This window comes from Pseudomonas sp. D8002 (genome assembly GCF_013385695.1).
Classification (GTDB): domain Bacteria; phylum Pseudomonadota; class Gammaproteobacteria; order Pseudomonadales; family Pseudomonadaceae; genus Aquipseudomonas.
This window is the reverse complement of record NZ_JACAPM010000036.1, coordinates 1-49,310: the sequence shown is the minus strand read 5'-3', so window position 1 is coordinate 49,310 and position 49,310 is coordinate 1. Positions and strand designations below refer to the sequence as shown.

The window sequence follows — 49,310 nt, the reverse complement described above, 5'->3', positions numbered from 1 at the left end:
GAGTGCGGGCATGCCGAGCCTAGGCGAGGCACCGAGTGGTGGGGCAAAGACCTTTTGGTTACTTTTGGGGCGTTTGCCAAAAGTGACCCGCTGTAAGAGCGGAACCATAAGCCGCCGTTACCGAAGAAACGGATATGTACTCAGTCAACAATAAACCGCACCCCCGCCCTAACCCGCTCATCCACGGTCAATTCGAAAATATCCGGCCGGGCATAATGCCCAACCACATCATAGTCATACCGCGCCCGCACCAAATCATCCGTATCAATCCGCGCCACCAGCAACCCCGCCCCACCGAGCAATGGCCCGGCAAGAACGTCCCCCATGGGCCCGACAATCACACTGCCCCCCGCGATCAGAGGCCGATCCACCGGCCAGTTCGCCACCTCCACACCCAACGCCTGGGGTGACGCCTGCACCTGACACGCACTCACCACAAAACACCGCCCCTCATGGGCAATATGCCGCATGCTCACCTGCCACATTTCCCGCTCATCCACCGTCGGCGCGCACCACACTTCCACACCCTTGGCGTACATCGCGGTGCGCAACAACGGCATCATGTTCTCCCAGCACACGGCGCCACCGATGCGCCCTACCGCGGCATCAACCACCGGCAACGTCGAACCATCACCCTTGCCCCAGATCAGCCGCTCAGTGCCGGTAGGCATCAATTTGCGATGCCTGGCCACCAACCCGCCAACCGGCTCGAAATACAGCACCGTGCAATACAACGTGCTGCCACTGCGCTCAATCACACCCAACACCAGGCTCGCCCCGGTACGCGCCGACAAGCCGGCAAGCGCTTCGGTCTCCACACCCGGCACATCAATCGCATTGGCAAAATACCGCGCAAAGGCCTCGCGCCCTTCAGGCAGGCGATAACCCAGCTGGGTGCCGAAGCCCTCACCCTTGGGATAACCCCCGAGCAACGCTTCCGGCATCACCACCAGTTGCGCACCGCTGCGCAGGATTTCGTCCTCGTAGGACAGGATCTGTTCCAGGGTCTCAGCCTTGCCACCCGGCAAGGAACCGATTTGCAGCGCAGCCACGGTAGAAACAGGCATCACGATCACTCCGTATCAATGGGGGTTGCCCATTCTCCGGCCAGCGGCAATCATGAATAAAGCCCGCTTCGCTGCTAACTGATATGAGCCATATGAATATCGCCAACGTCGATCTCAACCTGCTGAAAACCTTCGAGGCCCTGCACGACGAATCCAGTGCCAGCCGCGCCGCCCTGCGCCTTGGCGTCACGCAGTCGGCGATCAGTGCAGCCCTGCGCCGCTTGCGTGATGTGTACGGCGATCAGTTGTTCGTGCGTACCGGCCGGGGCCTGGCGCCCACCTTGCGGGCCAATCAGTTGAAGCCGGTGATCAGCGAAGCCCTGGATCGCTGCCGCCAGAGCCTGGCGATGGTGGATCCCCTGGGCAATCACTATCAGGGCCGTTCGGTGGTGGTGGGGTTATCGGATGATTTCGAAATCGCCTACGGCCGGCGGCTGATTGAAGAGATTGCCCGGCGTGCGCCAAAGCTGCGGTTGATGTTCCGCCAGACCCACAGCCAGATCGTTGCCGACGCCCTGCTCGACCGCAGCCTGGACCTGGCAATCACCGCCGGCGGGTTTGCCGAGCGCCGGTTGAGCCGGCAGGTATTGGGGGAAGGCCATTACGCGTGCCTGGTGGACCCCGACAGCCTGGCGCCGGGACAACAGGCCATCGACCTCGACGAGTTCGTCAGGCGCGAGCATGTGCTGGTGTCATCCGGCGGGTTTATCGGGATCACCGACGAGGGCCTGGCCGCGCAGGGGCTGAGCCGCCACGTAGGTGCCTCGACCACGCACTTCGCGGCGCTGCCGTTCCTGCTCAAGGGCAGCCAGGCGGTGGCGACCATCCCCGGCCATGCGGCCCAGGCCATCGCGCAGATGACCGGACTGAGGGAGCTGCCTTGCCCGCTGGCGCTGCCGCGTTACCCGGTGGAGCTGGGCTGGCGCACCCAGGCGCAACTGGATCCGTTGCTGCTCAAGGTGCGCGAGGCAATCGAGGCTTGTTTTACTTCGCCGCCATCAGGCGATTGACTTCACTGCGCACCATGTTCGAGAACTCCGGCGGTGACATGCCGTCCAGTTCTGCACGCACCCATTCGGCCCATTTGCCCTTGCGCTTGGCGCGTTCGCCAAACAGGCGGGCGGCCTCACCCTTGGCCTTGCCCAGGTTGCTTTGCCAGAGGTCGTAGAGACGGGACTTTTCATCTTCCAGCGCGGCGCGCTCGGCGAGGGGCTTGTTGGCCAGATTGAAGCTCATGTTGAATTACCTGCTGCACAAATAGGTGACATCTTACACTGTAGGTTGAAATTTCCTGGCCTGGATTTCTCCTAAGCTGACCACAGGAAAAAAACTGCAACTTTTGCCCGCTTCAAACACTCCATTCTTCATCAAGCGCATTCATTGCCACATTCACCCGCAAGGAGTTAACCCAATGGCTCGCAAATCTGCCGCCCAAGCCGTCGAAGACCAAATCAAGGACCAAGCCTTCAGTGAACTGACCGCACTGATCGAAGAATCGGACAAGCTGCTCAAAAGCAGCGCGTCACTGGTGGGAGAAGAAGGTGAAACCCTGCGTGAACAGGTCGCCATCAAGCTCAAGCAGGCGCTGGACTCGGTGTCCAACGTGCGCGAGCGCAGCAAGCCGGTGGTGGATGCCACCGAAACCTACATCGGTGGCCATCCATGGCAGACCGTGGCGATTTCCGCCGGGTTTGGCCTGGTAGTCGGCCTGTTGCTGGGCCGCCGCAACTGATCTGATGCAACGGCTGCGCCCTCCCCGGGCGCAGCTCGCTTCAGGCCTGTGCCAACACCCGCAACCGACTCAATTCCTGCGTTTCGATCTCGATCCCGCCTGACAGCGACTTCGCCCGTGTGCGATGGCGCCGATCCCCCGGCAAACGCCGCAACCCTGCCGCATGCATCTGTCGCACCAGCTCCTGGCTGCGCTCGGCGAAGCTCTGCCCGGCGGTCTTGCTCGGGTCGATCACGATCAGCAACTGGCCGGTCCATGGCGTACGGGCGCCGGGGTGATCGGACCAGTTGAACTCAAACGAGAAGTTACCGCCCGTGAGGGCCGCGGCCAGCAGCTCGACCATCATCGACAGGGCCGACCCCTTGTGCCCGCCAAACGGCAGCAGCGCGCCGCCTTCGAGGATCGCCCTGGGGTCCTGGGTCGGCTGGCCGAGGCTGTCCACACCCATGCCCGGCGGCAGGCGCTCGCCCTTGCGCGCGGCAATCTGTACGTCGCCATGGGCGATAGCGCTGGTGGCCAGGTCAAACACGATCGGCAGGCCATCGGCGCGGGGCGCGGCGAAGGCAATGGGGTTGGTGCCGAACAGCGGGCGGTCGGCGCCGTGGGGCACCACGCAGGTCATGCTGTTGACCACGCTCAAGGCCACCAGGCCTTCTTCAGCAAAAGGCTCGACATCCGGCCAAAGCGCCGCGAAGTGGTGGGAATTATGGATCGCCAGCAAGGCAATCCCGGCACTGCGGGCCTTTTCCACCAACAGCGCACGGGCGGCTTGCAGTGCGGGCTGGGCGAAGCCGTTAGCCGCATCCACCCGCACAAACCCGCTGGCCACATCCTCGACCACCGGCACCGCCTTGCCGTTGACCCAGCCACTGGCCAGGGTCGAGACGTAACCGGGGATACGGAATACACCGTGGCTGTGGGCACCGTCGCGCTCGGCGCTGGCGCAGTTCTCGGCCAGCACCTGGGCCACATCGGCCGACGTACCGTGGCGGACAAACACCTGGCGCAGCAGGTCGGTCAATTGCGCATAACTGAGTCGCTCTGATGAAGACTCGACATCCAAAGGCGATGCAGACATCTGAAGCTCCCGTTTAATTATTGGAATGGGCAACAGCGTACAAGAATCGGTCCGTCGATTAGACAGGGTTTGCCCCATGGCTGTCGACAGGGAGCGCCAGACATATCTAGCCCCTCGTGGCGCCAGGCCTGGATAGGTTGCAGGCACGCAACTCTTCAAGGATCAGGATGATGAGCCACACCCCTCTCCCGTATTTTTTCCCCGAAGCCATGCGCGTGGGCTGGAGGGCGCTGGACCGTGAGCGCCAGCTGAACATCGACAGCAGGGACATCGAGTTTCTCGGCAAGGTGTTTTTTGCCAGCGATGCAGGCCGTCGCCAACAGTCGCCGCCAATGATCGCGCAGCGCATCTGGTTGAATAAAAGCACTGCCAATGCCGTCGAACTGGCCGGCAGCTTCATGATGAGTTCAACCAGCGCCTACCCACATGCCTGGCTCTACACCCCGTACGGCGGCCTGGAAAAATTCGACAGCCCCGCCCACTTGCTGACAGCACTGACCGAGCGCTTGAAAACCCCGGACAGCGCCACGCAACTGCTGTACTTCCTGCCCTTGCAGCAACAACCATCGCCGCTACTCGACAACCGACTGGTGCTGACACCGGAGGCCATGCTCGACGACGTATTGGGTGAACAGGAAAAAACCCTCAGGCGCTATCAGGAGAATAATCGCCAGGCGCTGCTGGCGGCGTTGAAACAGTTGCCCGCCCTCGGCGCCCTGCTTTCAAAACTGCTCGAAAGCGTCTGCCGCCCACTGTTCCCCGGGCTCAGCCCCGGCGAAGCCCACGTGAGTTTTTTCACCATACAGCCCGTTGGGTACACGGTGCCTCGCTGGATCGACTCGCTGCAACTCAATGACGCGGTGCTGTTGTACTACCGTGAACAAGCCTGGCCCGCCGGGCAAACCCGGGAGTTTTTCCACCCCAAGCGGCCTGCCGACGCCAAGGCCCGCGACACGCAGCGTTGGGAAAGCGCGATCAAACAAGCAGCCGGCCAACTGATCCCGTTCCTGCACAGTGCACTGGAGACGTTCTGGAACAGCGAGATCGCACCGGGCGTGTCGCGTCGGGCCTGGTTCGCCCGGGCCATGGCCGCCAATGCGCAACTGGATCTGCTGTTCAAGCGCCAGCAATCCATCATCAGTCCGGAGCAAAGCCGGGCATTGGCAGCGCTGTACTCTTCCCGGGGTAACGAGGCCCCCCCGAACAGCCAGACGCTGCGCGTCGAGAACGTACAGATCTGGGAGCAGCCGAGCAACGCCGTCGAGCTGGCCAGCACCTTGATGATCGGCAATTCGCAGACCTTTCTCTACACCCCCGAGAAGGGCCTGCAGGTGCTCGGGACCTACGACGATCTGATGGACACCCTCAAGGCCATGGTCAAGGCACCAGGCTATGAAGACGACCTCTACAACCTGATGTCCCTGGAGGAGCGGGCGCTGTTTGTGGGGTTCAAGACGCCGCAGTTTTCCGGCATTCCTATCGCCGGCAATCTGTTTGAGCAGGTGCTCGAAACCATCATCGGCAAGCAGCAACAGAACCTACGCTACGCACTCGACCTGTACCGACGCACCCGCGCCGGCATTGACCCCTCGGCCTTGCTCGACTACGCGCTGGATGTGCGGTACATGATCGACAGCCACCTCCCGGGCCTGGATACCGCGGGACGCTGGACGCCTCATTCGGTACTGGCCGACCCGACTCGCCCGGTGTCGCTGGCCGCCGAACGTGCCGCCCTGCTGCAAAAGCAGATGACCGATATCCAGGACACGCTGGCAACCCAGGTGCGAGCGCAACCCACATTGGCCAACACCGTCAATCAGGCGCTCACCGCCGAGTTCAACCGCCGCGGCTTGGCTGGCCACGATCCCGGCAAGATCTACGTCAATCGCTACGCCGCCAGCGCAAGCGCGACACGCGCCACTGCGCCCCTGGAAAGCCAGAGCCTGCGCAGTTACTTTCTTGCGCGCCTGATACACAAGCGCGGGCCGATTCCGCAAACGCCGCACTATGGCCTTTACGCCAGCCAGGGCGATGGGTCTGTTACACCGCTGGGCGGCCTGGACATAGCGCAAGCCAACGCGGCGCTCGATGCCGCACTGGTCAAGTTTCATCACTCCAACATTGCCGATATTCCCCGCGAATACCTGGAACAGCTCAAGGCGCCGATGGCCCATGCCATGGCGGTGGCGATCCAGGGCGAAGCCAGGCTCAGGCGCCTCAACAACAGCCTGGACGCGCGTGATGAGGCGATCGTGCAGACGGTGTTTGATCTTCAACACCCTGATCGCCGCCGGCGCCAGGGCCTGGGTGGATTCATCCCGGATGCCTATGCGTTGACCGTCGAACCCCGAGGGCCTGACGCAACGGGTGCCCCTGGCGCATTGCTTGATGCTCACCGAACGCGGTGGCCTGGCCCCGTCCCACTCAGGCCGGGCCGTGCTGTGGACGCCGGCGCGCGGCCTGGAGAGTTTCGCCAACGTCAGCCAATTGCAGACAGAACTGCAACGACGACTGGCCGCGCCGGACCTTCGCAGGCAGCTACTGGCCAATCTCGACCCGCGCTATCTCAAGCCGCACCAGGCCTGCGCACTCGGTCAGTTCATGCTGATCAACGGCGCGGTCGCACAGCACTGCCAGCAGTCCTGGATTGATCATTACAGGGCACAACGGGCTCACTGCCTCACCCTGACGCTCTCAGGGGACGCCTTGTTGAAGCGTCTCGGGGGGCTGGAAAAGGCCTTGCCGGCCAACGACCTGGGCCATGCCTCACAAATCGCCCAGACCTTCATGGCACAACAATCACTGCCCGCCTGGCTGGGGATGGCGTCTGTCAGCCAACAGCGTCGCCATGTCGAAATCCTTGAGCAATACCGCCACAGCCTCACGGACGACAAGGATTACCTTGACGATTTCCTGCCGCTGCCAGCGTATCTCGGCAGCAAGCTCATCGACTTGTTGCAGCCCTATGACGTGCGCCCGCAAGACGTCTACATCCTGCCCAAGCTGGTATTGGCCGGCCAGCGGCAGAACCTGGTGGACTACGCCCTCAATCACGTCAGCCAGCAAGCTGCTGCATTCGATGTCGAGTCCACAGCCGCCGGCCTGACACCTGCTGTGGTGCGCCAGATCCTCGCGCGCCTGCCCCTCAAGCAGGACCACCAGGCTTGCCTGGTCGAAAAACTCACCCCGGGCAAGCCGGGCGCAGACGTGCGGGAGCGCCGGTTTATTCGGCAACTGCCCTGGCAACTGCTGCAAAATGCCCACGCGCTGAGGCTGCAGGAACTGTTATCCGCCGCGGGCCTGAGCCTGGTCGAACAGGTCCTCGACATGCCGGACGCGCTCGCCCGCGCAGCGGTCGAGGGCGCGACCTCGACAGTGCGTCCGCTGGAGTTGATCGCCACGGCGGGGGCCCGGTCCATCAAGGCCCTTGGGGTCTACTTGATCAGTGCCGTCGAAAGCACTCCGCTGGTGATGTATGCGCCCTATGGGCCGCAACAGGCGTTCCAGGAGTTCGACAACGAGGCGGATTTGATTCGCCGGCTCAACCTGCCCGGCCCCTTGCAGGACTGGGTGATCGGTCGCCTGCCAGAGGCTGAGCAAGCCACGTATAGACACCTCTGGGCCAGCACGGTCGGGGGAACCTCGGAAATCACGCTGGGGGCCAATCCGATCAGGGGCCACGCCCTCAAGCAGTTGTACCGCGACAACATCGGATTGATCTCGAACCTGTTTGAACAGCAATCCCAGGCCAACGGCCGGTCAGCCTGGGACACCCTCAAAGCCTTGTTCAGCAGCGGACTGCAGCACGCGCAGGCGTTGCTGCCGGGCAAACTGATGGTGCCGCTGGTGATCTGGCAAAGCTACAAACTGTTCCAGGCCTCTGCCGAAGACTTGCAGCAACACCGCTGGCGCGAGGCGCTGCAAACCTTCATCGGCGGTGTCGCGCAAATGGCCTCGATCCGCGCATTGATGGATGAACCCTCGACACCAGGCACCGCCCCCGCGCAACCCGCGCCGACGCAAACGGCCAGTGCCTGGCACGACATCGACGTCACCGCCCGGGCCCGAACCCGGCTGCAAGCGTACGAAGCCTGCGACATCAGCCTGGAGGGCCTGACGGCAGGCAACACGGGCGTCTACACAGCGACGGACAACCGGCATTACCTGCCGTGCGCAGGCAAGGTCTACCGCGCCAGGCAGGTCGAAGGCCATTGGCGGCTTTTCAGTGCACGGTCCAAAGGACCGTTTGTGCGCCTGGATGCCAACCGCAAATGGACCCTGGACCCGGGCGCATCGGTTCGCCGCCACGGCCCCGGATGGAGTGCAATGATGGACCGCCGTGAGGTGCGGACAGCCGTGGACCAGGTGATGAACGTCGAGGCCCGCGGCCTGGCCGAGATTCGGCGTGTGTCGCCCTCCAGGGCCCAGGCGATCGTCGAGGCACTGGACCTGGCAACCTTCTACCTGCACAACTGCCAGCAGAACCTGAAACTGCTCGACCACCAGTATCCGCCCGTGACCCGGGTGCATCGCTTTATCAACCGCTTCTTCGGCATCCCGATAGACGCCGACACCGGCCCGGCCAAGTTTCCGCCAACCCTCGCGCAAAAACTCATGGACACGGTGACCGCCCTCCTCGATGAGGCGCTGGAGCCGACACTCTACTCGCTCAATTCCCGGCGTTTCGTCTCCGGTGCGCATATTGCCGAACCCGAACGGCACTGGGCGTTTACCATCGACGGCGACCCGGATCGACGCATCTACCTCACTGAAAACTTCTTCAACCCGCCTACGGCCGATTTCGAAGGGCGCCTGATCAATCACTTCGACCAAAGAGCCCATGCCCGCGCGGCCACCTTGATTCATGAGTTGACTCATATCGTGAGCAATACCGCCGACGTCGCCTACCTCAATTCCACATCACCTTTTTCCGACCTGATTGAAGTACAGACCCAAGCCGGTCGCGATCTTCAGGACTGGCTGCGCAACGTGCAGGAGAATGCGTACTCGATCAACACGCCAGTGGGGCAGTTGTTCAAATCAGCGGACGCGTGGGGGGCTACCGGATCTGATCTGGGAACCGACCCGGAAGATGACTACATCAGGCAGCAGATTCTTGCCACGACCGGAGGCGTGGACTTGAGCAACGCGCGGGGAATTTTCAAAACCAACCTGACGCGGCGGTTCAACACACAGATGGATAACGCCGACTCACTGACCTTGCTGATCACCACCCTGGGGCGCCAGCTGGACCCCGTGCCTTCGATTGCCGAAGCCACGCCGTAACGGACAGGGTGCGGGCGGAACGCCCGCACCCGTCAGTTCATTCAGTCTTTCTGATCGCGCAACACATTGCCCGACTCACCATCGATGCGGAACTCATAGACCACGCCATCGGCCTTGCGCCCCTCACCTTCCCAGTAGCCATCGTTATCGGCTTCGATCTTGTAGATCTGGACGTAACCAGCCTTGGTCTTGGCGGTCTCGATGGCTTTTTCGATGGTGATCCAGCCTGCGCCCGGTTTGTCCGCCAGGGCGGCTCCAGCACTGAGCAAGGCGGTGGTTGCGACAACGGCGGCTAAGGTTTTCTTAAGCATTTTCGTGCTCCATTAGGGAATGAGTGTTACCTGTCCTGAATTTTTTAGGGCCCTGCAGACGAGAATTAGTTCCAATTGATGTGCATTCGCCATGATGGCTGTTCTCGCCGTCCTGCTGTGGAGGTTAGAATGTCGGAAATCAGGATGAGTTAATGACAGATAAGTCCCTATCAGAAGCCGAATACGACGCCATCACCGATGCCGCTGCGCACTGGTGCATGCGTCTGCACGCTGGCGATTGCACGACGGCGGAGCGTCAGGCCTTCGAGCAGTGGCACGATGCGCATCCACTGCATGCCTTCGAATACGCCGCGATGCTGGAAATCTGGGACGTTGCCGATCACTTGCCCCGCAGCGAGCCGGCCCCCGTCGTGGTGCGGCGACAACCTCGCAGCCGTTTGAGGAACTACGCGGTAGCGGCGGCGATATGCCTGGTGGCCTTGCCACTGGCGGCCTTTACCGGCTGGGAAGCGGGCTGGCTGCCCAGCTCGTACAACCATTACGAAGCTGAAAACAGCTTGCGCCTGGTCACCCTTGACGACGGCAGCCAGGTTGAACTGAACCTGGGCACCGAACTGGTCTACAGCAACTTCAAGGATCAGCGCCGGGTTACCCTGAAAAAAGGCGAGGCGTTTTTCAAGGTCAGCCATGACGCGCAGCATCCGTTTATCGTCCACGCCGGTGACGGCCAGGTTCGGGTGACCGGCACTCAGTTCAATGTCTGGAAATACGAAAACCATGTGCGGGTCATGCTGCTGCAAGGCTCGGTGCTGGTGAGCAGCGACGACGCCCACAGCGGCCTGCGCCTGTCACCCGGGATGCAGGCCAGCTACAACCGTGGCGATGCCAGCCCCCAGGCCCAGCCGATTGCCCCGGGCGACACGGCCCTGGCCTGGCGTGACGGCAAGCTGATCCTCGACAACCTGGCCCTGGCCGACGCGTTGCCGTTGATCAACCGCTACCTGAGCAAACCGGTGATGCTGGCCGACGCCGGCACCGGCGCGATCCGCATTGGTGGCATCTACAACATCAACGAGGTGTCCAACCTCGTCCCCTCCCTGCCCAAGGTCCTGCCGGTCTACCTGACCCAGAACCAGGACGGCAACCCTGTACTCAATTCGATTCCGCGCAAAACCCCAAAGAGCTGAGCCAGGGTCATGGGCCTGCGCCCTCCTCCCGGATGCTGCCTGCGTCAAATCGTCCATTTTTGAAACACTTGCACCGGCTGAGCTGACAGCCGGCTGCGGAGTGCCGGGTTTACGGCGCGCAGTGTTTCATCCCTGAGACACCTGCCAGGCGGGCTGGACAAAGGCCCGCTGTCTCACAGTTGAAACACATCCACTGTGCATTCTATCCCCCGCGCTCATAACCCCATGAATGTCATCACAAATTCAAAAGCGGCACAGCTCCTGCTCTCTTCCTGACAGCGCTGTTTAGGGTCAGCGCCAAGAATAAGGAATGCCGTCGTGAAGACACTTAATCCAGGCTCATTGAGCCTTCTGCTGATCAGCTGTGTACTGAGTACCAGCGTGAGCCTCCCGGTGCTCGCGGCAGGCGACGGTGTGATCGTGATTCAGCGCACCGTCCAGGGCCACATGGCTGGCCGCACCGCTGGCGTCGATCCCAACCCGGTCACCGTCAATGCCAATTCTTCTCCACAGATCCTGCGGGCCACCAGCGAGCTGAGCGACAACGACTACGCCAACATCAGCAGCGGCTCCAGCATCACTCGCGCCATCCTGCCTGGCGGCAACCTTCCCGGCTTGACCAACAACGGGGGTGGCGTAGGCCTTGGTGGCGGCGCAGCGGCCGGCCATGGTGGCGGCTCCAGCCTCTCGGGGCAGATCAACGGCTCAATCTCCCGCGGCATGGCGCCTTTGAACAACATCGGCAGCCTGATGGGAGGCCAGTGAGATGAACCATTCCTGGTTGTTCCTGGCGATCCTGGGCTGCTCGGCGGCCATGGCTGACAACAGCGCAGTGATCGACAACTCCGGCAAGCAATACAACGGCATCGTCTCGATCAACCAGGCGGCCGGCAATCAGCAACAACAGCTCAACAGCCGCGCGATTTCGGCGGGCAGCAACTCCCAGGCGGGCGGCGCCCTCAGCCAGACCATCGGCGGCGCACCGGCCGATCGCTCCCAGAACGCCAGGGTGGCGATCCAGGGCAGCTCTTTCAGCAATGGCAGCGGTGTACTGGGCGTCAACCAGTCGGCCGGGGCCAGCAACCAGATGATCAATGCGGTGCGGATAAGCGTGAATGCTGGCCCGCAAAGCATCGACGACAGCGTCATGTCGCAACAGAACGTGGCGCTGTCACCAAACTCAGGGTTCACCTCTACCACTGGCAGCCGCCAGGTCGTCACAAGCGACCAGGCCTTCGCCGGCAGCCGTGGAGTGGTACAGGTGAATCAGAGTGCCGGGGTGGGGAACCGCATGGCTAACGCCCTGAACGTACAGATCCAATGATTCATTGGAGCTCGAAGCTGGACCGTACCAACACTTAACCAACTAATTAGAAGCAAGGGGAAATACCATGAAAACTACAATGGCTCTTAAACCACTGGCCTTCGCTCTCGCTGCAATCATGGCTGCCGCCGCACATGCCAACCCACCTACTCATCAGCCTACCGCTGCAGTAGCCGCCGTTTCCGATGCGCAATCGAGCAACCACAATGGCGTGCTCAACCTGGGCACCCAGAACAACGCGTCGGCCAACAACTCGTTGAACGGCAGCAGCGGCAACGCCCAGGCCAACATCGCAGCCGGTGATGGCAACCAACAAGACAACCAGACCGCCATTGCGGCCGGTGATGCAGATGCCGTGTTTGCCCAAGCTACCATTACCCAAGACAACCGCAACAACGTCTCGGTGCAAGTGGCTACCCACAACAACGCTTCGCTCAACAACTCGGCCAACGGCAGCTCCGGCAACCTGGGTGTGAGCGTTGCCGCGGGTAACTTCAACCAACAGAAAAACCAACTGGCAATTGCTTCTGCCAGTGGTGCCGCCGCCGCTGCTTCGAGCAACACCACTCAAACCAGCGTCGACAACACCTTCCTCAATACCGTGGCCACTCAGTCTGGCCCATGGGGCAGCCACACTTACCTGCCTGTCGTGAACAACGCCAGCGCCAACAACTCGCTTAATGGCTCTTCGGGCAACCTGGGCGCCAACATTGCTGCAGGCGTGGGCAATCAGCAGGGCAACACCACTGTGATTTCCTCCGGCGTACGTTTCTGATGCAACGGGGCCTTGGCAACAAGGCCCCTTTTTATTCCAGTGTCCACCAGGCCATTCGATCATGCGGATCATCGCCCTCACCCTCCTGTTATTGCTCACCGGCCCGACTTGGGCGGGGCAAATGGCGATTGCTGCCATGCCCGGCGGTGGCGTGATCTTCAAGAAGGTCGAGAGCATCCGTGAACGCAAGTTCGCCAACCTGGTGGAACAGAAAACCGATTTCAGCTGCGGTGCCGCCGCCCTGGCCACCATCCTGCGCCAGGCCTACTGGATGGATGTGGATGAAGACCACATCATCAAGGGCATGCTGGTCAACGCCGATCAGGACCTGGTGCGTACCCAGGGCTTTTCGATGTTGGACATGAAGCGCTACCTGGAAAGCATCGGGATGCGCGCCCGGGGTTACCGGATCAATGCAGACACCCTGCTCACGGTGAAGATCCCGGTGGTGGTGTTGCTGGAGATTCGCGGCTACAAGCACTTCGTGGTGATGCAGCGCGCCGACAAGGACTGGGTGTACATCGGCGACCCGGTACTGGGCCATAAACGCTATGCCCGCGACGACTTCGTCAAAGGCTGGAATGGCATCGTCTTTGCAGTATTGGGCGAAGGTTATGACAAGACCAACGTGCTGCTCGACCCGCCCACCCCACTGACGGCGAAAAACAGAATCAATGAGTTCAGTCCGGTGCGGGACAGTGAATTGATGGACTTCGGTTTTATCCAGAGCGACTTCTTCTAGAAGCGCAATAAGGGGCAGGACGCTCCAGGAGCAAACGATGAACACTTACCGTTGGCTGACGGTCATGTGCCTGGCAGCCTCAATGCCCGCTTATGCGTCATCGGTGTTCAAACCGATTGAAATAAAGGACTCGGAACTGGCTGACCTGCGTGGTCGCTACGTGATGCCGGGGCGGATCATCAGTTTTGGCATCGTGATGAGCAGTACCTGGACCAATGCCGCCGGCGACAGCGTGACCGGCTCGGCCAGCATGAACGTCAACGCGTCGACCGTCACCCCGCAGTTTTATGTGCAGGTAACCGACAGCCCCACCAAAGTCTCGCCCAACCAGCCGAATGGCACCGGCACGGTGGTCGGTGGTGCCGGCCTGGGCAGTGGCCAGGGTGTGACCCAAAGCGTGCGCGCCGCCGGCGATGGCAACACCGCCAGCAATAACGTGAATATCAATGTGAACCAGAATGGCTTGTCGCCGGCCAATGTCGTCCAGTCCGGACAAGCCCTGGTGGCTGGCCAGTCGGTCACCGGCAGCACGGGTGCCGGCCAGGTCACGGTGTCGGCCGCCAATGGCGGGCTGCAAATGGCGATCCTGGCCAACAACAATCAGGGCAATTCGTTGCAGCAGATCGGCGCCGGGAATGTCCTGCAAGGCACGGTTTTGCAGGGTAACAGCAACTTCGTCAGCAACATGACCCAACTCAATGTGGTGCTGGGCAACAACGGTTTGAACAATTTGGGGCAGAATCTCAACCTGAATCAGCTCAGGGGCCTACGCCCTAACGGTTATTGAACTACGCTGTGCCTCGACACTTGCGCATTAGAAAGGGACGGCTTATTCCATGCATCGATCGCTATCGTTACGTGCCGTAATTTGTTTAAGCACGCTCCTGCCCGCATCCATGTTGTATGCCGCGCCGGACACCGACATAGACACATTGAAAAAGGAATTGCTGGAGCTCAAGCAACGCTACGAAGTGCAGCAAAAAGCACTGGCAGTGCTGGAGCAACGGGTACGCCAGGTGGAAGAACAACCGGTGGCGCCGCCGCCCAAACGCCTGGCCAAATCCCCGGCAGACTTCCAGAAAGGCGGCGCCACGGTGGCCGGCAACACGCCGGGAGTCGGCGCGGCTGCGGCCTCGGGCGGTGCAGCCGGTGGCGCGTCCTACGGCCAGTCCCTCAAGGATGATTCGGCCCCGGCACAGAGCGTGAGCAACTTGTATAACGAGGCCAGCGGGTTCTTTGGCAACGGCAAGTTCAGCTTTGAAACCGGCGTCACCTATTCCCGCTACGATGCCCGCCAGTTGACCCTCAACGGCTTCCTGGCGCTGGACTCGATCTTCCTCGGCAACATCAACCTGGACCGGATCAAGTCGGATAACTGGACCGTCGACCTCACGGGCCGCTACAACCTCGACAACCGCTGGCAGTTCGATATAAACGTGCCGGTGGTGTACCGCGAGTCGACCTATCAGTCCGGTGGTGCCAACGGTGGCAGCGGCACCGCGACCTCGGAACAATCGGTCACGCGTGACCCGACTATCGGCGACGTCAACTTCGGGATTGCCTACAAATTCCTCGACGAGAGCGTCAACCTGCCGGATGCCGTGGTGTCGGTGCGGGTCAAGGCGCCCACCGGCGAAGATCCGTTTGGGATCAAGCTGGTCCAGTCATCCAGCAACACCAACCTTTTCGTGCCGGAAAGCCTGCCCACCGGCAACGGTGTGTGGTCGATCACGCCGGGTATCTCGCTGGTCAAGACCTTCGACCCGGCGGTATTGTTTGGCTCGCTGTCGTACACCCACAACTTCGAAGACTCGTTCAGCGATATCAGCTCCCAGGTCGGCCAGAAGACCCCGGGGAAAGTGCAGTTGGGCGACAGCTTCCAGATCGGCGCTGGCGTGGCGTTTGCGCTGAACGAGAAGATGAGTATGTCGTTCTCGGTGTCCGACCTGGTGCAACGCAAGAGCAAGCTCAAGCCGGATGGCGGCGACTGGCAGTCGGTGGTTTCCAGCGACGCCAACGCGGGTTACTTCAACGTGGGCATGACGATTGCGGCGACCGACAACCTGACCATCGTGCCGAACCTGGCCATCGGGATCACACCGGATGCGCCGTCGTTCAGCTTCAGCCTGAAGTTCCCGTATTACTTTTAAGGCATGACAACGGGAAAAGCCCCACAACGATAAGGGTCGTTGCGGGGCTTTTCGGTTTACCCGCCCTAGCGGATCTGGTGTTTGTGCAGCAACCGGTAGAACGTCGGCCGGGAAACCCCCAGCACACGGGCCGCGACACTCAGGTTGTCGCTGTGCCGGTTGAGCACATCGCACAATGCCTGGCGTTCGGCACGGTGCTTGTAATCCTCCAGTGTAGCCATCGGCAGCGCGATTGCCTGCTGGCTTTGCAATCCCAGATCAACGGCTTCGATTTGCCGCCCTTCCGCCAGTACCAGGCCCCGCCGCACGCGGTTGGCCAACTCGCGCACATTGCCCGGCCAACCGTGCTCGCCCATGGCCACCAGTGCGTCTTCACTGAAGCTGCGGGGACGGCGGCCGGTTTCCTGGCTGTAGAAGTGTGAAAAATGGTTGGCCAGCATCGCCACGTCACCGTGGCGCTCGCGCAACGGCGCGGTGACCACTTGCAGGACGTTGAGCCGGTAATACAAGTCTTCGCGAAAAGTACCCTTTGCCACCGCGGCCTCCAAGTCGACGTGGGTGGCCGCCAACACGCGTACATCCACCGCAATCGGCTGGCTGCCGCCGACTCGCTCGATCTGTTTTTCCTGGAGAAAACGCAGCAGGTTGGCTTGCAGCTCCATGGGCAAGTCGCCGATCTCATCGAGAAACAAGGTGCCGCCGTGCGCCGCCTCGATCCGCCCCACCTTGCGCTGATGGGCGCCGGTGAAGGCGCCCTTCTCATGGCCGAACAGTTCGGACTGGATCAGGTGTTCGGGAATCGCCCCGCAATTGATCGCCACAAACGGCTTGGCATGGCGCTGGGATTGGCGATGCAAGGTACGCGCGACCAATTCCTTGCCGGTGCCGCTGTCGCCACGGATCAACACCGGGGATTCAGTGGGCGCCAGCTTGGCGAGCAGCTTGCGCAATTCCCGGATCGGACGGCTGTCCCCCAGCAACTCGTGTTCCGGCTGGCCCGCAGGCGCGTTGTTGCCCTTGCCCCGCAGGCGCGCCATGCCGAAGGCGCGGCCCAGGGTGACCTGCACCCGTGACACATCAAACGGCAAGGTATGGAAGTCGAAGAACCACTCACAGACAAAATCGCCGACATTCTGCAGGCGCAGCACTTCCTGGTTAAGCACCGCAATCCACTCGGTGCCGCTGCGGCTGATCAGTTCCTTGACCGCTTCGGGTCGCTCCAGGTGAAACGGCTGCAGGCGCAACAAACCCACGTCACAGGAGCGCTCACCCACCGACTCGAGGGCGCAGCTGTCCACGTCCCACCCCGCTGCGCGCAAACCGGGCAATAGCCGATGGCAGTCATCACAGGGATCGACCACAAGCAGGCGGCGCGGGGCAGGTGTAACAATCATGACTATTCCTTGGCGTCAAAATCGTTAAAGTTATTTAAAAACAACTATTTGCAAAGTCTGCTGGTAACCCTAGCAAGATCTTGACGCACCCTTTGTACCGATTCGCTATAAGTCGCGAACGAACCGGGTCTTTTATGTCAGTCGGGTGCGGTCAATTGCCGCGGCGTAACTTTCATGAGGCTTTCAAAATAGCCCCTTACATGACTTTAATCAGGGAAAGTTAAAAAATCTTCTTCTAACATGTGACCCGCACCCGGTGATCGTGCATCAGTACAAGTAACCAGTCGTTAGGCACGCCCAACCAACGGCTTCCACTTGAATGGGCATTTAGAGAGAAGACCCCATGAACGCCCCGCTCCGCATCAACGAAGCTCTTTTGATCGCAGACCGTGCTTTCCAGCCCTTTCAATGTGTGGCCTGGCACGATGGCAACGGCGCCCTGAGCCTGAGCGTCATCGACCGCACCAATACCCGTATCGGTAGCAAGCAGCTGTCTTCCAGCACTTATACCGACCCGGCACAGCTTGAGAACTTGCTGTTGCAGGCCCGTGCCGAACTCGACAAAGATGGCTACCAGTTGCAATCCTGGGCAATGCCCAAGTAACTGAAGCGTGCGTGAGACGGCACCCGAAAGTGTGCCGCCCGGCTGCGCAATATATTGACCCGCACTAACTCAAGTGGACAGTCAGCCATGCAAGTTGCAACTTTGCATAGCTGACTACTTATTAGTGTGGTTACCGATCAATAGGCCGAGAGAATAAACCGCTCGATGGCTTCCGCCGCACCGTCATCGACATTGCTGCCGGTCACGACGCTGGCCTGGCGCTTGACCACCTCTTCTGCCTGGCCCATGGCAATCGACAACCCCGCCACATGAAACATCGCCGGGTCATTGCCGCCATCACCGATGGCTGCGGTCTGTTGCAGTGGCACACCGAGGTGCGCCGCAAGGGTTCTCAATGCTTCACCCTTGTTGGCCTTCATGGCGGTGACATCCAGGAACACCGGCTGCGAACGCGACACCTGGGCCAATCCCTCGACCCTGGGCTGCAACTGCGCCTCGAGCTCCATCAGCAGCTGGGTATTGGTACTGGCAGCAACAATCTTGTCGACCCGATCCAGATACGGCTCGAAGCTCTCCACCACGATCGCCCCATAGCCCAGGCCGTGCTCCTCGCGAACCGCCATCGGTCCGCCGGGATCGCGACGCAGCCAGTCGCCGTCGGCAAACAGCCAGACTTCAACGTCCGGCTGCGGCGTAAACAAGGCCAACGCCACCAGCGCCGCCTCTGCCGGCAAGTGATGCGCCACCAGAATACTGCCGTCGGGATTGACCAGCGTGCCCCCGTTGAAGCCGGCAATCGGCACATCGATGCCCAGCGCTTCGACCTGCTGACGCATGGCCTTGGGCGGTCGCCCGCTGGCCAGGCTGAAAAACACCCCGGCCGCGCGCAAGGCGCGAACCGTATCAATGGTGCGCTGGCTGAGGCTGTGATCCGGATGCAGCAACGTGCCATCCATATCACTCAACACAAAACGGATGGGTTGACTCGGCAAGTCACTCATCCGAGGCTGTGCCAGGTACGGCCATCGCGGGCCAGCAACGCATCAGCCGCCGCCGGGCCGTCCTCACCCGCCTTGTAGGCCTGGATGCCGTCGTCCTGCTTCCACGCATCGAGAAAAGGCTGCACCGCACGCCAGCCGTTCTCGATGTTGTCGGCGCGCTGGAACAAGGTCTGGTCGCCGGTCATGCAGTCGTAGATCAGGGTTTCGTAACCTGTCGACGGCTGCATCTCGAAGAAGTCCTTGTAGGCAAACCCCAGTTCCACGTTGGCCATGTCCAGGGTCGGCCCGGGCTTTTTCGCCAGCAGGTCGAACCACATGCCTTCATTCGGCTGGATCTGGATCTTCAGGTACGTCGGCTTGAGTTCATCGACCTCGGTATCACGGAACTGCGCGTAAGGCGCCGGCTTGAAGCAGATGATGATCTCGGTGTCGCGGATGCTCATGCGCTTGCCGGTGCGCAGGTAAAACGGCACGCCCACCCAACGCCAGTTGTCGATCAACACCTTGAGGGCAACGAAGGTCTCGGTGCTGCTGTCTGGCGCAACGTTGGCCTCTTCGCGGTAACCCGGCAGCTGCTTGCCGCCGACTTCACCCGAGGTGTACTGGCCACGCACCGAGTTGGCCCGTGCGTCTTCCAGCGACCAGGGCCGGATGGCCCCGATCACCTTGGCCTTCTCGCCCCGCACTGCGTCGGCACCAAAGGCAGCCGGCGGTTCCATGGCGACCATCGCCAGCAACTGGAACAGGTGATTGGGCACCATGTCCCGCAGGGTGCCGGTGTGTTCGAAGAAACTGCCACGGGTTTCCACGCCGACGGTTTCGGCGGCGGTGATTTGTACGTGGTCAATGTAGTGGTTGTTCCAGAACGCCTCGAACAGCACATTGGAAAAACGGCTGATGAGGATGTTCTGGACGGTTTCCTTGCCCAGGTAATGGTCGATGCGGTAGATCTGCTTTTCGCTCATCACCTTGAGCAGGCAGGCGTTCAGCGCTTCGGCAGTGGCGAGGTCGGAGCCGAACGGCTTTTCGATCACCACCCGGCGGAACGCCTCCGGGGTTTCTTCCAGCAAGCCGGCCGCGCCGAGGCGCTGCACCACTTCGGCGAAGAAACGCGGCGCAGTGGCGAGGTAAAACACCGCGTTGCCAGTACCGCTGTCGGCAATCTTCTTGCCGATATCGGCGTAGGTGCCGTCGTCGAGGAAATCACCCTCGACGTAGCTGATGCCTTTGGCCAACTGTTCCCACAATGCAGGGTCCAGGGCGTTCTCGGCATTGCCCTTGACCTTGCTGGCGGCCTCGGTGCGAATGAAGTCCTCGAGCTTCTTGGCGAAATCGGCGTCGCTGATGGCGTTGTGATCAACGCCGACAATGCGCAAGCCATCGCCCAGCAGCCCGTCGCGGCTGAGGTTGTACAGCGCCGGCATGAGCAGGCGCTTGACCAGGTCACCGTGGGCACCAAACAGAAACAGTGTGGTGGGCGGAGCGGGTTCGGCCTTGGGTTTCTTGCCGTTGGCGGTCATTTTTTGGGAGTCTCCACATGGCCGCCAAAGCCGAAGCGCATGGCAGAAAGCATTTTGTCACCGTAGGTACTTTGCTGGCGGGAGCGGAAGCGTGCGAACAGCGAGTTCGACAGCACCGGAACCGGTACCGATTGTTCCATGGCGGCCTCGATGGTCCAGCGGCCTTCGCCACTGTCGGCGACCGAGCCGGAATACCCGTCGAGCTTCGGATCGGTGGCCAGGGCGTCGGCGGTCAGGTCCAGCAGCCAGGACGACACCACGCTGCCGCGGCGCCAGACTTCGGCGATATCGGCAACATTCAGGTCGAAGCGCTGGTCTTGCGGCAGGTTCTCCGAATTCTTGGTCTTGAGGATGTCGAAACCTTCGGCGAAGGCCTGCATCATCCCGTACTCGATGCCGTTGTGGATCATCTTGACGAAGTGCCCGGAACCGGCAGGCCCTGCGTGGATATAGCCGCGCTCGGCACGGCTGTCCGCTGCGGCGGAACGGTCCTTGGTACGCGGGATGGTGCCCAGGCCCGGTGCCAGGCTTTCGAAGATCGGGTCCAGCAGCTTAACGGTCTCGGCGTCGCCGCCGATCATCATGCAGTAGCCGCGCTCCAGGCCCCAGACGCCGCCGGAGGTGCCGACGTCGACATAGTGCAGGCCTTTTTCCGACAGGGCCTTGGCCCGACGGATGTCATCCTTATAGAAGGTGTTGCCGCCGTCGATGATCACATCACCGTCTTCAAGCAGTTGGCTCAGTTCTTCAATGGTGTTCTCGGTCGGGTCGCCTGCCGGCAGCATCACCCAGATCGCCCGGGGCTTTTGCAGCCCGGCCACCAGGCCTGCCAGGTCAGCAACGCCCGTGGCGCCCTCGCCTGCCAGACCTTTTACGAATGCTTCATTGCGGTCGTAAACCACGGTGGTATGCCCATTGAGCATCAGGCGCCGCGCAATGTTGCCACCCATGCGGCCTAGTCCAATAATCCCCAGTTGCATGTGCTGATGCTCCTTACTACGAATAAATGTGTGTCACAGTTTATAGCGCAATGAGGCTAATGAGGGTTAGTCCAGAGCGGATTGGCATAGTTTCATGACAAAAAGTGGCCATCCTTTCGCCTTCAGTGGGCTAAAAGTCACAACGACCATCAAAAATAAAAAAGTTCCCTTCGTTAAAAAAAGAATTCAGAATTGCCCCGACTGTTGCCGAGAGCCTCGATTCAAGCGCTCTGGCACCGCGATAGACCGGCTATTTGCGAGGTAAGCAATGAGCACTGCACACATGACCCGTCCGCCACAGACCCTCTACGTCACCATTCGCCGCGATGAATTGCGCCAGTTGAAAAACGAGCGCGACCAACTGCAGCAGGAAGTCATGCGTTTGCGCTCGCACCTGCAGGGCCAGCTCAATCAGCCGTCCGGCACCCAGCCCGCACTTTGCTGAACGTGGGCTGAACGAACCGTTCAGGAATAACTCACGAAGTTTTCACATCCCCCTCCCGATACTCCCGCCGAATAGGGCCGCGCTACGTGCGCAGGCCCTCTGTTTGCGTGCATCCCTGCGCGTTGACACTGAAATTATCGGGTTGGAGCGCTGGATGGCGATGTTCAAACGCAGCACTACGTCTGCGAAAGGTTTTGATTGGGCCGGCCTCGGCTGGATGTTTCTGTTCTTCTGGTATTTCTCGGGCATTACCCAACTGCTGATCCAACTGACCGGCACCTCCGGCTTCAGTGGTTTCCGCCAGGCATTCTTCATGAGCGCCCTGTGGCTGGCGCCGATGCTGTTGTTCCCGCGTCGCGCGCGCCTGGTGGCGGGGTTGATTGGCGTGGTGCTGTGGGCCTGTTCCATGGCCAGCCTGGGTTATTTCTTCATCTACCAGCAGGAATTCTCTCAAAGCGTCATCTTCATCATGTTCGAGTCGAACATCTCTGAAGCCGGCGAATACGCCACCCAATACTTTGCCTGGTGGATCGTGCTGGCGTTCATTGCCCACACCGCCATGGCCGTTTTCCTGTGGACCCGCGTACGCCCGGTTTACCTGCCACGTGGCCAGGCCATGCTGGCGGCTGCCGCAATCGTGATTGCCATCGTCGGCTACCCGCTGGTCAAGCAGATCGCCAAGAGCGAGACCATGGAACTGGCCATCGACCGCTTCGAAACCCGTATCGAGCCGGCAGTGCCATGGCAGATGATCGTCGCCTACCGCCGCTACACCGAACAACTGGATAACATGCAAGGCATGCTGACCAGCGCCAGCAAGATCCCGCCCCTGACCAACCTCAAGGACAGCATGGCCGGCCAGCCGTCGACCCTGGTGCTGGTGATCGGCGAGTCCACCAACCGCCAGCGCATGAGCCTGTATGGCTACCCGCGCAACACCACGCCGGAACTGGACAAGCTGCGGGACCAACTGGCGGTGTTCGACAACGTCATTACCCCGCGCCCGTACACCATCGAGGCGCTGCAACAGGTGCTGACCTTCGCCGACGAAGAAAACCCGGACCTGTACCTCAAGACCCCGTCCATCGTCAGCGTGATGAAGCAGGCCGGCTACAAGACCTTCTGGATCACCAACCAGCAGACCATGACCAAGCGCAACACCATGCTCACGACCTTCTCCGAACAGGCCGACGAGCAGGTGTACCTGAACAACAACCGCAACCAGAATGCGCGCCAGTATGACGGCGACGTGCTGGAGCCGTTTGCCAAGGCCATGTCCGACACCGCCGAACGCAAATTCATCGTGGTGCACCTGCTGGGTACCCACATGAGCTACCAGTACCGCTACCCGCCGACCTTCGACAAGTTCACCGACCGCCAGGGCGTGCCTGAGGGGGTCAGCGACGCACAGTTGCCGACCTACAACAGCTACGACAATGCGGTGCTTTACAACGATTTCGTGGTGTCGAGCCTGATCAAGGACTACGCCAAGACCGATCCGAACGGTTTCCTGCTGTACCTTTCCGACCACGGCGAAGACGTGTTCGATTCGGCCGGCCACAACACCCTGGGCCGCAACGAAGGCAAGCCGACGGCACCGATGTACACCATTCCGTTCATGGCCTACGCATCACCCAAGTGGCGTGAAAGCCATGACTGGAGTTTTGCCGGTGACTTGCAGCGCCCTTACACCAGCTCGCAGCTGATCCATACCTGGGCCGACATGGCCGGGTTGAGCTTCGACGAACTGGACCACAGCAAGAGCCTGGTCAGTGACAGCTTCAAGCCTCGGCCACGGCTGATTGGCGACCCGTATGCACGCCAGCAAAAACCGCTGATTGATTTCAGCCTGATCAAGCCGAAGCCAGACGCCGCCAACGTGGTCGTCAAGTAGCTTGAATCGCCCGGGTTTCATCCGCGCAATGCGGTGAAACCCGATTTGGCTGCAGCGCAAAGATAATAATTATTCTCGTTTAGCGCTAAAGTTCTCCGCCTCCTTTCGTCTTTGAGCCAATGGCATTTTTCATAGACGACAAGGAGTTCGCCGCGATGTTCGCGCCTATTACCCGTTCCATGACCTTGACCCTGGGCCTCTTCAGCGTGGTGCTGAGCCCGGACCTGCTGGCCGAAAACGACCCCGACCAGGAATCCCAAGCGCCGGCCAAAGCCCTGGAACTGGGCAGCACCAGCATCACCGCCGAAGGCCTTGGCGCCAACACCGAACACACCGGTGCCTACACCACAGGCTCAATGGGCACCGCCACCCGGTTGAACCTGTCCATCAAGGAAACCCCGCAGTCAGTCTCGGTGATCACCCGCCAGCAGATGGACGACTTCAACCTCAACACCCTGACCGAAGTGATGCGCCAGACCACCGGCGTGGTGGTGCAGCACCTGGACTCCGACCGGGTCGGCTATTCCTCGCGCGGCTACGGCATCACCAACTTCCAGATTGACGGCATGCTCAACACCTTCGGCCGCATGAAGTCCGATGCCGACACCATCATCTACGACCGGGTCGAAGTGGTCCGCGGCGCCACCGGCCTGACCACCGGCGCCGGCGACCCCTCGGCCACGGTCAACATGGTGCGCAAACGCCCGACCGCACAGTGGCAGGCCAAGACAGGCGTCAGTGGCGGCTCCCACGACAATTACTACAGCTACCTGGACGTTGGCGGCCCCCTGGCATTTGACGGGCGCCTGCGCGGCCGCACGGTTCTCGCCTACCGTGACACCCAGTCCTACCGCGACAACTACGCGCTGCAACGGGAAGTCGGCTACGGCATCCTCGAAGGCGACCTGACCGACGACACGGTGCTGGCGGTGGGCTTCGATTACCAGAACAAGCATGTGCAGGGCACCGCTTGGGGCACCTTGCCCTACTGGAACAGCGACGGCAGCAAAGCCAGGCTGCCCCGCTCCGCCAACATCGCGGCCCACTGGAGTTCCTGGCCGCTGAAAGATGAAACCACCTTCGCTACCCTCGACCACCGCCTGGCGGGTGACTGGCACCTGAAGGCCGCCTATACCCACCGTGAAAGCGACACCGACGGCAAGGTCTATTACGGCGGCTCAGGCTTCCCGAATGCCGACCGCAGCGGCATGACCGCCTGGACCAGCCACATGCTCGGCACCTCGAAAATGGACGTGGTCGACTTGAACCTGTCCGGGACCTATGCCCTGCTGGGTCGTGAGCACGAATTGATGGTGGGTTACGGCGAGTCCGAGCAGCGTGACGCTTCGCCACACCTGCGCAGCGGTACGGTGCCGAAGGACTACACCAGCATCGACGATTGGAAACACATGGGCGGGATCGGCAAATTCCCCGACACCAACACCGGCCTCAAGGGCGAACAAGGCAGCACCCGCCAAAAGGCCGGCTACCTGGCCACCCGCCTGAGCCTGACCGATCGCCTGCATGCGGTATTGGGCAGCCGCTACGGCAGCTGGGAGATCGAGAGCACCACCTACAACTACAACAGGGACACTGACCAGTTCCTCGGTACGTCAAAATCCAGCCAGACCCACCACGACATGTGGACACCCTACGCCGGCCTGCTCTACGACCTGACCCCGGAGTACACCGTCTACGCCAGCTACACCGATATCTTCAACCCGCAGGAAGAACGCACCGCCAGCAAGCAATACCTGGAGCCGGTGGTAGGCAGCAACTATGAAGTGGGCATCAAGGGCAGCCTGCTGGAAGAGCGCCTGAACCTGGCGGCCGCGTACTTCTGGAGCAAACAGGACAACGTCGCGGAACTGGACAGTTTGACCCCACCGGATCCGGAGACCGGTGAGCAGTTCTTCACATCCGGCGGCAAAGGCAACAAGGTTCAGGGTTTCGAGGTAGAGGTGTCCGGAGAGGTGCGCCCCGACTGGAACCTGACCGCCGGATACACCTACACCCACTCCCTGAACGGGGACAAGCAGCGCAATAACACCCACCTGCCGCTGAACCTGCTGCGCGTGTCCACGGCCTACCGCCTGCCCGGCGAATGGCACGCGCTGACGGTCGGCGGCGCGGTGAATTGGCAAAGCGACTTCTACGACTTCGCCTATCGCCCGGTTGGCCGGGACACCAATGGAGCCCTGATCAGGGAGCGCACCCGGATCACCCAGCAGGCCTATACCGTGGTCAACCTGATGTCGCGCTATGAGTTCGATGACCACTTGTCGGCGTCACTTAATATCAACAACCTATTTGATAAAAAATATTACGAGCGCGTCGGCTTCTATAACGGCGTGTATTGGGGAGACCCGCGCTCTATCAGCGTCGCACTGGACTGGAAGCTCTGAATTCATCGCTGCTAAAGATTGGAAGTTAACGAAATCGTTAACTTTCAGTCAGCGCGAGGTTAACCCTTACTTAATATCATTGGCCCACAGTCTCCCCATCCCGCCGCTGATGACAACGCGCGGACCCAACACACTTACTGAGACACTGCCATGAAATTTTCGACTGTTATCCTTGCCGGCCTGATGACCATGACTTCCGTAGCCGCCTTTGCAGAAGGCGGATCAGAGCGTTCGAAGGAGTTCTACAACAACTTCACCTTCGTTCAGGAACAGACTCACGGTGCTGCCCAGCAAACCGCAATGGCTGACGGCAAGACCGAAAATCCGGCAACGGCCGACCAAACTACCAACACACCGAACAGCTGATTTACCCGCAATACCTGTGCTATTCCGCTCTGATAGCCAAGGTCAATTTGGCGCCACTCGCTGGCGCCTTTTTTTTGCCTTTTAATTAAATAAACATTAATTAAAGCGGCTTGCTCCAGAACAACATCCGGCCATGTTGCGGATCAAATACCGAATCATCAAACCCAAACTTTCGATACGCCGACTGCGCCACGGCGTTGCCTTCAAGCACCTCGAGGGTGATCTTGCAGCAACCGCGCTGGCGAGCAATTTCCTCGACCTTTTGCAGCATCTTCTGACTCAGCCCCAGGCCACGGAATTGATCCATCACCACCACGTCGTGCACGTTGACCAGCGGGCGGCAGGCAAAGGTGGAAAACCCTTCAAAGCAGTTCACCAGGCCGGCCGGCGTACCGCCGACAAAGGCCAGCACACTGAACGCGTGGGTACGCTTGGCCAGCTCTGCCGGCAGTTGCTGCAAGCGGTCGGCCGGCAGGCTGTGGCCACCGCCCATGGGGTCTTCGGCGTAATGATTGAGCACCAGGCCAATGGCCTCGGCGTGTACCGGATTGGTGTAGCTGGCTTGCAGCACCAGGATGTCTGCGCTGTCCATTTCCTTCCTCGTTGACGGTGCGACAGGGACTCGGTCCCCATAAAAGGGCTCGATTGTAAGCGCGGTGCAGGCATTAGATGAAGGAGATTAACTACATTTGCCCGCGTGAAAGCGCGCCAGGCTCGCCAAACCGTGCCAGTTGCATCTCCTGCAGGCGGCTCAGGGTGCGGCGGAATGGAAACTCCAGGTAACCCTCGGTGTAGAGGCTTTCCAGCGGCACCCGGGCCTCGATGTACAGCGGCACCTTGCGGTCGTAGCACTCGTCCACCAGCGCGATGAAACGCCGGACGCTGTCGTCATGCACCGACAGTTCCGGCAGTTCCCGGTCCCCGGCGTCCACCCGTTCGGCAGCGTCTTCGGTGCCACGAGCGATTCGTCCCGGGCGCTTTTGCGCGCTGAGGTTGGGCACCTCGCCGAGCAAAATGGCCTTGAACCGATCACACAGCAGCATGAAATCCATCGCCGCCAACGGCTGCTCACACAGGTCGGCGTAGCAACACCACAGCACGGTTTCACTGGACTGCACTGCCACGATGGAGCGGTAGCCGACCGCAACCGGGGCGCTGCTCACTGCCTGCCCGGCGCTCAACTGGCGAAACACCTCGGCCAACGCGTCGGGCTGGTCGACCCAGTAACGCTGCAGTGCGGTGCCCGGGTGCAGACGATGATCTTCCCCGCCATCGACTGCCACCACTCGCATATGCTGTTTGATCGCTTCGATTCCCGGCAGGAAACGATCCCGGTTGAAACCGTCGGCGTACAGCTGGTCCGGTGGCTGGTTGGACGTGCAGACCATCACCACGCCTTCCTCGAACATCACCTGGAACAGCCGTCCGAGGATAATGGCGTCACCAATGTCGTTGACGAACAACTCATCGAAACACAGCACCCGCACTTCCCGGCTCAGTTCGCGGGCCAGGGCCTGCAAGGGATCGTGGGTGCCCGTGAGCTGGAATGAACGTTGGTGCACCCAGCCCATGAAGTGATGAAAATGCTGGCGCCGCGCTGGCACTCCCAGGCTTTGGTAGAACTGGTCCATCAGCCAGGTCTTGCCCCGGCCGACCGGGCCCCACAGGTACACCCCGGTGATGGGCCCATGGCCGTGGTGCAAGGCCTGATGGCAGTCCTGCAGGGCTTGCACCGCCTCGCGCTGGGCGTCGTCGGGGACAAAACCCTGTTCGGTGATGGCGTGCTGATAGGCGGCAAGTGGCGAGTCGAAAGTCATGCCCGGCAGTATGCCATGACGGCTACAGGGAAATATCCAATCGGGCAATCTTGCCGTGTTCATTGAGGCGGAAGGTATAGCGCAGCTCCAGCGGGCTGCCGGGAAAGCTGCCGGTGATCAGGTTGCTGACCAGCACCTTGCCCGTGCGGTGCTGCACATTCAGCACCTGGACCCTGGGCTGGTAACGACGCCCCGTGTCTTCCATCCAGCGGGCGATGGCGGCGGTACCGACCCGGTGCTCGCCTTCGTCGAACACGTTGGCATCTTCGGCGAAACAGTCGGCCACCAGCGAGGTGTCGCCGGCATTCGCCGCAGCAATGTAGGTTGCAATAGCCGGGGCCAGTTCAGGGGTGGGTTGGGACATGGTGACAGCTCCTTTTTAGTGATTTATGGAGCCATCCTAAAGCAGCGTTGTGTCAGTTCTTGTCAGGAGTGAACGGCCCGGATTCGTTCTGTTCCATCAGCTTGCGCCAGCCCCGCAACCAATCGCTGCGGCGCCCCGGATACCGTTCACCTTGCAGGCGCGCGGCGGCCACTCGGTCGGTGCGGAAGGTGCGATAGGCCCCACGCAATTCACACCACGCGACGATCACCCGCACTTCGTTGAGAAAGCCCAGGGCCAGGGGCCAGATCAGGCGCTGGCTGGCGGTCTGGCTAGCATCGGCGTAGTCGATGTGCAGCTTGGCCTGGCCGCGAATGGCCTCGCGGAACACATTCAACGGCACGCGATTTTCCGGGTAGCCGAAGCCTGGCGGGCCCGGCAACACCGTCGGATTGCGCAAGGCTTCCTGGGCAGCCGGGTCAAGCACGTCGGCGATCTTTGCAAGCGCATTGGCCGCCGCCTGGCTCAGTACGTCATCACCGCGCTGGTCGACATACCGCAAGCCCAGCACGATGGCTTCGGTCTCGTCGGCATTGAGCATCAGCGGCGGCAGGAACAGGCCCGCACGCAGCACATAGCCCACGCCCGCCTCGCCGTAGATCGGCGCGCCCAACGCGGTCAATTCGGCGATATCGCGGTACAGCGTGCGCTCGGAAATCTCCAGTTCTGCCGCCAGCACGGCGGCCGTCACCGGGCGCTTTTTGCCCCGCAGGACTTGCAACAAGGTCAACAGACGACTGGTACGCGACACGTTGATCATGCTCGAAAAAGAAAGGTGGCGCAGCTTAGCAGACGCCTCCGTCAGAAAGTGTCAGGAGCAGGCACCCTTCCCTTCAGCCGCCAAAAAAGCTCCTTGACGAAATATATGACTCGCATCATATTTAATAGATGTTGCGAAACATTTAAACCAACCACAGCGTCAGGAGTTTCGGTATGCGCAATAAAGTCTTTGGCCGTCGCAGCGGCCTGCGGGTTTCAGAGCTGGCCCTGGGTACCGCCAATTTCGGCACAGGCTGGGGCCACGGCGCCGAGCGCGAAGAGTCCAAGCGAATCTACGACGGCTATCTGGAGGCCGGCGGAAACTTCCTCGATACTGCCAACGGCTACCAGTTCGGCCAATCGGAAGTGCTGCTCGGCGAGTTCATTGCCTCGGAACGCGACCGCTTGGTGATCGCCAGCAAATACACCCTGCGCACCCAGCCTCAAGACGAAGGCACCCTCAAGCTTGGCAACAACCGCAAGAACATGGTGCGCGCCGTCGAAGAAAGCCTGAAACGCTTGAACACCGACCACATCGACCTGTTCTGGGCGCATATCAGCGACAACGTCACGCCGATGGAAGAGATCCTGCGGGGGTTTGATGACCTGGTGCGTGCCGGCAAGATCCACTACGCCGGGCTGTCCAACTTCCCCGCCTGGCGCATTGCCCGCGCCGACCTGCTCGCTGAAGTGCGCGGCTTTGCACCCCTGGTAGCGATCCAGACCGAATACAGCCTGGCCGAACGCACCGCTGACCGCGAGCTGCTGCCCATGGCCGAGGCCCTGGGCCTGGCCGCGACTTTATGGTCACCGCTGGGGGGTGGTTTTCTGACCGGGAAGTACCGCAACAGCCAGGACGATACCCGCGCCAGCAAGCTGGGCATTTTGGTCCACGCTGAAAAAAGCGCACGGGAAACCGCAGTGCTCGACACCCTGCTGGCGGTTGCCGGTGAACTGGACGCCACGCCGACTCACATCGCCATCGCCTGGCTGCGGGAAAAGGCCCGTCGTTCTACCACCGCGCTGATCCCGATCCTGGGGCCGCGTACCCGCGAACAACTGGACGGCACCCTGGGTGCGTTGAGTGTGCAACTCTCGGCTGAGCAAGTGGACCGCCTGGACACTGCCAGCGCGATACCGCTGGGCGTGCCCCACGAGATGATCGCGGAGCGCTTTCCGCGCTATACGGACGATGATGCCCAAGACCTGCGCTGGCCGCCGGTTATCTAAGACCCGTTGTGGCGAGGGAGCTTGCTCCCGCTGGGCTGCGTAGCGGCCCCAAAATCTTGGGAGCGCTGCGCACTCCAGCGGGAGCAAGCTCCCTCGCCACAGATGCAGTACTCAGCCTCAGTTAAGCGAGGCTTTTGCTCACCACTTCAAACACATCGCTGGACAGCTCGCCCGAAGCGCGAATCCGCTCCAGCTCGCCTTTCATCAGCGCCTGCCGCGCGCTGTCGTACTTGCGCCAGCGGGTCAACGGCGCCAATTGCCGCGAAGCAATCTGGGGGTTGAAGCCATTCAACTGGATCACCAGGTCCGCCAGGAACCGATAGCCCGAACCATCCGCCGCGTGGAAGTTGATCAGGTTCTGCCCGGCAAACGCGCCCACCAGTGCCCGCACCTTGTTCGGGTTCTTGATGTTGAACGCAGGGTGCTGCATCAACGTCTTGACCCGCTCCAGCGCGCCCGGCAAACCATTGCCCGCCTGCACGCTGAACCACTGGTCCATGACCAGCGGGTTGTCCTTGAAGTTCTCGGCAAACACCGCCAGCGCCTTGGCTTTCTCTTCTTCGAACGGCGAGTTGACCAGCACCGCCAGGGCCGTCAGGCGCTCGGTCATGTTGTCGCACGCGTCGAACTGTTCAAGGGTCGCCGCCAGCACTTCCGGCTTGCCGCTGAGCATCAGGTACGACAGCGCAATGTTCTGCAAGGCGCGACGGGCAAAGTGTTCCGCCTCGGCCACGTACGGGGTTTTCTTCGACAGGTCGCGATTGGCCTGGTAACGCAGCCACAGGCCCTCGAACAGGTTGTCGGCCAACTGCTTGCGAGCAAACTCGCGGGCCGCGTGGATGGCGTCGACATCCGCCACTTCGCTGATTTCGGTCAGGTAGGCTTCGCTCGGCAGCGAGAGCATCTCGGCGACCATCGCCTGGTCCAGGCTTTCGTCGCTCAATACGCTGCGCAGTGCAGTGACCAGGCGTTGATCCAGCACCAGCGCCTTGCCCTGCTGATGTTGGGCGATCAGCTCCTGCAACACCTGCACCGACAGCTGCTGGCCGGCGTCCCAGCGATTGAAGCCATCGCTGTCGTGCTGCATCAGGAACATCAGTTGGTCGCGGTTATACGGGAAGCTCAGCTTCACCGGCGCCGAGAAGCCACGCAGCAGCGACGGCAGCGGGTGCTCGGCGATGTCGACAAAGGTGAAGGTCTGTTCGGCTTCGGTCACCGAGATCACGCGGGACGTGGCGCCGGCAGCGGTTTCACCGGCCAGGCGCAAGGCGATGCCCGCGCCCTTCCCGTCCAGCAGGCCCAGCTCAACCGGAATCACGAACGGCAGTTTTTCCACCTTGTCCGGGGTTTCCGGGCAGCTTTGACGGAAGGTCAGGCTGTAGGTTTTAGCCACCGCGTCGTAGGACTCGCTCACCGCCAGGCGTGGCGTACCTGCCTGGCTGTACCAGCGCTTGAACTGGGTCAGGTCAGCGCCGTTGGCGTCTTCCATGGCCTTGATGAAGTCATCGCAGGTCACAGCCTGGCCGTCGTGGCGTTCGAAGTACAGGTCGCTGCCTTTGCGGAACCCTTCGGCGCCGAGCAAGGTTTGGATCATACGGACGACTTCCGAGCCCTTTTCGTACACGGTCAGGGTGTAGAAGTTGGAGATCTCGATAAAGCCGTCCGGACGTACCGCGTGGGCCATGGGACCGGCATCTTCGGCGAACTGGTGAGTGCGCAGATAAGCCACGTCCTGGATGCGCTTGACGGTGGCCGAGTTCATGTCGGCAGAGAACTGCGAATCACGGAACACCGTGAAGCCTTCCTTCAGCGACAGCTGGAACCAGTCGCGGCAAGTCACGCGGTTGCCCGACCAGTTGTGGAAGTATTCGTGGGCAACGATCGCCTCGACTCGCTGGTGCGCGGCGTCGGTGGCGGTTTCGGCACGAGCCAGCACGGCGCTGGAGTTGAAGATGTTGAGGCCCTTGTTTTCCATGGCGCCCATGTTGAAGTCGTTGACCGCGACGATCATGAAGATGTCGAGGTCGTACTCACGGCCATAGACTTCCTCGTCCCAGCGCATGGATTTCTTCAGGCTGTTCATGGCGTGCTGGCACTTGTCGATGTTTTCCGGCTCGACATAGATACGCAGCGCCACGGTGCGTTCGGTCATGGTGGTGAAGGTGTCTTCGACACACCACAAATCACCGGCCACCAGTGCAAACAGGTACGCCGGCTTCTTGAACGGATCTTCCCAGGTCGCCCAGTGCCGGCCGTCTTCGCCAGGGCCGGAAGCAATCGGGTTGCCGTTGGACAGCAACACCGGGTAGCTGTGTTGCTCGGCGATCACCGTGGTGGTGAACACGCTCATCACGTCCGGACGGTCGAGGTAATAGGTGATCTTGCGGAAACCCTCGGCCTCGCACTGGGTGCAGAACATGCCGCCGGATTTGTACAGGCCTTCCAGGGCGGTATTGGTTTCCGGGTGGATCTTCACCGTGGTGTCGAGGGTGAAGGTCGCGCTGGTGGGGTGCACGGTCAGGTGGCTGTCGCTCAACTGGTAGTCGGCGTCGGTCAGTTCCTGGTCGGCCAGGTTCACCGACAGCAGCTCCAGCTGCTGCCCGTCCAGCACCAGCGGCGGCAAGCCGGCGCCGCGCTCGGGGTTGCGGCGCATCACCAGCTGCGCGTGGACCAGGCTATGGTCCTCGAACAACTCGAAGGTCAGGTGCGTCTCGTCGATCAGGTAATCCGGCGCCTGATAGTCCTTCAGGTAAATCATCTTCGGCTGTTCGGTGCGCATGTCTGTCGTCCTTCTACTGATGCACGGCGAGCTGGTAGGCCGTGTATTTACGAATATTGATCACGCCGGTATCGAAGATCAGGTATTGGCCCTTGATCCCCATCAGCGTGCCTTCGGCAATCGGGTTCTTGTCCAGGTTGAAGCTGACGATTTTGGTCGGATACTGCTCGATCGGGTAGCGGATTTCGATCGGTTCGATGTCGGTCACCGGTTGGATGGCCTGCAGGCCAAAGCGTTCCTGCAAACCGAGCATGCCTTCGGCACAGCTGGCGAACAGTTCGTCGCGCACCTGCGCAAGGTCGACGGCCTGGGCATCGCCCTTGAGCAGCGCGCGCCAGTTGGTCTTGTCGGCCACCTGGCTGCGGAACAGGTCTTCGACGAAGCCCGACTGCTGGCGCGTGGCAACGCGCATGATCGGCAGCGCCTGGCTGGCGCCCTGGTCGAGCCAGCGGGTCGGCAGCTGGCTGGCGCGGGTGATGCCGACCTTGATCCCCGACGAGTTCGCCAGGTACACCACGTGGTCGGTCATGCAGAATTTTTCACCCCAGGCCGGATCGCGGCAGGTGCCGGCGTCGTAATGGCAGCGCTCGGGGCTCATGATGCACAGGTCGCACTGGGCCAGTTTGGTCATGCACGGGTAGCAGTAACCCTGGCTGAAACTGGTCTTGGTCTTGCGACCGCAATGGGTGCAATGGATCGCACCGAGGTATTCCAGGCGCACGGTAGTGCCGATCAATGGATTGACCGGCACCTCGGTGTCGCCCAGGCGAAACGCGTATTGAACGGTCGGCTCACCCAACTGCGCCGACATCTTGCTGACTGCACCACGGCCAATCTCAATCAATGGATGGCATCCGACTTGAACAGGATGTTCGGCACCGGCGCCGACTTGGAGGCGCATTCCTGCGGGCCCATGTAGCCGGTGCGCTGGTCTTCCGGCAGGTTCTGCAGTTCCCAGGCGATCACCGCCTGCAACGACAGTTCACGCTGCTCGGCGGTGAGCTTGCGGCCATCGGACCATTTGCCGATTTCCACGGCGAGCTTGAGGCTCTCGTAGATGTCCGGGGTGATGTTTTCGATCATTTCGACAAAAGAGGACATAAGACTCTTCCTTAACTAAATAGGAGACATTTTGCGGCGGCTGTACAAGCCACCCAACAAACCGGTCAGGCAACCCATCACCAGGCCACCCACGTGGGCCGCGTTGGCGATTTCGCCGAAGCCGATCATCGAGACCAGGCCCGACAGGCACAGCACCAGCCACACCAGCATCATCACCAACACCCCGCGAGGCAGGCGATACACCGGATTCGGCGACACCCACTGATAGATCCAGCAATGCCCGAGCAAGCCATACAGCACGCCGGACAACCCGCCAAACAGGCCGGGACCACCAAAATAGTATTGAGCGTAGTTCGACACCAGGCTGAACAGCAGGGTCAGGCCCAGCAGGTTGATGCTGCCCTGGCGCAACTCGATGCGTCGCCCCAGTTCCCAGTACCACATGCCGTTCATGGCCAGGTGCAGGATGCCGAAGTGGATCAACATCGGCGTGACCAGGCGCCACCACTGTCCCGACGCCAGGCTGTCGGTCAATGGCGTGAAACGGATGTACTCGCCTGCCACGCTGAACGGCAGGAAGGTCAGCCAGCTCATGGCTTGCAGGTTATCCCCCAGCAACGTAACGGCGCCGACGATGATGCTCAGCAGCAACACCAACGCGGTCACCGGGCTGTGGCGAAGCTGCTGGGCAAACCCGGGACGCCTGGTCGACGTCGCCTGCTCGGGAATGTCCAGTTGCTGGTCCGGGTCACCGGCCGGAAAGCGCTGGTACAGGACCTTCACGTCTTCACTGATGGAGTCAGGCACCCACAGCACCTGCTCCCCGGCTTCTTCGCTGACGCGATGGGGCACTTGCATGCGTTGCAGAAGCTTGACGAAACCACTCAAATCCACCGCCAGCGGCAGGCGTAATACAGCAACGGTACTCATGAAATAACCTCAGGGCGCTCGACATCGACCCAAACAAATTTACGCGGGTCCAGGCGGGTTTCCTGATCCAGCCGGTACGCCACCAGCTTGCCGTACAGCACCGCGCTGTAGTCCAGGCAGGCCAGGTTCGGGCGGATCGGCGCCGGTTTGCCGCTGCGCCAGTAGTGGCCGACGAACAGCAATGGCTCGTCGACGCCGTAGCGCAGCAGGGAATTCTTTTCAGTGGACGACAGCGGCGTGGCGGCCACCGGTTCCGGCAGCGCATCGGGCTGGAACACGATGTCGCCGTAGGTTTTCGGGTCGTCTTCCCAGAACTTGGTGCGGAAGAACGAACGCGTCAGGCCGTCGCCGCCGGTCAGGGTCAGGCCGTCCGGCAGGCGCATGTCGGTGCCGCGCAACAGGCGGTCGAAGGCATTGCTGGCGAAACTGCCGGGCACGGCGGCGGCTTGCAGGAAGTGTTCGTCGATGCAGCCGTCCGGGAAATGCGCGCGCAGGGGCTCGATAAAGCCGTTGTCCCAGCAAGCGTGCACTACGCGGAATCGCCCGGCGTCGACAAACAGCGGCATGTCATAGAACCAGCCGAGGAAATCGTGCCAGTCTGCCGGGTGCTGTTCGAACTGGGTCAGGGTCTCGTGGATCAACCGCGCGTGGCGTGGCGTGTGCTCGCGCACAAACTGCTTGCCGCTGCCTGGGGCGGCGGGCGTGCTCCAGCCCAGCGCGTTGAACTCATGGTTGCCCATGATGCACAGCGCCTGGCCGGCCTCGGTCATGTCGTGGACGATATGCAGCGCCTCGCGAATGCGCGGGCCACGGTCGATGATATCGCCGAGGAACACGGCCATTCGCGAGGGATGGCGCCAGGTGCCGCCCTGCTTGTGGTAACCCAACCGGTCGAGCAAGTGCTCAAGGGTATGAGCGCAACCGTGCACGTCACCAATCAGGTCGTAGCTACGCGCGGGATCGAGCATCAGTCGCCTCCACCCCCCAAGCGGCTGCCCCAGCCCAGCTTGGTCCGGCACACTTCGTAGTAGTTGTGGTCCAGCGGGTGGATCAACCGCAACTTCTGTGCCTTTTTGCTCACGGTGATGGTGTCACCGGGGGCGCAGGTGAAATGGTTCTGCCCGTCGCAGGAGACTTGCGGGTAGATCTGCATGTCTTTTGACACCACGATTTTCAGCTCACTGTTGCCATCGACCACGATAGGCCTGCTGGACAACATATGGGGATACATCGGCACGATCACAATGGCATCCAGCTTGGGATGCATGATCGGCCCACCGGCCGACAGCGCGTAGGCCGTGGACCCGGTCGGCGTGGCGACGATCAGGCCGTCGGCCTTCTGGCTGCACACGAACTGGCCGTCGATGTACAACTCGAACTCGATCATCCGCGTCGACTTGCCGGGGTGCAGCACCACATCGTTGAGGGCGTCGCCCTGGCCGATGGCTTCGCCGTGGCGGCGCACTTCGGCTTGCAGCAGGAAGCGGTTTTCCACCAGGTAATGGCCGTCCAGCACCTTGGCCACTTCGACTTCCAGCTCGTCGGGGCGAATATCGGTGAGGAACCCCAGGCTTCCACGGTTGATCCCCAGCACCGGCACGTTATGCCGCGCCAGCGCCCGGGCGGCGCCCAACAGGCTGCCGTCGCCGCCTACCACGATCACCATGTCGCAGACTTCACCGAGCATCTTGCGCGACGAGGTCTGCAGGCCATGGCCCGGGAGGATTTCAGCGATGGTGTCTTCGAGGATCACGTGCAGGTGGCGCTCGAGCAGAAACTTTTTCAGTCGGCGGACGGTGTCCAGCACCTGAGTACTGCCCAGGCGACCGATAATGCCGATATTGCGAAATTGCTCCATGGGGCTCCTGCGGGGTTCGGGTTCTGCAAAAAAGAACGATTATGGGCGAAAGCCGGCGTTACACAAAATCCTTTGTCGCCGCAAACCCCAGACGACAACGGTTCTCAGCCCCCTTCCCGGCTGTAAAAGGCTATGCTCGGACCATGACTCTGTTCCCTGATTTGCAGCACCTGCCCCGCCAACTGCGTCACCCCGAGGTGCGCGATCTCGCGTGGGTGATGCTCGCCCCGCCGATGCTCGCGCAAACGCCGTGGCCACAACGCCACCCGCTGACCGGCAGCGACTGGGTGCAGGCCCCGCATTTGCTGGAGCAGTGGCTGCGCCAGCTGGACCAGGACAGCAGTGCCTTGCTGCATTGGCTGAGCCAGGCACGCACCCGCCGGCTGGGGTTGTATTACGAACGGCTGTGGCAATTCGCCGTGCAGCATGCGCCGGGCGTGGAGCTGCTGGCGGCCAACCTGCCGATCCGCCAGGCCGGGCATACCCTGGGCGAGCTGGACATGCTGCTGCGCGACCGTGACGGTGTGCATCATCTGGAACTGGCGATCAAACTCTACCTCGGGCCCCAGGACGGTAATGGCCGGGACACCGCGCAATGGCTCGGCCCCGGCTGTCATGACCGGCTCGACCGCAAGCTGGCGCACCTGGCCCAGCACCAACTGCCGATTTCCGCCCGGCCGGAGAGCCGCGAAGTCCTGGCCGCGCTCGATATCCAGGCTTTTGATGCCCATCTGTGGCTGGGCGGGTATCTGCTCTACCCATGGCCGGGCATGGCGCAGGCCCCCCAGGGCGCGCATCCCCAACACCTGAATGGCCGCTGGCTGCATCAGCGCGATTGGTCGAGGTTTATCGAGCAAAGCCCGGCAGGACGCTGGCAACCGCTGCCCCGCCACGCATGGCTGGCGCCGGCGCACTACCCGGCGGACGAAGCCTGGGACGCGGCCCGGATGCAGCACTGGCTGACCGAACTGGACCCCATGGCGCCCGCGCAGTTGCTGGTGCGCCTGGTGGAAAACAGCGAAGGCGAATGGGAAGAAGCCGAACGGTTGTTTCTGGTGGCGGATCTTTGGCCGAACGTGCCGGCGCTTACAGGTTATCGATATGCCGATAGTCAATCTGTAACCCCATAGCCAGCTGCTTTGAACGGCCCAACCGAATCGGGCCGCGCTCGATGTCCACCAGCAAGCCCGGGCAGTCCAGCGGCGGCAAACCCGCCACATCCTTCAGCCGCCCATCGGTGATCACCAGCAACCGCTGCCGCTCCACCGGGTAACGCTTGCGACGAGCCGCCAACCAGTGCCCCGCTTCGTTCAGCGCTGCCAACAATGGCGTGCCACCGCCTGCGCCGAGGCCATCAAGCCAATGACCCAGCCCTTTTGCCGCCTTTAATCCCTGCTCCTGCCACTTTGGCGATTGCCCGCTCGCGGTGAGCAACGCCATGCGCGCCCGCTGTCGATAGGCATCGTCGAACAGTTGGGCCAGTAATCCCTTGGCATCGCTAAGCGCCTGATGCCGCCGGGTGGACGCCGAAGCATCGACAATCACCAGCCACAGTTCATGGGGCGTACGGCTACGCAGTTGATACAGCAAATCTTCGCGGCGTTGCGGCCGCCCGCCGAGCAAGGTACCCGGCCAGTTGATCGAACCTTCGGCCGCGCTGCGCGCCTGGCCTCGCCGGCCCTTGTTCAGTCGACCCGCCTTGGGCCGTGCATCCGCCCCCGCGTCAGGTTTGGGGCGAATGCCTAGGGCTTTTTTGGCCAGGTGGGCACATCACGGCGAGCACCTATCGGCAAGGCGGGTGCGGGCATGTCGCCCCATTGGCCCTGGCCTTCAGGTGCATCATTGGGCTTGGGTGATTGACCGCCAGCGGGCGGCGTTGCAGGCGGGGATTGCTCCTGACGACGATGGCGCAGGGCAAATTCCGCGACCGCTTCGATATCTTCTTCGCTGATAGCCGTCGCGCCCCGCCAGGCCGCATGGGCACGTGCGCCACGCAGCCAGACCAGGTCGGCGCGCAAGCCATCGACCCCAGCGGCAAAGCAGCGCTCGGTAATCTGCGCCAGCGCCTGGTCATCCAACGGGATGCTATCCAGCAATGCGCGGGCCCGGGTGCAGCGCTCACGCAACGCGGCCTGCCGGTCGGCCCATTGCCCGCAGAAACCCTGAGGGTCGCTGTCGAAATCCAGGCGGCGACGGATGATCTGCCCGCGTTCGGCCGGCTGGGTGTGCCCGCTCAGCGCCACGTTGAAACCAAACCGGTCGAGCAATTGCGGGCGCAGCTCGCCCTCTTCCGGGTTCATGGTGCCGATCAGTACAAAACGCGCCGAATGCCGGTGGGAAATCCCGTCGCGCTCGATCAGGTTGGTGCCGCTGGCGGCCACGTCCAGCAGCAGGTCCACCAGGTGGTCGGGCAGCAGGTTGACTTCATCGACATAGAGCACGCCGCCGTCGGCCTTGGCCAGCACGCCGGGGGAAAACTGTGCGCGGCCCTCACTGAGTGCCGCGTCCAGATCGAGTGTGCCCACCAGCCGCTCCTCGGTGGCGCCCAACGGCAGCGTGACGAACTGGCCGCTGGCGAGCAGGTCCGCCAGGCCACGGGCCAGGGTGGACTTGGCCATGCCCCGCGGGCCTTCGATCAGCACACCGCCGATTTTCGGGTCGATGGCGGTCAGGCACAGGGCCAGTTTCAGGTCGTCGGCGCCGACCACGGCGGACAGCGGGAAATGTGGAATGTCGGTCATCAACTGCCTTCTTCTATATCCAACAACAGGTTTTCCAACGCCTCGCGGTACGCCCCAGGCTCCTGCCACATGCCGCGTTGCTGGGCTTCGAGCATGCGTTCGGTCATGTCCCGCAGGGCATCCGGGTTGTGCTGCTGCACAAAGGCGCGGGTGCCCGGGTCCAGCAAGTAGGCATCCGCCAGCAATGCATATTGATGATCGTCGATCAACGCCGTCGTAGCGTCGAACGCGAACAGATTATCCACGGTGGCCGCCATCTCGAACGCGCCTTTGTAGCCGTGGCGCTTCACCCCTTCGATCCACTTCGGGTTGGCCGCACGGGCACGAATCACCCGGTTCAACTCTTCCTTCAACGTGCGGATCTTCGGCAGGTCCGGCTGACTGTGGTCACCATGATAGCTGGCAGCCTTGTCGCCGCTCAGGGTTTCCACGGCGGCGAGCATGCCGCCCTGGAATTGGTAGTAATCATTGGAGTCGAGCAGGTCATGCTCGCGGTTGTCCTGGTTCTGCAACACCGCCTGCACCTGGCTCAAACGCTGGGCAAACTGTTCGCGGGCGGCGGTGCCTTCGTCGGAGCCGCCATAGGCGTAGCCGCCCCAGTTCAGGTAAACCTCGGCCAGGTCTTCGCGGCTCTGCCACAAGCGCCCATCAATCGCGCCCTGCACGCCGGCACCATAGGCACCGGGCTTGGCACCGAAGATCCGCCAACCAGCCTGCTTCGCCGCCGCGTCCTCGTCCAGGCCCAACAGGCGCAAGGCCTCGCGCTCACTGCGCACCTTGGCGGCCAGCGGGTTCAGGTCATCCGGTTCGTCCAGCGCAGCCACGGCTTGCACCGCCGCATCGAACAGGCGGATCAGGTTGGCGAATGCATCACGGAAGAACCCCGACACGCGCAAGGTCACATCCACCCGTGGCCGGTCCAGCAGACTGATCGGCAGGATTTCAAAGTCATCCACCCGCTGGCTGCCGGTGGCCCACACCGGGCGCACGCCCATCAGCGCCATGGCCTGGGCGATATCGTCGCCACCGGTGCGCATGGTGGCGGTGCCCCACACCGACAGGCCGAGCTGGCGCAAGTGGTCGCCATGATCCTGCAGGTGACGCTCAAGAATCAGGTTCGCCGACTGGAAGCCGATGCGCCAGGCAGTGGTGGTGGGCAGGTTGCGCACATCCACCGAGAAAAAGTTACGACCGGTAGGCAACACGTCCAGACGGCCCCGGCTCGGCGCGCCGCTGGGCCCGGCCGGGACGAAGCGCCCGCTCAAGGCATCCAGCAACCCGCGCATTTCCGCCGGGCCGCAGGCATCCAGGCGTGGCGCGACGACGATGCGCAAGCTCTCGATCACCGCCTTGACGTCTTCCCAGCCGGGCTCTTCAAGCTGCTCCACGGCACCTTCCAGCGCCTGCTCGATCAAGCGCGCGGCATACAGCTCCAGGCGTTCACGGGTGTCGCCGGCAGTGCGCCACAACTGCGTGTCGATCTTCTGCAACACCACTGGCCGGCGCCCCGTCCACGGCTCGGCCAGGGCGCAGTCCAGCGGATCGAAGCCCAGGTCGAAGGCCTTGGCCAATACCCGCAGCAGGCTCGATTGCGGCCCCCGCCCATCGCCACGCGGAATACGCAACAACGCCAGCAAGGTGTCGATGCGCAAGCGGCCCTCGGGTGACTCGCCGAAAATGTGCAGGCCATCGCGAATCTGCGACTCCTTCAAGTCACACAGGTAGGTGTCCAGGCGCGGCAGCCAGATCGCCGCATCGGCGTCGCTGTCGAGGTTTTCGTCCAGGGCCAGTTCCTGGTCGATGCGGGTTTCGCGCACCAGCTTGAGGATGTCCTTTTGCAGCTCGCGGGCACGCCGTGGGTCGAGCAGTTGTGCCTCGTAATACTCGTCGGCCAGCAACTCCAGGTCGCGCAGCGGCCCGTAGGTTTCGGCGCGGGTCAGCGGCGGCATCAGGTGGTCGATGATCACGGCCTGGGTGCGGCGCTTGGCCTGGGCGCCCTCGCCCGGGTCATTGACGATAAACGGGTAGATATTCGGCAGCGGCCCCAGTAGTGCGTCGGGCCAGCAGTTCTCGGAAAGCCCGACGCCCTTGCCCGGCAGCCATTCCAGGTTGCCGTGCTTGCCAACGTGGATCACGCCGTGGGCGCCGTAGGTGTGGCGCAACCAGAAGTAGAACGCCAGGTAGCCATGGGGCGGCACCAGGTCCGGGTCGTGATAGACCGCACTCGCGTCCACCTGGTAACCCCGGGCCGGCTGGATGCCGACGAAGGTCAGGCCCAAACGCAGGCCCGCGATCATCATGCGCCCGTCGCGGAACATCGGATCGCTATGAGGTGTACCCCAGCGTGCCAACACGGCCTGGCGATTGGACTCGGGCAAGCGGTTGAACATCGCCTCGTAGTCATCCAGCGCCAGGCTCTGATGACACGGACGCAAGTCGAGGCTGTCCAGGTCGTTGCTGACGCCGCCCAAGAGCGCCTGGATCAGTGCCGTTCCACTTTCCGGCAGCTCGTCCGGCAGCGGATAACCTTGGATTTTCAGTGCCCGCAGGATATTCAGCGCGGCGGCTGGGGTGTCGAGACCCACGCCGTTGCCGATACGTCCGTCCCGGGTCGGGTAGTTGGCGAGGATCAGCGCGATACGCTTTTCGCCATTCGGCACCCGCGCCAGTTCGACCCAGCGCCGCGCCAGTTCGGCGACAAAGTCCATGCGCTCCGGCTGTGCGCGATAGCACACCACATCCGACTGGCTGCGCTCGCTGCGCCAGGCCAGGTCCTTGAAGCTGATGGGCCGGCTGATGATGCGCCCGTCCAGTTCCGGCAACGCGATGTGCATCGCCAGGTCACGTGGGCCGAGGCCTTGCTCGCTGGCCTGCCAGCCGGGCTCGTTGTCCTGGGCGCAAATCGCCTGGATCACCGGGATATTGCGGCGAAACGGCCGCAGGTGCGGAGCTTCGGGGCTGGACTGGGCAAAACCGGTGGTGTTCAGAATCACCGAGGCGTGCACCTCGTCCAGTAAATCCTCGACCACGGTCAGGCAGCCGGGCTCTTTCAAACTGGCCACCGCCATCGGCAGCGGGTTGAGACCCGCGGCCTGCAAGCGCTGGCAAAAAACATCAATAAAGCCGGTGTTGGCCGCCTGCAAATGGGAGCGGTAGAACAGCACCGCCGCCACGGGAAAATCAGCTTGCCAGTCAGCCTGCCAATCGTTGAGACGGGCATTGGCTTTATGCGGATGATAAATCGCCGTGCGCGGCAGGGTTTGCGGCTCGCTCCAGGCGTAATCGCGGCCAAGGTAGCCGGCGGCCAGGCAACGATAGAAATCCAGCGCATTCCCCAAACCACCCTGGCGCAGGAAGTGCCAGAGCCGGTCACGTTCCTCGGCGCCCACGGTGCTGAGGCCACTGAGTTCCGGGTCCGGGCGATCATCCCCCGGCACCAGGATCAGCTGCACGCCGCGCTCGGCCAACTCCATTAGGCGCTCGATACCGTAGCGCCAATAACCGATGCCGCCGTGCAGCGAAATCAGGATGACCTTGGCGTGGCGCAGCACCTCATCCACATACAGGTCGACCGAAGCATGGTTCTGCACCTGCATCGGGTTGGCCAGGCGCAGGCTCGGGTAATCCTCGGGCAACTGCTGGGCCGCTTCGGCCAGCAGCGCCAGGCTGGAATCACCGCTGCACAGGATCACCAGCTCGGCGGGGGTTTGCCCAAGGTCGGCGATGTTGTCATCCGAAACGAAACCGCCGGGCTGGGTCCTGAGCAGATGCATGGTTTAAACGCTGAGGGCAGCGCGCAGTTGCGCTTCGAGCAAGGCGGCGTCGAGTTCCTGGCCGATCAGCACCAGGTGCGTGGCGCGCGGCTCATCGGCGCGCCAGGCGCGGTCGAAGTGCTTGTCGAAACGCGTGCCCACGCCCTGGATCAGCAGGCGCATCGGTTTGTTCGGGATCGCCGCGAAGCCCTTGACCCGCAGGATGCCGTGCTTGACCACCAGTTGGGTCAGGGCGTCCAGCAGCAGGCTTTCGTCGGCCTGGGGCAGTTCGATGGAGATGGAGTCGAAGGCATCGTGGTCGTGGTCGTCTTCACCTTCGTGGTGATGATCGTGATGGCTGTGGCGGCCATCGATGTGTTCTTCCGAGCCCGCGCCCAGGCCGATCAATACGTCCAGCGGCAGGCGACCGCTGCTGGCTTCGATGATTTTTACCGCCGGCGGCAGTTCTTCTGCCACTTCCAGGCGCACACGGGCCAGGTCTTCAGGGCTGATCAGGTCGGACTTGTTGAGGATCACCAGGTCGGCGCTGGCCAGTTGGTCGGCGAACAGCTCGTGCAGGGGGGATTCGTGGTCCAGGTTCGGGTCGAGCTTGCGCTGGGCGTCAACCTGGTCCGGGAAGGCGGCGAACGTGCCGGCGGCCACGGCTGGGCTGTCGACCACGGTGATCACGGCGTCAACGGTGCAGGCGCTGCGGATTTCCGGCCACTGGAACGCCTGGACCAAGGGTTTTGGCAGGGCCAGGCCCGAGGTTTCGATGAGGATATGGTCGAGGTCGCCGCGACGGGCCACCAGTTCGCGCATCACCGGGAAGAACTCTTCCTGGACCGTGCAGCACAGGCAGCCATTGGCCAATTCGTAGACGCGGCCGTTCGCCTCTTCTTCGGTACAGCCGATGGAGCATTGCTTGAGGATTTCACCGTCAATGCCCAGCTCGCCGAACTCGTTGACGATCACCGCGATACGGCGCCCCTGGGCGTTATCCAGCATGTGGCGCAGCAAGGTGGTCTTGCCCGAGCCGAGGAAGCCGGTAACGATGGTGACGGGGAGTTTGGCCAGTGTTTTCATCGGATGCCCTTTGGGGCGGGCATACGGGACGAGTGGCCCTGCGCGGGTGCGCAGAAGCAGAATTCGCCACCGGATCACCCCGCCCGGTTGAAGTAGAAAATCGGTTGCGAGGCAGGTCTCCTGGCTTGGGGCTTGCCGGCGGTGATGCCGGCGCTGGCTGCGCCTTCCCGCCTTGTTCAGGCAGTGGCGTGGCAGTCAGACAAACCCTTTACAGTTGCGGGGGCAGCCGCGGCATTGACCGCGTTCCCTTCTTAGCTTCGGCCTGGGCCGAAGAACCTCGAAGGTGCAAGGCTACGCAGTGCGCGGGGACGGGTCAATGTCCGAGCGTTTGGCACTAAGCAGCGCCAGGCGCTCCAGCATGCCTTCGCTCGCCGCCGGCCCGGCCTGGACGCTGCATTGCTCGACGGACACGCGTGCACCGTCGGCGTCCACCACCGCCACTTCCACCGGGCGCCGGGTTTTCCGGTCGACCAATTGCAGGCTTTCACCTTCGTTGGCGAAATGGCGGTTGCCCCAGCCGACGAACGCCATGATCACCACCCGGAAATCCTCGCCAACCGGCGTCGGTACGTACTCGAAACGGGGCGGCCGCTCGCTGTATTGCCGGCGCTCCAGCAGCCCCGCCTCGACCAGGCTGTTGAGCCGGCGGGTGAGCATGTTCGGAGCGATCCCCAGGCTCTGGGAAAACTCATCAAAACGCCGCAAACCTTGCAGCGCGTCGCGCATGATCAGGATGCTCCACCACTCGCCTACCCGTTCCACTCCACGGGCTACCGGGCATTCGGCATTCACCAGCGACTTACGTTGCATTGCAGTTCCTCTGTGGGGCGGCTACGGAAATTTCAGCTATCGGATGTTACTTTCATAATGATAGTTTCGTCCATGCATTGCTACCAACCTGAAATTTGCGGAGCTAAGCGATCATGAGTAAGCGAATTGTTGTGACCGGCATGGGTGCAGTGACACCGCTGGCAACCGGCGTGGAACAGACCTGGAAGCGCCTGCTGGCCGGTGAATCCGGGATTCGCAGGCTACCCGAGGCATTGATCGGCGACCTGGCAATCAGCATCGGCGGCCAAGTGTTGGACCGCATCCAGGACCCTGAAGCCGGCTTTGACCCGGACACTGTCATCCCGGCCAAGGAACAACGCAAGATGGACCGGTTCATCGTGTTTGCCCTGGCCGCCGCGCAAGAGGCCCTGGCCCAGGCAGGCTGGAGTCCGCAGACGCCATCGCAGCAGGAACGTACCGCGACAATCATCGCCTCCGGCGTGGGTGGTTTTCCCGCGATTGCCGAGGCCGTTCGTACGGCTGACAGCAAAGGGCCTCGCCGCCTGTCGCCGTTCACGATCCCGTCATTCCTCGGCAACATGGCGGCCGGGCACGTGTCGATCCAGCATCAACTGAAAGGTCCGCTGGGCTCCCCCGTCACTGCCTGCGCCGCCGGCGTACAGGCGATTGGTGATGCTGCGCGAATGATCCGTGCCGGCGAAATCGACATCGCCGTGTGTGGCGGCGCCGAAGCCTGCATCCACCGGGTCAGCCTCGGCGGTTTTGCTGCGGCGCGTGCGCTGTCCAGCGATTACAACGACACGCCGGCATTGGCTTCCCGCCCGTTTGATCAAGGCCGCGACGGGTTTGTGATGGGCGAAGGTGCCGGACTGTTGGTGATCGAGGAACTGGAGCATGCATTGGCTCGTGGGGCGACGCCTATCGCAGAGCTGGTGGGCTACGGCACCAGCGCCGACGCCTATCACATGACCTCGGGCCCGGAAGATGGCTCGGGTGCACGCAGGGCAATGGAATTGGCGATCGCGCAGGCCGGAATCAGCGCCGCACAGATCCAGCACTTGAACGCCCATGCCACGTCGACCCCCGTAGGCGACAACGGCGAACTGGCAGCGATCAATACGCTGTTCGGAGCCGATTCCAGTGTGGCTATCAGCGCAACGAAGTCGGCGACTGGCCACTTACTGGGCGCAGCGGGCGGGATCGAGGCGATCTTCACCGTGCTCGCCCTGCGCGACCAGATTGCCCCGGCGACCCTCAACCTGGATAACCCGGACCCCGCTGCCGATGGGCTGGATATGGTCCGAGGCCAAGCCCGGTCGTTGCCGATTGAATACGCGATTTCCAATGGGTTTGGATTCGGCGGCGTGAATGCCAGCGTGCTGTTCAAACGCTGGCAATAACCCGGCGATTTGACGCCCATCGCCCGCCCATGCTCTCCTACACATCTTGTTTCGGGTGCCCTTCACAGGGTGAAACGGGAAACCGGTGAGTCATGTTCCTTTACTCAAGGGCGTGACGAGTCCGGTGCTGCCCCCGCAACGGTAAGCGAGTGAAGCATCAAAACCACTGTGCCTCTACGGCATGGGAAGGTGATGCTTTCAAGGCCCAGGCCCCTCGCAAGCCCGGAGACCGGCCCGAAAAAATCAGATAACAAACCCGCGGTGGGCGGGCGCTGTTCAGAACCCTGCGTGCCTGGCTCGCGGGGTTTTCATGCGCTCGTGTCACCCTGAAACCCTGAAGGGACGCGCCATGTCGATCATCAGCAGCACCGCCTCTACCGCCAGCACCACCGCCACCCTGAGCCAACGCCTGACTGCCGCCATCGGCGCGTCGATCCTCGGCGCGTGCCTGGTGTATTTCGCCGGTTTCTCGCACATCGAAGCGGTGCACAACGCCGCCCACGATACCCGCCACAGCGCTGCGTTCCCGTGCCACTGAGACCTGCCGACATGATCAAGCGTATTGCCCAAACCGCAGGTTTCACCGGCCTCCTGGCCGCCCTGCTGCTGACCTTGCTGCAAAGCTTCTGGGTTGCCCCGCTGATCCTGCAGGCGGAAACCTTCGAAAACGCCCCGGCCGCGACCGAAGTGCATGAACATGCCGATGCCACGGCCCACACCCACGACGCTGAAGCCTGGGAGCCGGAAGATGGCTGGCAGCGTGTGCTGTCGACTACGGGCGGCAACCTGGTGGTCGCCGTAGGTTTTGCCCTGATGCTTGCCGGCCTGTACACCCTGCGTGCACCGACCCGTACGGCCCAAGGCCTGCTATGGGGCCTGGCCGGTTACGCCACCTTTGTGTTGGCGCCGACCCTGGGCTTGCCGCCTGAATTGCCGGGGACTGCGGCGGCAGACCTGGCGCAACGGCAAATCTGGTGGATCGGCACTGCCGCCTCTACCGCTGCCGGTATCGCGCTGATCGTGTTCGGTCGTAACTGGCTGCTGAAAATCCTGGGCGTGGCGATCCTGGCTGTGCCCCATGTGATTGGCGCACCACAGCCGGAAGTCCACTCGATGCTGGCGCCGGAGGCTCTGGAAGCTCAATTCAAGATCGCCTCGCAGTTGACCAACGTTGCCTTCTGGCTGGCGCTGGGCTTGATCAGTGCCTGGCTGTTTCGCCGTAACCGTGATGGTCAGTATTCGGCATGATCCTGGCGGTTGGCCTGGGGTGTCAGCGGGGTTGTTCTGTCGACATCCTGCGTGAACTGTTCAACGCCGCCCTCGCCGAGGGTGGCATTGAGCGTCAGCGCATCACTGCGTTGGCCAGTCTTGATCGCAAGCGGGATGAGCCGGGGTTGCTCGCACTGGCTCAGGTTCTGGATTTGCCGTTGGTATTTTTCAGTGCGGAGCAATTGGCGCCCTATGAAGATCGACTGAGCCATAAGTCCGAGACGGTTTTTGCTCATACCGGCTGCTACGGCATTGCTGAAAGTGCCGCCCTGGCCCTGGCAGAACAGCTGTCTCAAAGCCCTGCCACCCTGCTGATCACCCGCAAAAAAACCGCCCAGGCCACCTTTGCATTGGCTTGCGCCGGCTGAATTCCCGATAATCGTCAGCTTTGATCATGAGCAATCTTCATCTGGAGGGCTGCTCGCGTGCTTTTTTTCACAGGAATGAATCCATGACTGTCTTTTTCATCGGCGCAGGCCCAGGCGATCCGGAATTGATCACGGTCAAGGGGCAGCGGCTGATTCGCAGTTGCCCGGTGATTATCTATGCCGGCTCGCTGGTACCGGCGGCGGTGCTTGAGGGGCATCAGGCTGAGCTGGTGGTCAACAGTGCCGAGTTGCATCTGGAGCAGATCATCGAGCTGATCAAGACGGCCCATGAGAAAGGCCAGGATGTGGCGCGGGTGCATTCCGGGGATCCGAGTTTGTACGGGGCGATTGGGGAGCAGATTCGGCTGTTGCGGGAGCTTGGGATTGGGTTTCAGATCATTCCCGGAGTGACGGCGGTGGCGGCTTGTGCGGCATTGTTAGAGGCTGAGCTGACGTTGCCGGACATTGCACAGAGTGTGATTTTGACGCGGTATGCGGATAAGACGGCGATGCCTGAGGGTGAGGTGTTCAGTAGCCTGGCGCAGCATGGGACGACCATGGCGATTCACCTGGGGGTGAATCATCTGGAAAAGATCGTGGCTGAGTTGGTGCCTCACTATGGGGAGGATTGTCCGATTGCGGTGGTGCATCGGGCGACCTGGCCGGATCAGGATTGGGCCATTGGTACGCTGGCGGATATTGCCGGGAAGGTGGCAGCCAAGGGGTTTCGGCGTACGGCGTTGATTCTGGTGGGTCGGGTTTTGGCCAGTGACAGTTTTGGTGAGTCGTCGTTGTATCGTGCGGGGCATGCGCATTTGTATCGGCCCTGAGGGTGGTGGCGGTGGTGATGGTGTACATATCCGTTATTTAGGTAACGGCGACTATTGGTTCCGCTCTTACAG

General features: G+C 61.9%; 46 protein-coding genes and 2 riboswitches. Of the genes, 23 read left to right on the top strand and 23 right to left on the bottom strand.

Annotated features, from left to right (window positions below; translation table 11 throughout):
* Nucleotides 1-140: 140 nt before the first annotated feature.
* Nucleotides 141-1,067 (bottom strand): carbon-nitrogen hydrolase family protein, encoded by a 927-nt coding sequence (locus HX807_RS21945; protein ID WP_008432044.1) that lies wholly within the window; start codon nt 1,065-1,067, stop codon nt 141-143.
* A 92-nt stretch (nt 1,068-1,159) separates the two neighbouring features.
* Here HX807_RS21945 and HX807_RS21940 point away from each other — a divergent pair, with 92 nt between their 5' ends.
* On the top strand, nt 1,160-2,077 hold the full coding sequence (locus HX807_RS21940) for a LysR substrate-binding domain-containing protein (protein WP_087694394.1): 918 nt from the start codon (nt 1,160-1,162) through the stop codon (nt 2,075-2,077).
* On the opposite strand, the gene HX807_RS21935 is transcribed toward HX807_RS21940, so the two are convergent.
* Entirely contained in the window at nt 2,052-2,303 is a 252-nt protein-coding gene (locus tag HX807_RS21935; RefSeq protein ID WP_003217960.1) for a hypothetical protein, read from the bottom strand. The genes HX807_RS21940 and HX807_RS21935 overlap by 26 nt on opposite strands.
* A gap of 175 nt (nt 2,304-2,478) precedes the next feature.
* On the opposite strand from HX807_RS21935, the gene HX807_RS21930 reads away from it, so the two are divergent.
* Nucleotides 2,479-2,799 carry a YqjD family protein gene (locus HX807_RS21930; protein ID WP_003217958.1) on the top strand — a complete coding sequence of 107 codons (321 nt, stop codon included), beginning with the start codon at nt 2,479-2,481 and terminating at the stop codon, nt 2,797-2,799.
* Between the two features lie 40 nt (nt 2,800-2,839).
* On the opposite strand, the gene HX807_RS21925 is transcribed toward HX807_RS21930, so the two are convergent.
* Nucleotides 2,840-3,877 carry an Ldh family oxidoreductase gene (locus HX807_RS21925; RefSeq protein ID WP_177051034.1) on the bottom strand — a complete coding sequence of 346 codons (1,038 nt, stop codon included), beginning with the start codon at nt 3,875-3,877 and terminating at the stop codon, nt 2,840-2,842.
* A 170-nt stretch (nt 3,878-4,047) separates the two neighbouring features.
* On the opposite strand from HX807_RS21925, the gene HX807_RS32005 reads away from it, so the two are divergent.
* Together HX807_RS32005 and HX807_RS31735 are read left to right on the top strand one after the other, a co-directional pair.
* Complete coding sequence (locus HX807_RS32005; protein ID WP_371316485.1) at nt 4,048-6,528, top strand: hypothetical protein; 2,481 nt, start codon at nt 4,048-4,050, stop codon at nt 6,526-6,528.
* Nucleotides 6,479-9,163 (top strand): dermonecrotic toxin domain-containing protein, encoded by a 2,685-nt coding sequence (locus HX807_RS31735; RefSeq protein WP_371316486.1) that lies wholly within the window; start codon nt 6,479-6,481, stop codon nt 9,161-9,163. The genes HX807_RS32005 and HX807_RS31735 overlap by 50 nt, the downstream gene beginning before the upstream one ends.
* Nucleotides 9,164-9,204: 41 nt before the next feature.
* Here the strand turns inward: HX807_RS31735 and HX807_RS21915 are convergent, their stop codons facing one another.
* Nucleotides 9,205-9,474 carry a PepSY domain-containing protein gene (locus tag HX807_RS21915; protein WP_003217951.1) on the bottom strand — a complete coding sequence of 90 codons (270 nt, stop codon included), beginning with the start codon at nt 9,472-9,474 and terminating at the stop codon, nt 9,205-9,207.
* A 152-nt stretch (nt 9,475-9,626) separates the two neighbouring features.
* Between HX807_RS21915 and HX807_RS21910 the strand changes: the two genes are divergently transcribed.
* The 7 genes from HX807_RS21910 to HX807_RS21880 all read left to right on the top strand — a co-directional run bounded on the left by HX807_RS21910 (nt 9,627) and on the right by HX807_RS21880 (nt 15,613).
* On the top strand, nt 9,627-10,622 hold the full coding sequence (locus HX807_RS21910; RefSeq protein WP_177051030.1) for a FecR family protein: 996 nt from the start codon (nt 9,627-9,629) through the stop codon (nt 10,620-10,622).
* Between the two features lie 318 nt (nt 10,623-10,940).
* Nucleotides 10,941-11,387: a hypothetical protein gene (locus tag HX807_RS21905; protein WP_003217947.1), complete on the top strand. Its 447-nt coding sequence runs from the start codon at nt 10,941-10,943 to the stop codon at nt 11,385-11,387.
* Nucleotide 11,388: 1 nt separating this feature from the next.
* The gene (locus tag HX807_RS21900) at nt 11,389-11,946 is read left to right on the top strand and encodes an adhesin (protein WP_177051028.1); all 558 of its coding nucleotides are present in this window, start codon (nt 11,389-11,391) and stop codon (nt 11,944-11,946) included.
* Nucleotides 11,947-12,025: 79 nt separating this feature from the next.
* Nucleotides 12,026-12,721, top strand: coding sequence for a hypothetical protein (locus HX807_RS21895; protein WP_008432027.1), 696 nt, complete (start codon nt 12,026-12,028; stop codon nt 12,719-12,721).
* A 61-nt stretch (nt 12,722-12,782) separates the two neighbouring features.
* A complete protein-coding gene (locus HX807_RS21890; RefSeq protein ID WP_003217941.1) occupies nt 12,783-13,463 on the top strand; it encodes a C39 family peptidase in 681 nt (226 codons plus the stop codon).
* Nucleotides 13,464-13,500: 37 nt separating this feature from the next.
* Nucleotides 13,501-14,250 carry a hypothetical protein gene (locus HX807_RS21885; RefSeq protein WP_003217939.1) on the top strand — a complete coding sequence of 250 codons (750 nt, stop codon included), beginning with the start codon at nt 13,501-13,503 and terminating at the stop codon, nt 14,248-14,250.
* Between the two features lie 49 nt (nt 14,251-14,299).
* A complete protein-coding gene (locus HX807_RS21880) occupies nt 14,300-15,613 on the top strand; it encodes an autotransporter domain-containing protein (RefSeq protein WP_177051026.1) in 1,314 nt (437 codons plus the stop codon).
* A gap of 65 nt (nt 15,614-15,678) precedes the next feature.
* Here the strand turns inward: HX807_RS21880 and HX807_RS21875 are convergent, their stop codons facing one another.
* The gene (locus HX807_RS21875; RefSeq protein WP_003217935.1) at nt 15,679-17,007 is read right to left on the bottom strand and encodes a sigma-54 dependent transcriptional regulator; all 1,329 of its coding nucleotides are present in this window, start codon (nt 17,005-17,007) and stop codon (nt 15,679-15,681) included.
* Between the two features lie 343 nt (nt 17,008-17,350).
* On the opposite strand from HX807_RS21875, the gene HX807_RS21870 reads away from it, so the two are divergent.
* A complete protein-coding gene (locus HX807_RS21870; protein ID WP_003217933.1) occupies nt 17,351-17,611 on the top strand; it encodes a hypothetical protein in 261 nt (86 codons plus the stop codon).
* Between the two features lie 137 nt (nt 17,612-17,748).
* On the opposite strand, the gene HX807_RS21865 is transcribed toward HX807_RS21870, so the two are convergent.
* Genes HX807_RS21865 through gnd form a run of 3 tightly spaced genes read right to left on the bottom strand, consistent with a single transcriptional unit; the run spans nt 17,749 to nt 21,097 of the window.
* Complete coding sequence (locus HX807_RS21865) at nt 17,749-18,573, bottom strand: HAD family hydrolase (protein WP_003217930.1); 825 nt, start codon at nt 18,571-18,573, stop codon at nt 17,749-17,751.
* On the bottom strand, nt 18,570-20,093 hold the full coding sequence (zwf, locus tag HX807_RS21860; protein ID WP_003217928.1) for a glucose-6-phosphate dehydrogenase: 1,524 nt from the start codon (nt 20,091-20,093) through the stop codon (nt 18,570-18,572). Before zwf ends, HX807_RS21865 begins: the two co-directional genes overlap by 4 nt.
* Entirely contained in the window at nt 20,090-21,097 is a 1,008-nt protein-coding gene (gnd, locus tag HX807_RS21855) for a phosphogluconate dehydrogenase (NAD(+)-dependent, decarboxylating) (protein WP_256579633.1), read from the bottom strand. Before gnd ends, zwf begins: the two co-directional genes overlap by 4 nt.
* Before the next feature lie 244 nt (nt 21,098-21,341).
* Here gnd and HX807_RS21850 point away from each other — a divergent pair, with 244 nt between their 5' ends.
* The 4 genes from HX807_RS21850 to HX807_RS21835 all read left to right on the top strand — a co-directional run bounded on the left by HX807_RS21850 (nt 21,342) and on the right by HX807_RS21835 (nt 26,183).
* Complete coding sequence (locus tag HX807_RS21850) at nt 21,342-21,518, top strand: DUF6026 family protein (protein WP_023658901.1); 177 nt, start codon at nt 21,342-21,344, stop codon at nt 21,516-21,518.
* 154 nt (nt 21,519-21,672) lie between these two features.
* Nucleotides 21,673-23,412 carry a phosphoethanolamine transferase CptA gene (locus tag HX807_RS21845; RefSeq protein ID WP_003217921.1) on the top strand — a complete coding sequence of 580 codons (1,740 nt, stop codon included), beginning with the start codon at nt 21,673-21,675 and terminating at the stop codon, nt 23,410-23,412.
* A 155-nt stretch (nt 23,413-23,567) separates the two neighbouring features.
* Nucleotides 23,568-25,817 (top strand): TonB-dependent siderophore receptor, encoded by a 2,250-nt coding sequence (locus HX807_RS21840; protein WP_177051016.1) that lies wholly within the window; start codon nt 23,568-23,570, stop codon nt 25,815-25,817.
* Nucleotides 25,818-25,967: 150 nt separating this feature from the next.
* Nucleotides 25,968-26,183, top strand: coding sequence for a hypothetical protein (locus HX807_RS21835; protein WP_177051014.1), 216 nt, complete (start codon nt 25,968-25,970; stop codon nt 26,181-26,183).
* A 100-nt stretch (nt 26,184-26,283) separates the two neighbouring features.
* Here HX807_RS21835 and HX807_RS21830 read toward each other — a convergent pair whose 3' ends face one another.
* The 4 genes from HX807_RS21830 to HX807_RS21815 all read right to left on the bottom strand — a co-directional run bounded on the left by HX807_RS21830 (nt 26,284) and on the right by HX807_RS21815 (nt 29,133).
* Nucleotides 26,284-26,775, bottom strand: a complete 492-nt coding sequence (locus HX807_RS21830; protein ID WP_177051012.1) for a GNAT family N-acetyltransferase — start codon at nt 26,773-26,775, stop codon at nt 26,284-26,286.
* A gap of 91 nt (nt 26,776-26,866) precedes the next feature.
* On the bottom strand, nt 26,867-28,000 hold the full coding sequence (zapE, locus tag HX807_RS21825) for a cell division protein ZapE (protein WP_177037255.1): 1,134 nt from the start codon (nt 27,998-28,000) through the stop codon (nt 26,867-26,869).
* Nucleotides 28,001-28,022: 22 nt separating this feature from the next.
* Nucleotides 28,023-28,364, bottom strand: coding sequence for a nuclear transport factor 2 family protein (locus HX807_RS21820; protein WP_008432007.1), 342 nt, complete (start codon nt 28,362-28,364; stop codon nt 28,023-28,025).
* 52 nt (nt 28,365-28,416) lie between these two features.
* The gene (locus tag HX807_RS21815; RefSeq protein WP_032898885.1) at nt 28,417-29,133 is read right to left on the bottom strand and encodes a YafY family protein; all 717 of its coding nucleotides are present in this window, start codon (nt 29,131-29,133) and stop codon (nt 28,417-28,419) included.
* A gap of 182 nt (nt 29,134-29,315) precedes the next feature.
* Between HX807_RS21815 and HX807_RS21810 the strand changes: the two genes are divergently transcribed.
* Nucleotides 29,316-30,371 (top strand): aldo/keto reductase, encoded by a 1,056-nt coding sequence (locus HX807_RS21810; RefSeq protein WP_177051010.1) that lies wholly within the window; start codon nt 29,316-29,318, stop codon nt 30,369-30,371.
* A gap of 121 nt (nt 30,372-30,492) precedes the next feature.
* Here HX807_RS21810 and pepN read toward each other — a convergent pair whose 3' ends face one another.
* From pepN to HX807_RS21780, 6 genes are read right to left on the bottom strand one after another with little or no spacing between them, the layout of a single operon-like run.
* Nucleotides 30,493-33,150, bottom strand: a complete 2,658-nt coding sequence (gene pepN / locus HX807_RS21805) for an aminopeptidase N (protein WP_177051008.1) — start codon at nt 33,148-33,150, stop codon at nt 30,493-30,495.
* Between the two features lie 13 nt (nt 33,151-33,163).
* Nucleotides 33,164-33,994 (bottom strand): DUF2797 domain-containing protein, encoded by an 831-nt coding sequence (locus HX807_RS21800; RefSeq protein WP_003217902.1) that lies wholly within the window; start codon nt 33,992-33,994, stop codon nt 33,164-33,166.
* Nucleotides 33,991-34,251, bottom strand: a complete 261-nt coding sequence (locus HX807_RS21795) for a YeaC family protein (RefSeq protein WP_003217900.1) — start codon at nt 34,249-34,251, stop codon at nt 33,991-33,993. The genes HX807_RS21800 and HX807_RS21795 overlap by 4 nt, the downstream gene beginning before the upstream one ends.
* A gap of 15 nt (nt 34,252-34,266) precedes the next feature.
* Nucleotides 34,267-35,142, bottom strand: coding sequence for a rhomboid family intramembrane serine protease (locus tag HX807_RS21790; protein WP_008431996.1), 876 nt, complete (start codon nt 35,140-35,142; stop codon nt 34,267-34,269).
* On the bottom strand, nt 35,139-36,113 hold the full coding sequence (locus HX807_RS21785; RefSeq protein ID WP_161635726.1) for a metallophosphoesterase: 975 nt from the start codon (nt 36,111-36,113) through the stop codon (nt 35,139-35,141). Before HX807_RS21785 ends, HX807_RS21790 begins: the two co-directional genes overlap by 4 nt.
* Complete coding sequence (locus HX807_RS21780; RefSeq protein WP_003217892.1) at nt 36,110-37,000, bottom strand: NAD(+) kinase; 891 nt, start codon at nt 36,998-37,000, stop codon at nt 36,110-36,112. The genes HX807_RS21785 and HX807_RS21780 overlap by 4 nt, the downstream gene beginning before the upstream one ends.
* 143 nt (nt 37,001-37,143) lie before the next feature.
* On the opposite strand from HX807_RS21780, the gene HX807_RS21775 reads away from it, so the two are divergent.
* On the top strand, nt 37,144-38,130 hold the full coding sequence (locus HX807_RS21775; protein ID WP_008431991.1) for a DUF1853 family protein: 987 nt from the start codon (nt 37,144-37,146) through the stop codon (nt 38,128-38,130).
* On the opposite strand, the gene HX807_RS21770 is transcribed toward HX807_RS21775, so the two are convergent.
* The 5 genes from HX807_RS21770 to HX807_RS21750 form a co-directional block, all read right to left on the bottom strand.
* The gene (locus HX807_RS21770) at nt 38,087-38,689 is read right to left on the bottom strand and encodes a VWA domain-containing protein (RefSeq protein ID WP_177051036.1); all 603 of its coding nucleotides are present in this window, start codon (nt 38,687-38,689) and stop codon (nt 38,087-38,089) included. The two genes, HX807_RS21775 and HX807_RS21770, sit on opposite strands and share 44 nt — an antisense overlap.
* A 53-nt stretch (nt 38,690-38,742) precedes the next feature.
* Nucleotides 38,743-39,741 carry an ATP-binding protein gene (locus HX807_RS21765; RefSeq protein ID WP_008431987.1) on the bottom strand — a complete coding sequence of 333 codons (999 nt, stop codon included), beginning with the start codon at nt 39,739-39,741 and terminating at the stop codon, nt 38,743-38,745.
* Nucleotides 39,741-43,514, bottom strand: a complete 3,774-nt coding sequence (cobN, locus tag HX807_RS21760; RefSeq protein WP_177051006.1) for a cobaltochelatase subunit CobN — start codon at nt 43,512-43,514, stop codon at nt 39,741-39,743. Before cobN ends, HX807_RS21765 begins: the two co-directional genes overlap by 1 nt.
* A gap of 3 nt (nt 43,515-43,517) precedes the next feature.
* On the bottom strand, nt 43,518-44,579 hold the full coding sequence (gene cobW / locus HX807_RS21755) for a cobalamin biosynthesis protein CobW (RefSeq protein WP_003217887.1): 1,062 nt from the start codon (nt 44,577-44,579) through the stop codon (nt 43,518-43,520).
* A gap of 92 nt (nt 44,580-44,671) precedes the next feature.
* A riboswitch (cobalamin riboswitch) is annotated at nt 44,672-44,874 on the bottom strand.
* A complete protein-coding gene (locus HX807_RS21750) occupies nt 44,871-45,389 on the bottom strand; it encodes a helix-turn-helix domain-containing protein (RefSeq protein ID WP_177051004.1) in 519 nt (172 codons plus the stop codon). It overlaps the preceding riboswitch by 4 nt.
* A gap of 113 nt (nt 45,390-45,502) precedes the next feature.
* Here HX807_RS21750 and fabF point away from each other — a divergent pair, with 113 nt between their 5' ends.
* The 5 genes from fabF (at nt 45,503) to cobM (ending at nt 49,238) form a co-directional block, all read left to right on the top strand.
* Complete coding sequence (fabF, locus tag HX807_RS21745; protein ID WP_177051002.1) at nt 45,503-46,771, top strand: beta-ketoacyl-ACP synthase II; 1,269 nt, start codon at nt 45,503-45,505, stop codon at nt 46,769-46,771.
* A gap of 36 nt (nt 46,772-46,807) precedes the next feature.
* A riboswitch (cobalamin riboswitch) is annotated at nt 46,808-47,024 on the top strand.
* A 96-nt stretch (nt 47,025-47,120) separates the two neighbouring features.
* Nucleotides 47,121-47,309, top strand: a complete 189-nt coding sequence (locus tag HX807_RS21740) for a CbtB-domain containing protein (RefSeq protein WP_003217883.1) — start codon at nt 47,121-47,123, stop codon at nt 47,307-47,309.
* A gap of 11 nt (nt 47,310-47,320) precedes the next feature.
* Nucleotides 47,321-48,019, top strand: coding sequence for a CbtA family protein (locus tag HX807_RS21735; RefSeq protein WP_087694356.1), 699 nt, complete (start codon nt 47,321-47,323; stop codon nt 48,017-48,019).
* The gene (locus HX807_RS21730) at nt 48,016-48,408 is read left to right on the top strand and encodes a cobalamin biosynthesis protein (RefSeq protein WP_003217881.1); all 393 of its coding nucleotides are present in this window, start codon (nt 48,016-48,018) and stop codon (nt 48,406-48,408) included. The genes HX807_RS21735 and HX807_RS21730 overlap by 4 nt, the downstream gene beginning before the upstream one ends.
* Before the next feature lie 83 nt (nt 48,409-48,491).
* Nucleotides 48,492-49,238, top strand: coding sequence for a precorrin-4 C(11)-methyltransferase (cobM, locus tag HX807_RS21725; protein WP_102605651.1), 747 nt, complete (start codon nt 48,492-48,494; stop codon nt 49,236-49,238).
* Nucleotides 49,239-49,310 lie beyond the last annotated feature (72 nt).

Coding starts and splice junctions, on each gene's coding strand:
- HX807_RS21820 (WP_008432007.1), bottom strand. CDS start 28,364: ATGTCCCAACCCACCCCTGAACTGGCCCCGGCTATTGCAACCTACATT.
- HX807_RS21930 (WP_003217958.1), top strand. CDS start 2,479: ATGGCTCGCAAATCTGCCGCCCAAGCCGTCGAAGACCAAATCAAGGAC.
- cobN (WP_177051006.1), bottom strand. CDS start 43,514: ATGCATCTGCTCAGGACCCAGCCCGGCGGTTTCGTTTCGGATGACAAC.
- zwf (WP_003217928.1), bottom strand. CDS start 20,093: ATGACCGCCAACGGCAAGAAACCCAAGGCCGAACCCGCTCCGCCCACC.
- HX807_RS21935 (WP_003217960.1), bottom strand. CDS start 2,303: ATGAGCTTCAATCTGGCCAACAAGCCCCTCGCCGAGCGCGCCGCGCTG.
- HX807_RS21895 (WP_008432027.1), top strand. CDS start 12,026: ATGGCTCTTAAACCACTGGCCTTCGCTCTCGCTGCAATCATGGCTGCC.
- HX807_RS21875 (WP_003217935.1), bottom strand. CDS start 17,007: ATGATTGTTACACCTGCCCCGCGCCGCCTGCTTGTGGTCGATCCCTGT.
- HX807_RS32005 (WP_371316485.1), top strand. CDS start 4,048: ATGAGCCACACCCCTCTCCCGTATTTTTTCCCCGAAGCCATGCGCGTG.
- HX807_RS21915 (WP_003217951.1), bottom strand. CDS start 9,474: ATGCTTAAGAAAACCTTAGCCGCCGTTGTCGCAACCACCGCCTTGCTC.
- HX807_RS21765 (WP_008431987.1), bottom strand. CDS start 39,741: ATGACCGACATTCCACATTTCCCGCTGTCCGCCGTGGTCGGCGCCGAC.
- HX807_RS21810 (WP_177051010.1), top strand. CDS start 29,316: ATGCGCAATAAAGTCTTTGGCCGTCGCAGCGGCCTGCGGGTTTCAGAG.
- HX807_RS21890 (WP_003217941.1), top strand. CDS start 12,783: ATGCGGATCATCGCCCTCACCCTCCTGTTATTGCTCACCGGCCCGACT.
- HX807_RS21750 (WP_177051004.1), bottom strand. CDS start 45,389: ATGCAACGTAAGTCGCTGGTGAATGCCGAATGCCCGGTAGCCCGTGGA.
- pepN (WP_177051008.1), bottom strand. CDS start 33,150: ATGCGCACCGAACAGCCGAAGATGATTTACCTGAAGGACTATCAGGCG.
- HX807_RS21780 (WP_003217892.1), bottom strand. CDS start 37,000: ATGGAGCAATTTCGCAATATCGGCATTATCGGTCGCCTGGGCAGTACT.
- HX807_RS21830 (WP_177051012.1), bottom strand. CDS start 26,775: ATGGACAGCGCAGACATCCTGGTGCTGCAAGCCAGCTACACCAATCCG.
- HX807_RS21940 (WP_087694394.1), top strand. CDS start 1,160: ATGAATATCGCCAACGTCGATCTCAACCTGCTGAAAACCTTCGAGGCC.
- HX807_RS21925 (WP_177051034.1), bottom strand. CDS start 3,877: ATGTCTGCATCGCCTTTGGATGTCGAGTCTTCATCAGAGCGACTCAGT.
- HX807_RS21795 (WP_003217900.1), bottom strand. CDS start 34,251: ATGTCCTCTTTTGTCGAAATGATCGAAAACATCACCCCGGACATCTAC.
- HX807_RS21735 (WP_087694356.1), top strand. CDS start 47,321: ATGATCAAGCGTATTGCCCAAACCGCAGGTTTCACCGGCCTCCTGGCC.
- HX807_RS21885 (WP_003217939.1), top strand. CDS start 13,501: ATGAACACTTACCGTTGGCTGACGGTCATGTGCCTGGCAGCCTCAATG.
- HX807_RS21845 (WP_003217921.1), top strand. CDS start 21,673: ATGGCGATGTTCAAACGCAGCACTACGTCTGCGAAAGGTTTTGATTGG.
- HX807_RS21790 (WP_008431996.1), bottom strand. CDS start 35,142: ATGAGTACCGTTGCTGTATTACGCCTGCCGCTGGCGGTGGATTTGAGT.
- zapE (WP_177037255.1), bottom strand. CDS start 28,000: ATGACTTTCGACTCGCCACTTGCCGCCTATCAGCACGCCATCACCGAA.
- cobM (WP_102605651.1), top strand. CDS start 48,492: ATGACTGTCTTTTTCATCGGCGCAGGCCCAGGCGATCCGGAATTGATC.
- HX807_RS21740 (WP_003217883.1), top strand. CDS start 47,121: ATGTCGATCATCAGCAGCACCGCCTCTACCGCCAGCACCACCGCCACC.
- HX807_RS21865 (WP_003217930.1), bottom strand. CDS start 18,573: ATGAGTGACTTGCCGAGTCAACCCATCCGTTTTGTGTTGAGTGATATG.
- HX807_RS21880 (WP_177051026.1), top strand. CDS start 14,300: ATGCATCGATCGCTATCGTTACGTGCCGTAATTTGTTTAAGCACGCTC.
- HX807_RS21775 (WP_008431991.1), top strand. CDS start 37,144: ATGACTCTGTTCCCTGATTTGCAGCACCTGCCCCGCCAACTGCGTCAC.
- HX807_RS21840 (WP_177051016.1), top strand. CDS start 23,568: ATGTTCGCGCCTATTACCCGTTCCATGACCTTGACCCTGGGCCTCTTC.
- HX807_RS21910 (WP_177051030.1), top strand. CDS start 9,627: ATGACAGATAAGTCCCTATCAGAAGCCGAATACGACGCCATCACCGAT.
- fabF (WP_177051002.1), top strand. CDS start 45,503: ATGAGTAAGCGAATTGTTGTGACCGGCATGGGTGCAGTGACACCGCTG.
- HX807_RS21945 (WP_008432044.1), bottom strand. CDS start 1,067: ATGCCTGTTTCTACCGTGGCTGCGCTGCAAATCGGTTCCTTGCCGGGT.
- HX807_RS21900 (WP_177051028.1), top strand. CDS start 11,389: ATGAACCATTCCTGGTTGTTCCTGGCGATCCTGGGCTGCTCGGCGGCC.
- HX807_RS21730 (WP_003217881.1), top strand. CDS start 48,016: ATGATCCTGGCGGTTGGCCTGGGGTGTCAGCGGGGTTGTTCTGTCGAC.
- cobW (WP_003217887.1), bottom strand. CDS start 44,579: ATGAAAACACTGGCCAAACTCCCCGTCACCATCGTTACCGGCTTCCTC.
- HX807_RS31735 (WP_371316486.1), top strand. CDS start 6,479: ATGCTGATCAACGGCGCGGTCGCACAGCACTGCCAGCAGTCCTGGATT.
- HX807_RS21835 (WP_177051014.1), top strand. CDS start 25,968: ATGAAATTTTCGACTGTTATCCTTGCCGGCCTGATGACCATGACTTCC.
- HX807_RS21870 (WP_003217933.1), top strand. CDS start 17,351: ATGAACGCCCCGCTCCGCATCAACGAAGCTCTTTTGATCGCAGACCGT.
- HX807_RS21850 (WP_023658901.1), top strand. CDS start 21,342: ATGAGCACTGCACACATGACCCGTCCGCCACAGACCCTCTACGTCACC.